This window comes from Aerococcus sp. BD502 (assembly GCF_057919555.1).
This window is the reverse complement of record NZ_CP147972.1, coordinates 1,137,844-1,195,514: the sequence shown is the minus strand read 5'-3', so window position 1 is coordinate 1,195,514 and position 57,671 is coordinate 1,137,844. Positions and strand designations below refer to the sequence as shown.

Here is a 57,671-nt window from a genome sequence, read left to right as displayed (position 1 = left end):
TACCCCCTGAAAAATTTAGTCAATATATAAACGTCTGTCTCAACTTCACAAATCCTATTATAGCTATTCCCAGGGCAAATGAGGATAACAAGCATTTTACAAATTATTTCATTTTTTGTGCAAATTAAAAAGATAAAGAACGAAATAGGCTCATTCTTTATCTATTTTCATGGCGTAGGCCCCTAAGCCGATAGCTGGAGGCTTGCCAGTATAAGGATTAAAGCTAGGCCAAGCTTTGCATTAACTTTTAGCCAGCTTTTACTTTTCATAAAAAATGTGTAACACAACTGTAACATTTGATGCAGTTTTTGTTATTTAAAGGTGATTTTGTAATTTTTTTGGATATAGGGATCCATATTTAGCAAGGATACAATCGCTTCCTTGGCTTTTTTATCTGTCTCTTCTAAGAGCCCATTGGCCAAGGCTTTTTCCTCAATGACTTTCTTTTGTTCCTGGGTAAAGCGCGTGTAATCTTCCACTTTGCTGGGGTTGAGGACGGTTTGCCCTTCATCTAAAATCTGCATGCTGTCATCATCAATCTCGTGGGAGAGAATCTTCGCTTTCGGCAGTTTCAATTGAATGGTGTCTTTGCCCACGTGAATTTTTACCTCACCCAAATCGATGCCGGCATGGATGATCCCGTCATAGGATAAGATGAAGGTTTTTGTCGTAAAGGGCAATTGCCAGCCATTAAATTGTTTGGAATTTTTGAAGGAGCCGGTATTGGTATAAAAATATTTCGTCGTCGTCAATTCCTGGGCCTGCTCCAAGCGATTGCCGACCAATTGATTGCTGATTTCTGGTTCTTGCCTTTGCTGCCCGCGAAATTCCCCGACCCAAAAAGCACCGGCCAAGGCCAGCACGAGGGCGAGGAGGAGCGGAATGACGTATCTTTTTTTAACTCGCATATGCCACCTCATTTTCTGTTTCTTTCATTATACCCTAGTTTGAGAAATAAGCCTCCGCCCAAAGGCTGATTTTCGCTACGCATCCTTATTTTATCTAGAAGCGACGCTTTCTTTGGCGAGTAATTGATAATTATTATCATTTATATACTTTAACTTACTATTTTTCAGCTTATTTGCTGGTCTTATCGATTGCCAGCCAGCCTTTCTTATGGTATATTTTATAATAGTTATAATCAATAAAAAAGAAAGGGAGATGCTGACATGAAATTTGCGGTCGTGGGAACATCCCATTTCGGCTATGAAGCCGTGCAGACGATCAAGAAACAAGAACCTGATGCCGAAATCCATCTCTATGAGCGAGGCGACATGGCCTCCTTTATGGGTTGAGGGAGCCAATCCTACGTTGAGAGGGTCTCTCACAAACTCAGTGAACTTCAATTTGCTAATGAAGCCTCCTATGCTGCCCAGGGCATTCATATCCATTGCGGGGCAGATGTTATCGGCCTCGATCCCGACAAGAAAACCTTAACCGTGAAAACAGCGGAGGGTACGCGGGAGGATAGCTATGATAAGTGCCTCTTGAGTCCAGGTGGCGAACCGGTTGTTCCTCCGCTCGATCACATCGATTTGAAGCACATCCACACCTTCCGGGGGCCCGAAGACACCGAAGCGGTCTACCAAAGGAAGCGCAATAGCAAGCGGGCAGTCGTCATTGGTGGGGGCTATATTGGCGTGGAAGTCGCTGAAGCTTACGCCGAAGCCGGCATTGACGTCACGATTTTAGACATGGCCGACCGGCTCTTGGCCACCTACCTCGACCAGGAATTCACCCCAGTCCTAGAGAGCTTGGGCGAAAAAGCCGGCGTGCATTTCGTCGGTGGGCAAAAAGTCACGGGCTTTAAAGGCCAAGATGGGGAAGTTTCTGCGGTCGTTACCGAAACCGATGAATTCCCTTGTGACACCGTCATCTTGTCCATGGGGGTTAAGCCCAGTTGCGGCTGGCTGCACGACGTTTTAGACCACGATGACAAAGGCTTTATCAAAGTCAATGAACACTTAGAAACTTCCGCTCCCGATGTTTGGGCCGGTGGGGACTCGACCACGATCCCTTACGCACCGACAGAAGAGCGCCTACCCATTGGCCTCGCCACACTCGCCCGCCGGCAAGGGATTGTCGCCGCCTTAAACGCAACCGGCACGCCCACGAAAATGCCTGAAATGACCGGCACGAGCGCCCTCTCCTTCTGCGGCCTCTCCTTCTTCACGACCGGGTTGAAAGATACGAGCGCCGATCTATACTCCGGCACCGTCAAGAGCACCTACGTGGAAGAACCGATCTATCCTGAATTCATGCGCAAGGAAGGCTTTGTCCGCATGAAGATTCACTTTGACGAAGCAAGCCACCGCATCCTAGGCGCCCAGCTCATGTCCGAGCATGACGTTTCCCCTGCAATTGCGGCCTTGTCCATGGCCATTCAAAGCAAGTGGACCTTAGAGGATTTAGCCTTAACCGATATCTTCTTCCAGCCCCGCTTCGACCGCCCCTGGCACTACTTGAACGTTTTAGCCATGGCCGCCCTCGATTACAAAATCGGTGGTGCTGATCAATTACTCTTCTAATCAAGATAAAAAGGGGCTGGGAAATAAGTCGCCCTAAATAATAAAAAATGCATTGAAGTTATCCATATTTGGATTCCTTCAGTGCATTTTTTACTTTTAGAGAAATGATTACGAAGAGCTTCTGCTCTTCGCCGAGCTTTAAGGGCTAATTTCGTTAAATTCATGCTCATCAGCATCATTCCGATATCATTATACACGCTTTGTTTGCCTCTCACATGTGTTCTGCGCATACCAAAGACACCTTTCATCCGTCCGAAAACGGTCTCTATGTCAATTTTACGTTGCGCATAGATTTCTTTTCCAGGTGTGCTTTCTAAATTCTCTTTTGCTTGGTGCTTAAAATATTCCCAATTAAGATTGACCGCCGTCTGGCGCTGACGTCCTGTCGGAGTTTTCGCAAGCTCATTTAAACGCTCATCCATTTGTTCAGTATCGGCTTGATAGACTTTAAACTGTCTTTGGAAACCTTTTTTATCTTTTCGCGTACGATAATATGAAAAACTAAAATGAACGCCATCTAAATCCGTATAGGAATCTTCAGCCGCATGATAGTGCCAGTTCTCACGATGCTTGGATTGGTTTCGATATTTTTTACTTTGTTCTTTATGATACATTCCGTAAGGAATCAAAGGGACTTTCTCAAAGTCATCGATAATCGCCATATAATTCTCTTCACTCCCATAACCCGCATCCGCAACAATATATTGGAACAGATCAAGCGTTGGGATTGTTTTTAAAAACGGAATGAGGGTGCGCGTATCGGTAGGGTTCGGGAAAATATCAAAGTCAATAATATATTGATGACTTGAAGCAACTTGGAGATTATAGCCAGGCTTTAACTCCCGATTTTTCATGGGATCTTCTTTCATACACATAAAGGTGGCATCGGGGTCCGTTTTTGAAAAACTGTTTCTGCCATTAAATCGTGCGTTTGCTTCCTCGTATTTCTGTTTTCGGGGTAAGAAATCCTTCATACATCGATTCCGGTGCTTTTTAAGCGTGCGACGACGTCGCTTGTGTCGAGAACCTCCTTTAGGAATGGTCGTCTCATTTTCAATTTTGCTTTCAACCTCTTCGATTGCTTCATCAAGACACGCAATAATTTTTTCAATCCCATCAGAAGTCGTTAATTCTTCTTCGGTCAAGGCGATATCGACATTCGTTTGAATAAGTTCCTCATATAAACTCGAAACATTTTCATTGAGCTTCGCTTCATAGCGTTCAATCGCTCTTCGCCAAGTAAAACTATAGATGTTCGCATCCGCTTGAATTTTTGTCCCATCGATAAATAAAGCCTCTGGGTGGATTAAACCATTGTCCCTCAGCAGCATGGTGAAAAGGATAAAAGCATACTTGATCAAGTTCGAGGCATGTTCGCTTGAACGAAAGTTATTGATTGTCTTGTAGCAAACTGGGGTATCGCCCGTTAGCCATTTCATCGGAATAGATTCTTCATTCATTCGTTCAATTTTTCGACCTGAAAACGTTGATCGACTATAGGCAAATAAACACATCTTTAATAGCATTGCTGGATGAAAAGCAGGACGTCCCGTATGAGAAGTGTCTTCCAGAATAATTTCCGTAGGAATCGAGTCGACAAATCGGCTGATCAGCCGAGCTTCATGGTCCTCAGGAATCGTAAAATCTAATTTTAGTGTTAAAGCTGTTTCCATTGTGGTATAATTTTGATACAAAGCGAGTTCCTCCTTCGGTTTGCTTACCTTTTATTATAAGGCTTGGAACTCGCTTTGTCTTTATAAAATATCAAAACGCATCAATTTATTTTCGAAATAAATTGATGCGTTTTTTATATTCTGAGACTGAGTTTTTTCCCAGCCCCTTTTATAGCCTTAAACATTTTTACTGTAGGCTTCTGCCTCATCATCTTCCTCAAAGCTACTCATTTTTAAGAGGTAGAGAGGCCGGCGTTTCGTTTCCAGGAAAGTTTTGGCCACGTATTTCCCGACCACGCCCAAGGCCAGCATCTGCAAGCCGCCCATGCCCAAAATGAGAACCGCCAAGGACGTCCAGCCCGACGTCGCATTCCCAAATAAAAGCGTCCGCCCAGCAAAGAATACCGCCAATAAAATAGCTCCCAGAAAAGCCATAAAGCCCAAGCCGGCAATGAAATTTAAGGGCACTTCGGAAAAATTAATAATCCCCGTTAAGGAATAGCGCACCAGGCCCCAAAAACTCCAGCTCGTCCTCCCTGCCCGCCGTTCCCGGTTAGGATAGGCCAAGTAGTGCGTCCGAAAGCCCACCCAGCTAAAAATCCCCTTGGAGAAGCGATTGTATTCCCCAACGGAGAGAATAGCATCTACCATGGGCCGGCTCATCAAGCGAAAGTCCCGCGCCCCCGCCACAATTTCTGTTTGGGAGATCTTACTCATCAGCCAGTAAAACAAGCGGGCAAAAAGAGAACGCAGCCAGGGCTCACCGGCTCGGTCCACGCGTTTCGTGGCCACACAATCTAAGGGCTCAGCCAATAAATAGGCATACATGTCCGGCAGGAGTTCCGGGGGATCCTGTAAATCCACATCCATGACCGCCACATAGTCCCCTGTCGCATGCAGAAGGCCCGCATAGAGGCCCGCTTCCTTGCCAAAATTTCTAGAAAAACTTAAGTAAGCTACGCGCGGATCCTTGGCATGCAGGGCTTGCAAAAGCTCTAAGGTCGCATCCGTCGAGCCATCATCCACAAAGACCAATTCCCAGGAGACTGCTGGCTGCATGGCTTCATCTAAAATAGGCTGAACCGTCGCATAGAAAACTGGGATCGCCTCTTCTTCATTGAAGCAGGGCACAATAATTGAAATTTTATCCATAGCCACTCGCTTTCTAATTGGACTCGAGAAATACTTTGCGGGAAATAAAATTCCACAGGAAAACCACTGCTGTCACAAAGACCTTGGCCAACAGGTAGTAGACCTGCCAAAAACTGACCAAGACCCACAGCAAGAGCTGATTCAAAGCCAAACCCACGAGAGAAAGGCCCACAAAGAGCAAAAGCTCTTTTTGCCGCTCAGCGCTAGTAAAGCGACTTTGAAAAACAAAACGCATGCTGGCTAAGTAATTAAAAACAGTTGATAAGGTGAAGGAGAGAGCCGCACCCAAAAGATACGACCAGCCAAAACCATCAACGAAAAGATATAAACAGAGAAAATCAATCAAAGTCGCCAAGACACCGACGATGCCGAAGCGGAAAAATTGCCAAAATAAAGTGCGCACGAGAGCCCTCCCCTGTCGTTATTTTAGGCCTTAAAACAACCGACTCTATTAAGCCACAGGTTAGGGCATGTGTCAATATGACGGGCAAAATTTATGACTTCCTTAGATCCCCCCTAAAATACTGACGGAAAAATCGGGCCGGTAGGTATGGATATGCCCATAAGAGACCACATCGCCAGGCTTGGGCGCATGGATATAATAGCCGTCCCCGATGGCGAGAGCGACATGCCGCATTTCACTACCGTTTTGCCAGAAGTATAAATCTCCTGGCAAGGCCTCCTCCACTGCCTGCCAAAGCCCCTCGGCGGCCTGGGCATTAGTGTCCCGCCCCAGTTTTAGCCCCACTCCCCGAAAGCTATATTGAATAAGGCCAGAGCAGTCAAAACCCTGGGGACTAGCTCCTGCCCACAGATAAGGCACGCCCAAATGCTGGCTAGCCGCCTGAACCACGGCCAAGCGTAAGCCTGCCCCCTGGCCTAGGACGGCAGGGTTCCAGCCCTCGACTGCCAAAACTTCCGCCTCCATGGCCAATTCAGGGGCTTCACATTCTGCCTGTACCGAAGCCGGCCACCAGCCCCAACATAATAAAACGAGTAAAATTTGCCCACATAATTTCAACAGAAAAACCTCCTTATCTTCTAGTCTGTTCTACAAGATAAGGAGGTGTTTTTCACTTTACTTTTTAAGCTTCGTCACTTAAGCGGATCAGGAAGTAGCGTTTCTTCCCACGCCGCACGACCACAAAGCGGCCCCCAATGGCCCAGTCCGGGTCAAATTCGGCTTGCACATCTTGGATTCGCTCCCCATTGATGTAAATGGCACCATTGGTCAAATCTTCCCGAGCTTGCCGGCGCGAGTTCACAATACCCGCATCGACCAGCCAAACTGCGAGTGCCTTTTTCTCCTTCGGCATGGTGCTACCCGGCATATTCCCAAAAGCCTGCTCAATTTGCCGTTCACTCAAGGCCTTAATTTCCCCGTCAAAGAGCGCTTGGGTAATGGCTAAGGCGTCCGCTAGGCCCTCTTTCCCGTGGACAAATTCAGTCATTTCCCGGGCCAAGGCCTTTTGGGCTTCCCGTTTTTCCGGTGCTTCTTCCACAGCCTTCGCCAAGTCTTCGATCTCTTCTTTTGATAAGAAGGTGAAGTATTTCAAGTATTTAACAACATCAGCATCCTGCTGGTTGAGCCAGAATTGGTAAAATTCATAGGGCGACGTCTTCTCGGGGTCCAACCAGACCGCCCCACCAGCCGTCTTCCCAAATTTAGTGCCATCCGACTTCAACATCAAAGGAATCGTCAGGCCATAAGCCTTGGCGTCAGCGCCTTCCACGCGGCGGATCAAATCCACCGCACCGGTGATGTTCCCCCACTGGTCGGCCCCACCAATTTGGAGCTCCACATCTTCCTCTTGGTAGAGGTGCAGGAAGTCCATGGCTTGGAGAATTTGGTAAGTAAATTCCGCATAGGAAATACCCACGTCAAGCCGGCTTTTCACAATGTCCTTGCCTAACATGGTATTCACATTGAAACGTTTCCCGACATCGCGCAGGAAGTCTAAAAGCGTTAAATTCTTCGTCCAGTCGTAGTTATTCACCATGCGGAAATCAGCGTCCGGCTCCTTCAGGAAGAGTTTCTCCATCTGGCCTGATAATTTTTCCACATTGTGCTGGACGGTCTCCATGGTTTGCAGCGGCCGTTCTTCCGATTTACCGGACGGATCGCCAATACTGCCAGTTGCCCCACCAATTAATATCACCGGACGATGGCCAGCCAATTGGAATCTCTTCAGCATGATGAAGGGAATCAAGTGGCCAATATGCAAGGAATCTCCCGTGGGATCCACCCCGCAATACAAGCCAATCGGTCCTTCCTCCACCCGCTCACGTAAGCCCTCCGCATCGGTTTGATCCTTAATCGCCCCGCGCCAGGACAATTCATCAACAATATTCATGATTAGCCTCCCATCAAAATGTTCTTGCTTATAAAAAAAGTCCCTATAGCTCTCACTATAGGGACGAGTTTCCGTGTTACCACCCTGCTTGCTGGTTCACCCAGCCACTTCCTTGTGCATAACGGGCACGGCCGTGATCTGTTCCAGCAAACGTAATTCAGTTCACACCTTGGCTTGCTTCCACCCACCGCAAGCTCTCTGAGGCAAAAAATGTGTTCCTACTGCAAATGCTTAATCAAAATTATAATGATAATGTCATTATAGGTTAATGAGATTTACTTGTCAAGGATGGAGGTTTAACCTTCTTGTTGCTTATCTTCTGTCTGGAGTCGCTCCTCTTGTAAACCCTTTACCAAGGACCACATGGCGGTGCCCATGACAAAGATGAAGGGGAAGGCGGCGACGATGGAGATGGTTTGAATCATCTGCAAGCCATTTTTCGACCCGATCATCAAAGACAAGGCCAGGGCGGCTTGGACGATGCCCCAGACTAATTTCTTCCAATGGGGTGGCTTTAAATTGCCCCCATCCGTCAGCATGCCCAAGACATAAGTGGCGGAGTTGGCTGACGTGACGAAGAAGGTAAACAAGAGGACAATAGCCACGATGGACATGATTGTGCCCACCAGGCCCAGGTCATTTAACACCACAAACAAAGCGGTGGACGTCGACTGCGCGGCCTCCTCTAAGGTGCTGGTCGCCGTATTGAAATTGAGCGTCCCAAAAATTGAGAACCAGAGCATGGACAAAAGCGCAGGCACGAGCAGCACGCCGGCGACAAATTCCCGAATGGTCCGCCCTCTGGAAATCCGCGCAATGAAGGTGCCCGTAAAGGGAGCCCAGGCAATCCACCAGGCCCAGTAGAAAATAGTCCACGAGCCGTACCAATTGGACGGGGAGAAAGCCCCCAAATCAAAGGAATTGCCGATCAAGTTTTGCACGTACTGGCCCGCCGTCTGAACGAAAACCTCGAGAATAGGGATCGTGGGTCCAAAGCCCAGCGCCATGAGAACTAAGGCCACCACCAAAACCATATTCAAGTTAGAAATCCACTTGATCCCTTTGTCCACCCCACTCACGGCTGTTCCCGTGTAAATAACCGTCATCACGGTGACCAGAAGGATCTGGACGAGATTGCTTTCGGGAATGCCAAACAAGTAATGCAGGCCGGCATTGATCTGATACGTCCCTAAACCTAAGGAAGTCGCCATGCCCGCCGCGGTCGCAAAAACAGCTAAAATATCAATCGTCTGCCCTAATTTACCTCGCACGCCCTCTTCACCCAGCATGGGGATGAAAATACTGGACACTAAGCCGGGCCGGTGGCGGCGAAACTGCATGTAAGCCAGCCCCAAGGCAATCACCGCATAGGCCGCCCAAGGGTGCAAGCCCCAGTGCAGGAAGGATTTGGTCATCGCAAATTCCGCCGCCTCATGGGTCAACGGCTCAATATCGGGCGGGCTCAAGTAATGGTTCAAGGGCTCAGCCACCCCATAAAACACCAGGCCAATGCCCATACCCGCACTAAACAGCATGGCGAACCAACTCACCAGGCTGTGCTCGGGCTCCTCATCGTCCGCCCCAAGCTTAATATTTTTAAAGGGGCTCAAAAAACCCAGCCACAGGCAAAATAAGATAAAAGCTGCCATGATCAGCATGTAAAGCCAACTAGTATTATCGACCACCATGGCATACAGCCAGTCCCCCGCCGCCTCAAAATGAGTCGGGAAAACAAGCCCCGCCAAGACCACCAGGCAGATTAAGGCCAACGCCCATTGAAAAACACGCTGGCTTATTTTTCTTTGCTGCTTTGTTTTTTCTGTCATAAGGCCTCCTTAATTTATTAAACACGTTTAATTAACACGACGCCTAATATAACAAAAGCTTTAAAGCATTGCAAATCAGTAAAGAAAATTCGTATTTTTAGTAACAAAAAGCAGCTAAAACAACATCCGCTGTTCTAGCTGCCTAGGAAAGGTTTTCCTACTACCAACACGGCACTCTTTTGAGAGGTTCTTGTGCTTTGTGTCTAGGCCTACACCTCAAAAATGGTTTCTTCCTCAATCGGCGTCGTTAAAGCTTCCAAAGCGGTCTTCACAATGTGGTAGCGCAGCGCTTCTTGAGCTTCTTTCGGATCACTGGGGTCCCCGAGCGGATAAGGAATCGAAATGGTTGGCACAATCCGGTTAACACCCACCGTCTTGGCCACGGGCACCAGGTTACATAACTGAACGACTGGCAGGCCAGCGCGCTCAACTTCTCTAACAATCGTTGCACCGCAACGTGTACAGGTCCCTCAGGTAGAAACAAGGAGAACACCATCAACCTGGCCCTCCTGCAATTTCTCCACCATCTCATCCCCCATGCGTGTCGCCTCGGCCTGCGTGGTCCCCGTCCCAACCGTGGAATAGAAGTAAGGATGGAGTTCCTTGAAGACGCCTTCTTTTTCCATTTTTCGCAGCACATCGAGCGGCACGATCAGGTTAGGATCATTATTGGCTGCCGCAGGGTCAAAGCCCGCATGGATCGTTTTGAAAGCCCCCGCCGGCAAGCGGTCCAAGCCTGTCATATCATAGCGGCCCCAACGCGTGGCGGAAGCTGATTGAATATGATCAGGGTTTGCCGCCGGCACGATGCCCCCAGTTGTCATAATAGCGATCCGAGCTTTTGAGAGATCCTGCAAGGCCTCAGCCGGAGGCACCGTATCTTTCTTCGGAATAACTAATTCCGTTTTAAAGGGCTCACCCGCCAATTTTTTCAAGAGTATGGCCACCCCACGCTGGGCAGCTGGAATTGGGTCTTCGAGGAAAACTTGCTCGCGAATCCCGCGGCCAAAATAGCCTTCCAATTCAGCCCCTCTAGAAGCTTCCCCTCGCAATTGCCGGTCAATAAACTTCGCCATGGCCTGCACATTTTTGCGCATGCTGGCGGCCGAGTGCCCCCCAATAAAGATAGGCATTTTCTGCTTAAACATCTCTACCCCGGGGTTTTCAGGGTGCATAGACGTGGCAATGAGGACCTCGGGATAAGCTTTTTTAACGGCTTCGCAAATGGTCCCGCAAGCCACCCCATAACGGCCCGCTTGGAAGGCTGGGCCCGCTAGAAACACATCGAAGGGGACATCCGCCAGCATTTCCAGAATCTCGGCCACCGCTGCATCAGTATGAGTCCCCATGTAGTTATCGCCGCAGATAATAATATGCGTGAGCTCGGCTTCCTTCAGATTGGCTTTGAAGGCGAGGCCTGGCCCAATAATATTTTCCGTGATTTGTGGTCGGGCATCGGCTTCCGCTTCCCCGCCAATCCCACCGAAGAATTGGTTAATATATAAAACTGCTTTTTTCATGACTGACACCTCATAAAATTCACGCATGGTTTTCACAGACCAGCCCGCAATGCCGTCCCCGCAGAACATGGAGTTATTTTCCATAATGATTGAGCCGTCTTCGCGGACACTGGGCCCTAATTTCTCATCATCAGCCCAGCCGCCAGACAAGCCGTCTCGGCCTAGAGCGGCTAATTCTCCAATGACCAAATCTGCTGGTTCTAATTCCAGCAAAGTGGACACATTCCCCGTGGAAACGAGGGCATCGGCTTTCTCATCCATAACGACCAAAGGCTGGCTCGCCCCGTCACGGCCGGTACATTCATTACTGATCCCCACCGTCTTCACGCCCACATCCTCTAAGGCGACGATACAGCGCGTGTAGTCAGTATCTGGGTTCCCATAACCTTCCTCCGTAACGATCGCCCCATCCGCACCTAAGGCTTGGGCTAAATTCGCCACAAAAATAGCCGAGCGTTCCTTTTGTTCCAAGGACACATTTAAGTTCGATAAAATGACGCCCAAGAAATTCAAGCTTTTTCCATGTTCCTTGTAGAGTTCGCGAATCGTCGGGAAATTCTGCATGTCATAGGTCGACCATTTGGAACTGCAAGGCATGAAGGAGCCTGAAATCAAAGCCCCATCCAAAATTTCATTCGGATTCATAAAGGTCGGCACGTAATGGTTCAAATCCCAGCCGTAGATGAGGTCGTTGTAGCCCATCTCTTCCATCTGGGACTGCGGCTGCATGACGAGCACCACCTTAGGCAAGCCGTCGAGCGCTTCATCAGGCTTGGTCACCGGAGCAAAGGTAAAGCTCTCCACGTCCTCCGGCTCCTGGTCCTTCACCGTCTGGCCTAAGTATTCCGCAAAATGATGGGTGGCCCAACGAATCGCATGATTTTTCTTCTGCTGTTCATGGCGCTCGGACAATTCATCCGTGTCCGCCACAATACAAATGTTCAGCATCTGGCCAAAAAGCGTGTACTTCTGCCCTTCGCCAAACATGTCCACTAAGCCATCCCCAAAGGAGCCCATATGCTGGCCAACCCCTAAAACACTCACTCCTTTCAAGCAATGCACGTCCCCTTCACCTGCCGTCACGACAGGGCCGGTCACGCCTGGAAAGAGAGTCCGGCCATCCACCCGCACGCGGGGCTCGGCCGCTTCCTTAATCGGTACAATACGTGTTCTATCGCCAGGTTTAGCGATATAGATATCACAGGACGTAATATGTTCGTCCTTTTGAATGAAGGCCAAGGCTTCTTCCTTATTAATGCTTAACACATGGTCTTCGTACTTGGTTTCTGGGCCAAATTTCACGTCTTTGACATAGAAATTGCCTAAATTTAAAGTTTTCATAGTAACCTCCTTACATCATTAGCCTGAAATTTTCCGGTCTTGCCTAAGCGCCTTCACAATAGCCCACATGGCAAAACTCATCACAAAGATAAAGGGAAAGGCCGCCACAATCGAAATGGTTTGAATCATTTGCAGGCCATTTCTAGACCCAATCATCAAGGATAAGGCCAGGGCTGCCTGCACCAAGCCCCACACTGTTTTCTTCCAATTTGGGGGTTCAAGATTGCCCCCATCCGTCAGCATGCCCAAGACATAAGTAGCGGAATTGGCAGAGGTGATAAAAAACGTAAACAGCAATAAGATCGCGACCACGGACATGACGGTCCCCACCCCGCCCAGGTCATTTAAAACGACAAACAAGGCCGTGGAGGTGGATTTCATTGCTTCTTGGAGCGTGGCTTGGGCCGTGTTGAAATTCAACGTCCCAAAAATCGCAAACCAAAGCATGGACACTAAGGCAGGCACCAAAAGTACCCCTGCCACAAATTGCTGAATGGTCCGCCCCCTCGAAATGCGGGCGATAAAAGTCCCCGTAAAGGGCGCCCAGGCAATCCACCAAGCCCAGTAGAAAATGGTCCAAGAACCGTACCAAGCCGAGGAGGAGTAAGCCCCCAGTTCAAAGGAATTGCCGATCAGATTCTGCAAGTAGTGGCCTGTCGTTTCCACAAAAACATCGAGAATTTTAATGGTCGGCCCAAACAGAAAAGCCAGGCCCACAAGAATGACGACCAAAACCATATTGATATTAGAGATCCATTTAATCCCTTTGTCGACCCCGCTCACCGCGGTCCAGGTATAAATAACCGTAATGCCGGCAACAATGATGAGCTGGATCAAATTATTCTCCGGCACCTGGAACATGTAGTTTAAACCTGAATTAATTTGATAAGTCCCAAGCCCCAAAGATGTCGCCATACCTGCCGCTGTTGCAAAGACCGCCAGGATATCAATCGCCTGGCCCAGGCCGCCTTGCACCCGGTCTTCACCAATCAAAGGGATAAAAATACTAGACACCAAGCCCGGCCGGTGCCGGCGAAACTGCATGTAGGCAAGGCCCAGCGCTAAGACCGCATAACCTGCCCAAGGGTGCAAGCCCCAGTGCAAGAAGGACTTGGTCATCGCAAATTCTGCCGCCTCATGGCTTAAGGGCTTTAAATCCGGTGGACTGAGGTAATGGCTCAAGGGCTCAGCCACCCCATAGAAAACCAGGCCAATCCCCATGCCAGCACTAAACAGCATGGCAAACCAGCTCAGTAAACTATGCTCCGGCTTCTCTTGGTCGCCGCCTAATTTAATGTGCTTGTAAGGGCTCAAAAAACCCAGCCACAAGCAAAACACAATAAAGCTACTCATCACCAGCATGTACAGCCAGCTGGTATTATCAACGACCAAGGCATAGAGCCAATCCCCAAAGCTCTCAAAGGACCTGGGAAAAATTAAGCCCATCAAGACCACCAAGAGAATTAAAGCCAGGGAAATGCTAAAAACCTTCTGCTTCTTTTTCATGATTTAACCTCCTTACTTTTTATTTTGTTTATATATTAAACATGTTTAACAAATGAGTTAAAACCTCCCTTAGACGCCAGTTCTAGAAGCCAGAGCTTCATATTATTCACCTGCGTTTATTTAATAAACATGTTTACTTAACTTTAATATAGCAGACCCAAGCAGGTAATGCAACCGCTTTTCATATTTTCATAAAAAAAAGTGCCCGGTCGGCTCAGCCTACCTGACACTTAAACGTTTGAAGAGGGTCTTCATATAGCTCATAAACAATTCCTTGGCCACCCCCGGCTTCAAGGAGCCAATATCCACGCGTAATAAGAGCGATTCGAAGGTAAATACCACCATATCATCGACAAGGTAGCCGGATTTTTCATCAATCAAGCCTTGGACAATGCACTCATCCATCAGCCGGTGACTGCGCTCTTCAATCGTCACTTCCTGAATCATATTTTGAATTTCTGGGGGATAGTGTTTGATGTCCAAGGGAAAAATATCATAATACTGCCGGTAGTAATAGCCAATATCTTTGGCATTCGAGAAAAAAATTTGCCGGTAAATGGCAGACTGATCAAAAGCAAAATCAGTAAAGCACTGCCAGACTGCAAAATAGATGTCCTTCGAGTCCTTGGCCTCCCGAATATAAAGAGGTAAAGCCTCCAAGTATTCCCCGAGGTAGTCAATGCAGGCAAATAAAATTAAATGCTTTAAATTTTCAAAATAGGAATATAAGGTCGCCTGATTATAGCCTGCTAAATCAGCAACTTTTCGGGCGGTAACTTTATCGATGCCTTCTTCATGAATAATTTTTAAAGCGGCATCACGAAAGTACGTATACATTCTTTTTCTTTGAATCTTTTTATTTTTTGGTCTTGCCACGCTGCTCTCCTAACTTTCTCCTTCTACTGCTCTTCTTACTTTAGCGGATTAAGGCTTTTTTTTCAACGCTGGCCAGCGATTCCGTACCCGCCAGCATGGGGAAGTCTTCACGCCAGCCTGGGTGGTGGATCGGCAAGTCCAAGCGGCCCTGGCTGATTTCAAGGCCTACCCCCTGGATGACTTCCTGCAGACGACCTGGCTCGAACTTACCTGCGGGGAAGGGCCCTATCTGACCACGCGCTACGATATGGCAACAGGAGACCTCCTGCCCTTGGGCGAACGGGTTGGCTTTGTCGATCGCAAATTCCAGCGCCTCAATCAGGAAAACTTTGGGAAGAACCAGTGGCTAAAACGGGCTCGTTGGATCCTAGAGAATGCTTATGGCTACGAGTACCAGGGGGACTCCCTCCTCTTGGCAAGGGAGAATGTGCTATTAACTTATAACGATTTCTACCAGGCGTATTTTGACGAGGTGCCGACCCTGGGCAATCTGACCCGCATGGCAGACCTCATCGCCAGCCGCCTGATCCAAATGGATGGCCTCACTTATACGGTACCCTATGCCTTTGAGGATGTGGGTTTGCAGACGCAATTGAATCTCTTTGACCTAGAAACCGCTAGCACCGAAAGCCAGCCCCTGAAAGCCCGCATTCCCTGGCAGGGGAAGTGGGTGACCTTCCAAAGCTTGACAGAAAGGACGAACACCGCCATGAAATTTGATGTGGTTATTGGTAACCCCCCGTATCAGGAAGATGTGGAAGGCAATGCGCGAGCTAAGCCTATTTATCCCTATTTTATGGATGAAGCTTATGCCATAGCTGACAAGGCTATTTTGATTACTCCAGGACGTTTTCTCTTTAATGCTGGACAGACTCCAAAGGCCTGGAACGAGAAAATGTTAAATGATCCTCACTTAAAATATTAGATTACGAGCCGGTAAGCTCTAAATATTTCAAAAACACGGACATAAAAGGCGGGGTTGTGATTACAAACTATGACCATGAAAAAATATTTAAACCGATAGAGCTCTTTATTCCTTTCGAGGATTTAGACCGTATCAAGGATAAGGTCTGGCAAAACGCAGAGGAAAGTCTTGCTGACGAAGTAACGGGTGGAGTAGCCTATACCTTCTCGGAAGCTGTGAAAGAAAAATTTCCCGAGCAGGTAAAAAATATTGGAAAAGCTTTTGATTTGCGCACCAACATCATGAATAAGCTGCACAACATTTTATTCTTCGAAGAAAAACCTGAAGATGAGGCACAATATGCCCGTATACTCGGTCTTTTTAATCGCAAAAGAGCTTATTTATGGATTAATACTCAATATATTGTAACTCCAGCAAATTTCGATGCTTATAAGGTCTTTGTCCCTAAATCTAATGGCTCCGGTGCTTTAGGGGAAGTATTAAGCCCCCTGATTGGCACCCCCCTGATGGGGCACACCCAGACCGTTTTTTGAGCATCGGGAATTTTAAGACTCGGCCGGAGGCTGAGGCCTGCCTGAAATACGTGCAGTCGAAATTTGCCCGTGTCATGCTGGGGATTTTAAAAATTACGCAACACAACACCAAAGCAACTTGGCGATATGTTCCTCTACAAGACTCCACTTCCTCCTCCGACATCGACTGGACGAAGAGTGTGGCAGAAATTGACCCCTAAGGCAAGGAGGGGGAGAGCTAAAAGGGAGTGGCTTAGTTGACTATTTTTTATATTCAGAAATTGAGTTTTTCCTAGTTCCATAAAAATCTATTTTGATAAATAATTGTTATATTGATCATTATACTTCATAAAACAACCAAACACTAAAGATAATATTAAAATTGATGCCCCTATTATTGGGAAATTAAATAAATTCGAAACATCTAGAAAAAAGGAAAATACACCTGTGCCGATTGGCATGAACAACACTGCAACAGTAAATATAATCCCAAATACTCTACCTAAATATTGATTGTTTACCTGCTTTTGTATAAGAGAGAAAAACTGGATATTGAAAATTGTCAAGAACAGATTAAAAAAACCTGGTCCTAACATAATTAAAAATTTATTCTTATAAATTAAATATAAAAATGGAGTAACAATTAAGAATATACTTGAGACACCCAATTGAACTACTAAACTAAAAATTGATGCATCTTTCTTAAACCTACTACTTAAAATCGCTCCGAATAATCCTCCAATAGCTTCTGCTGTTAGAAATAAACCATATAGCCCATCAGATAAATTGATAAACATATGATGACTATACGGCAATAAAAGATTATACCCAGCCAAGAAAAAATTCACTAATGAGGATAAAATAATAAGAAATAGAATTTGTTTGTTGTCAAATATGTACCGAAAGCCCGATGCCATATCAAAAAAAATACTTTTAAAAGAAAAGTTTGCTGTCGTACATTCAAAATTTAGAGGTTCAATACACAATATCAAGATAGAGGAGATTATAAAACTGATACCATTTAACAATAGAACGCCTTGAAGTTTCAATAAATTGTATAACAATAATGAAAAAATAGGCAACACTAATCTAATTGCTGTACTGGCTGTTTCCAAATAAGAATTTAGTCGTTGGATTGAACGTTCACCAACTATTTCCTTAGTTAACGCCTTATATGAGGGAGATGAGAAAGCAAACATAAATGATAGAATCCCATTTCCAACCAATACAAGGTACATTAATACGTTTTCATTTTTAAAGAATGAAAATGCTATGCAAAACAATCCGTTTATTAAGTTTGTTATTATAATAATTCTTTTCCTATGCGAGAGATCAGCAACTACTCCTCCTAACATATTAAAGATAACAGCAACTACTCTTTCAATTGCTTGATACATAGCAACAAGGCTTAAAGAGTTGGGAGCAAGATTAGCAAGAAATGTATGATTCGCAAAATCAAAGAGAACGTCTCCCACTAATGAAATACTTCTACTGGCGACTAAGTAATTAATATTATTTTTCTCTCTATTTTTCATTTATTATCTAATCCTTTTATTTCCTTTTTCTTTTTATCTATTTTTTGTATTAATTGTTCTATATCTGAGGAAGCTAATCTGGATGATTTTATCTTAAAATTACTGTTTTCATTAACCAAAATAAAAGTATCATCGATATAAAATTGGTTATTTACGATTTTCTTTCTTTTTTTAAATGAACAGGGGAGTATCGAAAAATTGAATATACAAAGAGATGTCATTATTTCTCTCCATAAAATATATGTATTTTCTACATCATTTATTGGAATCAAAATGACATACCTTCGCTCTTTTTCTTCCAGATCCAATAATTGCGATAAAACAGTTGTCCCGATCCCCATACACACACCAGGAGTATTGACTTTATTAAATTTAGAAGTCATGGTATCTATTCTACCACCATCCGCTATATCATAATGACTTCCGGTTGAATCAGTAATGAAAATTTTATAGTTCAATCCTGAATAATGCCCTGTACCATATAAATTAGATAGAGAAAAGTACACTGGGCACTCCTCAATATATTTAGAAAGAAGTTCACATATTTGAATGACTTTTCTAATTTCCGATTTTATTTGCTCGTCTTTTATTTGAGCATAATATATAGAGAGATCACGATATGGAATCTTATCATATTGGAATAATTTAATAATCTTTTCTCTATCTTCATTCTCGATATCAATTTTTGACAACGCTGAACTGATGTCAATATCTGAAAATCTTAAATACTCAGACAATCCTGAAGACAGTACTTCTAATATTTTAGTGTTAGAAATTAATATATAATTGACCTCAATTTCTTGTAACTCGGTTAAGGTCTTCCAAGTTAAATATATTATTTCGACATCAGCGATAGCTGATTCAACCCCCCATACACCAATTAACGTCTGGTAAAACATCTTTCTATATCCTGAATATGGGGGGACTCTATCTCTAAAAAGTAAGCCAGTCTGGATAAACTTTAATGGAACTTGCGTGGACAAATCAGAAACAAACCTTGAAATACTCATCGCTAAATCAGCTTGTAACACATACTTTGATTTTTCCTTCATTCGATATACTCCAAAAATTTTTGATGGGTGAACCTTAGTTGCTTTTAAGTACCTATCCGCTTGCTCAATTGATGCGGTTTGAATTTGTTCAAACCCAAACTCTCTAGAATTTTTTAAAAATCTTTGGTGTATCGAATTTATATTTCTAATCTCATCTTCAAAAAGATCATACATTCCCGGTATTTTTGTTTCTTTATATTTCACTTCCTAATCCCTCTCAAGTATTAAACTGACTTCTCCACCGATAGGAACGAGATAACTTGGATGTGTATGCCCACAGTCGAAATCCAACAATATAGGGATATCCCTCTTATCAACGAAATTTTTAAGAAGCCAAATAATATCATCTCTTGTTTCTAAATATTCAATTTTAGAAATTATCAAGCCGGAAATTTTATCAAAAACCCCATGCAATGCTAATGTGGTAAAATTTCTATAAAGTCTCCCAAAATCACTAAAAGTTTCCTCCAATAATAGAATAGTATTTTCATCTATTTTAGGCATATAAGGAGTTCCTATAATCCCAATAATAGTATCTAAATTCCCACCAATTAATATCCCTTTGGCCCGCCCATATTTATATATGTACCATTCATTTTCTTTAATGATTTTTGGTTTTACAAAAATTTCCCAATTTGATCGCTCATCTGTCCAGTAAGTTGATTTTTTATAACTGATATCTCTACTCTCTTCATTGAAGAGAATATTATTTAGAGAATTATAACTTAACTCATTAAAAGGGGGGAATTCTCCATAATTACAAATCAAGCTTTGCGACATAAAAGCAATTTTATTTGTTTTAGCGTATAAAGCTAATGCAATCGCTGTTGTATCTGAATAACTAATAAATATTGAGTTGCTATTTTTATATTTCTCATAGTCTAGATAAGGTAAAACAGAATTGGAATTATACCCTCCTATACTTGTGAGAACAATATCCGCTTGATCAAATAATTGATTAATCTCTGCGCTTCTTTCTTGTACACTTCCCGATAGTTGATTTTGACAATTTTTTCCTGTTAATATTCCATTAGTGACCTTAAATCCTTTCTGTTCTAAAAAACGTACCCCTCGATCATATCGTTTCTTATACAAGAAACTACCTGAAAAAGATGGGGAGCATACACCTATGATATGTTTCAGAACCCTTAGCTTTTTTTGATGGTAAATGAATTTAATAATACTTTCATGTCCTCCTGTAGTGTTTCATAATTTTCATTTTCCAAACATACATATCCAAATCTTTCATTACTCCAGTTAGTTGGTGTCGGCAAAACTGAACCTTCACTTTTTAGCATTCCACTATAAAATATTTTGGATCTTTTTGGAGTTGAATAAGCAATCCCTTTAAATTTTTTTCCGTAATCTTCTGGACGTAATTTAAAAAACACAATTCCTGAAAATCGATCTGTTTGTGTATCTACAAACTTTCGAACGCCCATTCTCGCATGGACGTAGCTATCATAAAAATTAAAGTTTTTATCAGTAAAACTATTAGCCATAAGTTTTGGAATAAAGTCTCCACCAATTCTAGCCCCAATCTCAATTAAATAAATTTCTCCATTTTTATCAACTCTAAATTCTGCATGTGAAGAAACGTTATGTAATTGCAAGGCGTGATGCAGCTCTTCACCCCATTTTAATACTTTCTTTTTTAAATGAATGGAAATATTAGCTGGAAAAATATGACCCACTTCATCCATAAAAATTTCATCATCTACTATTTTTTGTGTAATTCCCAGTGGAAAATATTCAGAGTTTACAATGAGACTCTCTAGACTGTACTCCTGTCCTTCTATATATTCTTCAACAAGAACCCTAGGCTCCAAATTATAAATATCACCCAATTCATATACTGAATTGGCGATATATACAGGAAATTTTACTGAAAGAAGCTGCCCAACAACTTGTTGTAGTTCTGAAAAATTATTTACTTTTTTTACACCAATACTAGATAAAAAAGAAGTTGGCTTTACGATTAAAGGATATTCCCAATTAATTAATCTTACAGAATCTGAAAATTGATCAATAATTCTGTATCTTGGTGTTTTTATTCCCGTAGCCTCACATACCATTCTCATTCTATCTTTAAATCTAAATGCTTGCGATCCTAATTTAGATATTGGGCTTAAGTTAAGCTCTTTAGAAATATCATCTGCAATATGTGTCATTGCCTCATCCCAACAAGCCACCGCATCAATGTTAGTTGAAAGTTCTCTTATTTTCTCAACCACTGTACCCCAATTTTTAAACTTAACTACAATTGAATCAATAAAGATTTCAGGATACATAGGAGGAATTTCAGATATAGAGATAAAATTGAAATTGGCATTTTCTTTTATATAGTCATAACACAAAGTAATCTCAGGTCCCCCACCTACTACCAATACAGTTTTTTTCATGGGTATCATTCCCTTCTTTTATTTATCTGTCATTCAAGGAACTATATTTTCACTATTTGACCGACTGATTAATGGAATTTTTCTAATATCATCACAGCCTAAAATCCACATTATAAATCTTTCAACTCCCAGTCCAAAACCTGAGGTTGTTTTTGGTGACAGCTCTTTCATTCGTAGATACCATGCATATTGACTCTTATCAACATTGAGTTTAGACATGTTTTTTAATACTTCATCCAATGTATCACAACGTTCACCACAGCCGACCACTTCACCTATTCCCATTAATAAATCAGCATTTCTTGTAGTTTCCTTATCATCATCTAACTTCTGATAAAATGGGACACTTTTTGCAGGATAGTTTGTCACCCAAACTGGACCGCCAAAATATTCTAATATTTTCTTCTCACCCAAATCTGTTAATTGATAAAAACTATGAATTTCATCTTTTACAAAAGATTTTTCGTCATTCAATAAGTTTCTTATTTCATGAAACTTAACACGTGGAATATCCAACTTCAAAAAGTTCTCAATATGGGTTAACTCATATTGTTGGGAAAGTAAAAGTTCCCTATGCTCCTCCAATAATTTGTGACATAGAAATTTTAAATACTCATCGATTAGATTCATTATATCTTCTAAAGTTCCATTTATCTCACTCTCGCTATGATAAAATTGTGATAGATGTCTTTTATCAGTCTCTTCTCCTCTAAATGTCGGCATTACATAGTGAACTCCTAAATTGTCGGGGAATAAACGAAGAAGGTATTCAAGATGGAACTGCATCGAATCTGCAAGATACATTTCATTCTCAAATAATTTAATCTTTACAGGTAACGAGTCACTTCCTAATCCCATAGGACTAGTTACACTTCCCGTTGTCACCGGTAAATGTACACTTATAATTCCCTTGTTTCTAAAGAATTCAAAAGTAGCGTTTGTAATTGTTGAATGGATAAATCCAACTGTCCTCAAAAAAACATCACTATTTAATATCTTCAAGAATTTGTTATCAATTATAATAGTCTTCTTAGACACTCCACTCTTCCTCCTCCTTACAAATTGTATACGGATCCATAAAGTCAGCTTCAAAGAAAAATTCTCGCTGTTCAGTACTTACAGTATTCCTCAAGATAACAATCATAAATGATAGATACTCATGATTATTGTTAAAAATATTCATTATCTCATACCATCGTTTTCTAACAGCATTTTTTACTAGATTATCCTCACCTTTTAGAGGTTCGGAACTTTCAATAATATAATCAACATACTCACTCAATGTCTGTAGACTTCGTTTCCTCATTTTTTTCTCTTTAAAGTTATATAACTCGAATCCAGAATTTAAGAACAACTTCAGCCAATAAGATCTACGCAGAGGCCTTATCGGAAAACCTAGTACCTTTTCTAGGTCATTTAAGATTTGTTTGGGAACTGGTTTGTGATAAAACAGTTGTGTTACAGCTAAAAATCCGTTAGGCTTTAAGACTCTACGGTATTCTGAAACTGCCATCTTTCTATTATTTTCTGCAATAAACCCGTTTGCACCGCCTGTGACAATCAGATCAAAAAACGAGTTACTAAACCTTAAATCGCTTGCATCTCCAATTTCAAATGACACTTTTCTCTGCACCTCGGCAGATTCGCCAATGAGTAACTCTTGAGATTTTTTTACGGCATTTGCATTTACATCTATACCAACAATTGTAGGGTCATCCAAAATTTTAGCCAATTCAATAGATGTAAAGCCTGTATTAGAACCCACTTCTAAAATATTTGATTTTTTTGTAATATGAGTATAATTAACAATCTCAGATATTGTTCTCTTTCCTCCAGGACAACGATTAGTCTCTTCAATGTAAGACAGTAGATCAACATAATTCATCTCATCAAGCAACTCTAATTTTTCATGCATGCTAGTCATTATGACCCCTTATCTATAATTTTTTACTAATCTGTTCCAGATTATAAGCCTTTAGAAGATTACTAAAGACTTAGGTGCACACCTAAGAAATTTATCCACTGACGATAATAATGATATCCATAATTGATATCAAGATTGGTATGAGCTTCAATGCTTTTTTCATCTCAGGCTTCCTTTCCATTTTTAGATATTGTACAATAACTTAAATTAGAAAATTTTTTGTTGGGAAAGTGGGAAGTTAATGAAGTCAAATCTTGGGAAAACATTAAGAAAATTAAGACAAGGAAAGCAAATCAGTCTATGCTCGGTAGCAGATGAGCATCTTTCTAAATCACAAATATCTCGTTTTGAACGTGGAAAGTCAGAAATATCTTGTATTCGACTCATCAATATTTTAGATAAATTAAACATCTCTCTAAATGAATTTCTCATTATTCATAATAATGATGACACCAACACAGAATCATTTTCTCAATTAATGCTATACATTCGTAAACAATATTCATTGCAAAACATAGACAACATAGCTGCATTACTTTCAAACTCTTCAAAATATCATTTAAATCCGTATGAGAGAACAATGGTAAAGTCTATTCTACATACACTAGACAGCAATATTGCTCCTTCAGATGAAGAGATACTTCAACTAACAGACTACCTCTTTAAAATTGAACGATGGGGTTACTACGAAATCATTTTATTAGGAAATTGTGTTCGAACAATAAAATATGAATCTTTCTTTCTACTCACTAAAGAAATGTTAAAAAATTATATTTACTCTTCTTTGAATAAGACTAATAAAAAACTCGTTACTCAGCTATCTATTAATTGTTTAATATCAAGTATTGATGCCAAACAATTCGAAAACTGTAAATATTTGATCCGAGAGGTGTCTCAATTACTAGAGAACGAACTAAATTATTACGAGCTGACAGTTTTTCTCTACGCACAGGGATATTTTGAATTCCAACATGATACTGAGACGGGGAAATCTAAGATGCAGCAGGCATTACAAGTTTTTGAAATACTTGGAGAAAATACTATTCATAGTCAATATTTAGAGCACTACTTAAAAGTTATAGAAAAATGAGTCAAACTTCATTCCCCAAAATTATCAAACAATTTACACCTATTAATGGCTTAACAATTTTAACAATTAGCAATTTTCAAATTCTAAATAGTAACCTTTATTTCATAAGATAAAAACCAGTAATTTAAAGCACAAAAGGCTCCCTAAAACTAGCATGATTTTAAGAAAGTAAAGCTACCTATTAGTATCATTTGGCTTTTGCAAATTTCCAACGATAGCATTCTTCTTGATTTTAGGCATTAGGAATCCTTAAGCATAAAATGCCCCCCAAAGCTTAGCTTGCTACGCTAAGCTTTGGGGGTTTTGTATTTTTGTGCCTTTTTAAGCTGGGTACTGCTAGCTATGAGTGGATGCGAAGGCGTCAATGTTGGCAAAAGCTGGCCACTAAAACTCAGCTTCCTTCAATTTGCCTTTTTTAGAGCGATAGCTAAACACACTGACCCCGAAGGCAAGGAGGGGGAGGCCCAAAAGGAGGGCGCTGGCCCGGCTACCGGTTTGTGGCAACTGCTCCCCAGTCTTTTGGCTTGGGGCAGCCTTGCCTGCAGCTACCCCCTTCTCCTCAGCAGCTGGCCGGCAGGTTGCTGCTGTGCTTCCGCCAGCTGTTTCTTCCGTTTCGGCGTTTTCATTAGGCTCTTCAGGCGCAGAGGCTCCGCCGGCGCCAGATTCAACTTCCCCTGGGCTAGGCACTGCCAGGCCTTGCTCAGGCTGCTCGTTCTCTGGCTTTGGCTCGCCAGTATGCGGCTTAGACTCCTCAATATCTGGGCTTGTCCCTGCCGTGCCTTCCTCAGGCTCTTCTGTACCCTTTTCAGGTTTCTCAACGTCTGGGCTTGGGTGTTTTGTGCCTTCCTCGGGAGCTTCACTACCTGGTTTGGGAGCTTCAGTTTCCTGGTCCGGCTCTTTTGTGCCTTGTTCCGGTTCGGCAAGTTCTCCCTCGAGATCTTCGCTGCCTTCCTCGGGCTCTTCCGTATCCTCATCGGGCTCTTCAATGCCTTGGTTAGGTTCTTCTGTGCTTTGCCCCGGTTCCTCGGGGTCTTCTCCTCCTTGATCAGGAGCCGTCTGCTCGCCGTCATCTTCCCCACCGGTTTCCTGACCCGCCAAGGCTTTCTCTAAAGCTTTGAGGGCTTCCTCACTAGCCTTCACCTCTTCAACGGTACTTCCTGCCGCATAGTAAACCTGACGGGCTTGAGCCAGTATTTCCGCTTGCTCCGTAGCGAGTTCGGTTTCTTCGGCTAAGGCCATCAAGAGGGCGCCCAATTGGCTCTTATCAACTTGGGCCAAGTCGTCCGCAAAGACTAATTCCTGGCCCTGGTAGCGCGAGGTATCCCAATTCTTTTGTTCGGGGTTACTGATCAAAAGCTCGACCGTAGTAATTTCCTTAGACGCATTCATATTGTCACTGAAGGTTTTACGACCAATTTTCTTCAAACTGCGGGGTAGAATCACTTGCTTCAATAGGCCAGAGCGGAAAGCATTCTCGCCCAACTCTTCCAAGCCTTCCTCAAAGGTCACTTCCTGCAGTGTTCGGAATTTGACATTTTGCTTGAAGGCATCGACCCCAATTTTTTTAATATTATGGGGAATGTGCAAGTGGCTCAAGCGATGGCTATTGAAGGCCAAACGACCGATCTCGGTTACCGTGCTGGGCAAGTCAAGCGCGGTCAGCGGGGCACCCACAAAGGCACCCTGGCCAATTTTTTCCAAGCCTTCGTGCAGGTCAATATGATCCAAGTATATATTACGTGAGAATAAGCCGTCCGCAATTTCCGTCATTTTAAGAGACAGATGCACTTCCGTCAGCAAATTAAGGGCAAAGGCAGAGGCTCCCACAGTTTCGACTCGATCAGGCAAGCTAAGTTTTTTCAAACGATTGCCCCGGAAGGCAAGTCGACCAATTTTCTTAAGACTGGCTGGGAAAACAAGGTCTGCCAAGCTCTGATATTCAAAAGCTTGATCACCAAGCTCTTCTAAATATTTAGGCAGCACGACTTCCCGCATGCCCTGGGGTGAATTGACGACATCCGAGCCAATTTCAACGTCTTTGTCAGCCATCTTAAAGGCCTGGTCAGCAATGGCAGTAAACCAGGCACCATCTGCATTTTTATCCGGCAGGCGCACGACTTTGTTGTAGGCAAATTTTTCCCAGCCACTTTCGCTAAAACCAGTGAGGGTGGTGCCGTTATAGGTGAAGTCTTGCAGTTCGTAAAGGGCGCGGTCGCTAATTTGCAAGTCCCCTTGGGCGGCCTTGAGTTCTGTGGTGATATTTCGGAGTTCTTCGTCAGAGGTCTCGGCCTTAGCCAAAGCCGCCTGGGCCTTTGCCACGACGTTCGCTAATTTTTGCCAACTCTCTTCGGTAAAGAGCCGCTCATCCAATTGCTCGACCACCCGTAAAGTATCCAGCAAGGGAGTTTTATTAGGCGCTGAAGCCCTTAACGTTGCTAAGGCTTCTGCTAGTGCTTGCCCTTCTTCATCAAGGTCGGCCTGACTGGCTTCACTATCGGCAAAAACCTGGGTGGCTTTTTTAAAGACCTGTTCAAAGGCTTTGAAGGCTTCCGTGGGATAGTGACTGGCTTCTAATTGATAGCCCTCTGCCAATAGGGCATAGAGGCCGTCACGTTGGCGCTCCGGAGCAGTGAGAATGATGTCGTGGTAGCGACTGGGATGGATATAAGTAGACGTATCGAGATGTTTCGGATTGCGGGTTTCCAAACGCACCACGCCGGACTGAGCAGCGCCAGGATTATCGCGGAAGACATACTCGAGAAATTTGAAAATTGAGTAAGGCAGCTTCACGGTCGAAAGTTCGTTATTCGCAAAGGAATAATTATCCAGTTGCAAGCCCGCAATGCCGTCACTAAACTCTAAGTGCTTGATGTGATTGTTGCGGAAGGCACTATTCCCCACCTTCCAAACTCGCCAAGGCAGGCTGACGGTGGTTAAGTGATTATCCATAAAGGCGCCACTGTCAATCACCGTTGTACTCTCGGAAACTTTCAATTCTTCTAGGCCAACCGCACGGAAGGCAGAAGGATTAACGATGAATTGATAGCCGCTAGGCAATTTTGGCAAAACTAATTTTTTAATGGGGAAGGCGTATTCTTCAAAAGCCTTGGTGGCCACCCCTTCCACCACTTTTTTGACTTCCTGGCCATTTTCTCTAATTGTCACTTCGCCCGGCAGCACGAGCACGCCGGTTTTCTTTAGCTTTTCTTGGCCTTGTTCGGTGAGGCCACTAATGCCTAATTTTTCCACCGCCACTTCCATCCGTCCCTTAAAACGGAAAGGAGCAAAGGTAAAGTCGGCGGCCGTCCATTCCTGGTCTGCATCTTCATCGCTGCCTTGGCCCGGTAAATCAACGGTCAGATGGAAGAAAGTATGAATGCCACAGGTCACACAATTCGGGGTTTTGTAACCAGGCTTGTCCCCGGCCTCTTCCTCCGTAAAGCGCGGTTCCACCTGTAATTTTACTTCCGACTTCGAGAAATCAACCGTCTCCAAAGGCCAAGCCAGCTTCTTCCTCAAGACGAAGGGGGCGTCCCCCTTTTTCTCAGCCTCATAACGCGCCACATAGTGAACATTTAGCTTAGCCTTTAATTCTTGGGCCAGCTCTTCCACATTTTGCGCTTGGCTATTAAGAACGCCCAAGTTCACATGAACTTCCCCCTTATTGGAACTGTTATAGGGGATATCCGCCCGCCTAGCAGGTGACGCAAAATTAAGTTCAGTAATTGAATCGCTGAAACCGGAGGCAATTTCCAATTGCGGACTCTTCGCATCGCCCTTAATATTTAGGGTTTTAAGCCCAGTTCCGCTAAAAGCAGACCCACCGATGTAGGAAACACTCGCCGGCAGCGTCAGTTCGCCCCTTAAGGCCTGATCGCGGAAGAAAGCCTGGTCGCCGATGCGCTCCAAGCCTTCGTTCAAATGCACAGTCTCTAAGGTTTTAATGTTCGCAAAAGCCAATTTGCCAATTTCTCTCACACTTGTGGGCAAGCGCACTTCCTTTAAGCTACTTTGCACAAAAGCCATTGTCCCAATATGGACGAGGCCTTCAGCAAATTGAACTTCGCCCAGTTCCTCGTTCCCCGCAAAGGCCATCTGCCCCAAGCGCTCAATGCCTGGATCCAAGACTACTTTGGTCAAATTTTTCTTTTGGAAGGCCTTATCGCCAATTGCCTTGACGGGAACCTGATCAATCGTCCCCGGCACATGGAGAACGGTTGCCTGGCCTTCATAGCCGGTAATCGTTTGCTTTTCCGCATCAAAAGTAAAGTCAGCTTCGTCCACAGTGGCAGGCACCAGGTTCCCCTCTGGAGCTGTATTCTCGGCGCGTAGCCCTTCCAACTCTGCAGTGGACCTGCGCTCTGCCTTCTTATTGACAAGGACCGCCACCTCAGTTTTACCTGTCGGCGCCTCAGTGTCCAGCGCCTTTAAATTAGCGAGCATTTCCTCTTCATCAACGGCAAAATCATCCGGCTCCTCTGCCGCTTCCACTTGTGTTTGTCCTAAGGCCAAAGCCGCCAGCGGCACAAGCAGCAAGCCACCCCAACGTCCCCAAGTTTTTATTTTCTTCATCCTAATCTCCTTACCTTTAATTAGTATCAAGCACTTTCATGTTAGCATGCCCCCTTCCTAAAGACAATAAAAAGCAGCCCAAGCGTTCCCTTGAGCTGCTTCTGTTCTTATTTCGTATGAATGGGCAGGCCGAGCCAGGCTTCACTGGCCTCCATGATGTTTTCGCCTAGGGTCGGGTGGGGATGGATGGTGAGGGCTAAGTCCTCAATGGTGTGCCCACTTTCCATGGCGAGGGTTAGTTCATTAATCATATTGCTTGCCCCCAAGCCTACGATTTCTGCCCCGACCAAGCGGCCGGTGTCGGCTTGGGCGATGAGGTTCACGTAGCCGGCGGTGGCTTGGTAGGTCAAGGCCCGCCCGTTAGCCGCATAAGGGAAGCGTTTGGCTTGGACCTCTAGGCCGGCTGCCTGGGCCTCGGCTTCTGAAAAGCCAGCGGTGGCTACTTCGGGTTCGGTAAAGACGACCTGCGGCATGGCCAAGTAGTCGATCTGCACGTCTTGGCCCGCGATGACGGCGGCGACCACCTTGGCTTCATAAGAAGCGCGGTGGGCCAGGAAGGGAGCGCCAGTCACATCCCCAATAGCATAGATATGGGGCTGGCTGGTGCGCCCTTGTTCATCCACCGGAATGTCCCCTGCTGCTTCGGCGTACACACCCGCAGCCTCTAAGTTCAGGGCTTGGGTGGCCACTTCCCGCCCAACTGAGAGGAGGACTTGGTCGCTTTCGATGAGACGGGTTTCCCCTTTCCGCGTGAAGGAGGTGACCACACTCGCCGCCTGTTCCTCCAGTTTCAAGTCCCCATCCGGCCGCACAAATTTCAAGCCGCTTTTCTTCAATTCCTTCTCCAAGGCCTTGGCCACGGGGGCACTCAAGTGGGCGAGGGGCGCTTTGGGGTCCATCAAAACCACACTCACGTCACTGCCCAGGCCTGCATAGGCTTGGGCGAGCTCTAGGCCATAAGTGTCCACGCCGACCACAGTCAAGCGCTCGGGAATGGTTTTTTGCCCCAGTAAGGTTGTAAAGTCCACAATCCGCTCACTAAAAGGCCAGGCCGCCACCGACTGCGGCTTAGAGCCGGTAGCAATAATGGCGTGCTCAAAACGCAGCTCTTCTTCCCCCTCCTCATGGGCTAAGACGAGGGTGTGGGCGTCTTTAAAGCGAGCGGTCGCCTGGATCAGGTCAACGCCATTGGCTTTCAATAATTGCTTCACCCCGCCGGTGAGCTGCTTGACCGTTTTCCCTACCTGCTTAAAGATAGCTTTGGCGTCCACGGTGACTTCTGCCGCTTGGATGCCACTGCCTTGAAATTTCTCGATGGCCCGGCGGTGGCTAGCTAAGGTCAGCAAGGCTTTGGAGGGGATGCAGCCGACATTCAGGCAGACGCCCCCGACAGCCTCGCGTTCAATCAAGGTGACCTGAAGCCCCAGCTGGCGGGCGCGAATGGCGGCCACGTAGCCGCCAGGACCAGCACCAATAATAGCAACTTCTGTTTTCAGCATACAATCACTCCGCCTTCGTCTGGCAAGTGGCCAAGAGGTCGTGTTTGGCGAGGACCTCTTCCACCAAGTCGCCAATATGAGCTAGGGTTTCGGCCGTTTCGATTCCGTGCTGGTTGAGCACTTTGATTTTTTCGGCCGCCGTCCCCTTGCCCCCGGAGATGATAGCGCCAGCGTGGCCCATGCGTTTGCCGGGAGGGGCCGTTTGCCCGCCGATAAAGGCCACGACAGGTTTGGTCATCTGGCTTTCAATATATTCAGCGGCTTTTTCTTCGTCATTGCCACCGATTTCACCGATCATGAGAACTGCCTTCGTCTCGGGATCGGCTTCAAAGGCCTGGAGCACTTCAATGAAGTTCACGCCCTTCACAGGGTCGCCACCAATGCCGATAGCGGTGGACTGGCCAATCCCCTTCCGTGTCAATTGGTCGATCGCTTCATAGGTCAGGGTGCCGGAGCGGGAAATGACGCCCACATGGCCCGGCAGGTGGATGAAGTTTGGCATAATGCCCACCTTGCTTTCCCCCGCGGTCACGAGGCCAGGGCTGTTAGGCCCCACCAAAACGGTATCTTTATCCGCCAAATAGCGTTTCACCTGAACCATGTCGAGGACTGGAATGTGTTCGGTGATGCAAACGACTACCTCGATCCCCGCGTCGGCCGCTTCTAAAATGGCATCCGCCGCGAAAGGAGCGGGCACGAAAATGACGGACACATTGGCGCCCGTCTCCTTGACGCAGTCCGCCACCGTATCAAAAATGGGCAAGCCCAAAACTTCCTGGCCCGCCTTGCCGGGGCTGGTGCCGCCCACGACCTTAGCACCGTAGTCTAACATCAGCTGGGCATGGGTTTGGCCCGCACTGCCCGTGATGCCTTGGATCATGATTTGACTGTCTTGGTTGATGTAGATACTCATGCCTTCACCTCTGCCTTCTTGGCTTCTTCGACCACACGCTTGGCCCCTTCGTCCAGGGCCGCCACGCTGATCACGTCAATGTCCGACTGGGCCAAAATCTCCCGCGCTTCTTTCGCCTTAGCCCCATCGAGACGCACGACCACGGGAAGCTCCGTCCCCAATTTATCCATGGCCTGGACAATGCCCCGGGCAATCGTGTCGCACTGCATAATGCCCCCGAAAATATTGATGAAAATGGCCTTCACGTGCTCGTCTTTTAAGATGATTTCAAAGGCCAATTCCACCGCTTCGGGCGTGGCTGAACCCCCGGCATCGAGGAAATTCGCGGGCTCACCGCCGAAGTACTTGATAATATCCATCGTGGCCATCGCAAGCCCCGCGCCATTTACCATGCAGCCGATATTCCCCTCCAAAGGAATATAGGAGAGGCCAAACTCCTGGGCTTTCCTTGCCACCGGCGTCTGGTCTTTTTGGTGCCAGTCTAAGAGTTCCGGATGCCGGTAGAGGGCATTCTCGTCAAAATTAAATTTCGCGTCCAAGGCCAGTAAGTCCCCGTCTTCTGTGGTGACGAGGGGATTAATCTCGATCATAGAAGCGTCTTTGGCCAGGAATAAGTCATACAAGTGCCGTAGAATTTTCCCAAAGTCCTTGAGTTGCTCCTGATTAAAGCCTAAGCGGCGGCCCAAGCGGTTGACTTGAAAGTCAGCCACGCCCAGCAGGGGATCGATGGGTTCCCGGAATAATTGCTCAGGGGCCTTTTCGGCCACTTCCTCAATATTCATCCCCCCAGCGCTGCTGGCCATGATGGTGACGCAACTTTGCGCCCGGTCTAAAATAAGGGACAGGTAGTATTCATGGGCGACCTGGCTGGCTTCTTCCACTAAAACCCCGATAATTTCCTCGCCAGACGGGCCCGTTTGCTTGGTCACGAGCTGCGTCCCGATGAGTTTTTGGGCGATGTCGCGGGCTTCTTTGGGGCTCTGGGCAAACTGGATGCCCCCCGCCTTCCCGCGGCCTCCCGTGTGGACTTGGGCCTTGACGACGACTTCCTTTGCGCCCAAACTGGCCATCGCGGCCTCGGCCTCCGCCGGCGTAAAGGCTACCTGGCTTTGGGGAATCGCCACACCAAAGTCCTTGAGTAATTGCTTGCCTTGGTACTCGTGTATTTTCATGCATGAACCTCCTTTTAAAGCAAGCTAGCCCCAGCAAAGGGGCCAGCGTGCAACTAACCTTCTAAGAAGAGCCGTTTCGGATCTTCAATGAGTTCCTTAATGTGCTTGAGGAAGGCCACAGAAACGCGCCCATCGATCAAGCGGTGGTCGTAGGAGAGGGCAATGTACATCATCGGCCGGATTTCCACCTGGCCATTCACGGCTACGGGCCGCTCGACAATATTATGCATGCCCAAAATCGCCACTTGTGGGGGGTTAATGATCGGCGTGGAGAAGAGCGAGCCGAAGATGCCCCCGTTCGTGATGGTAAAGGTGCCATCCTGCATTTCTTCCAGTTTCAGTTCCCGGTTCCTAGCCTTAGTGGCTAAGGCTTTGATGTCTTGCTCGATTTCAGCAAAATTCTTGCGGTCCACATCGCGCACGACCGGCACGACCAGGCCTTGGTCGGTTGTCACCGCAATACCAATATTATAGTATTTCTTCACGTGAATTTCCTCATCGCAGATTTCTGCGTTCACGTGCGGGTAAGCCTTCAAGGCCGCCACAGCCGCCTTGCTGAAGAGGGACATGTAGCCCAGTTTCACGTCATTTCTTTCGACGAAGTCCGGGTTCACTGCCTTCCGCAATTTCATCACTTCGGACATGTCCACCTCATTAAAGGTCGTCAGCATGGCTGTGTTTTGCGTGGTTTCCAGCAAGTTTTTCGCAATCGTTCGCCGGCGCCGACTCATTTTTTCCACTTCAATATCCCCCTCGACCGGTGCCTGTTCGGGTGCCACCGGCGCCTTGGGAGCTGTTTTCGCCTTCGCCTCCGGTGCCGGCTTAGCTGCCGGTGCCGGTTTGGCTGCTGGGGCAGGCTTAGCTGCCGGTGCCGGTTTAGCCGCTGGGGCAGGCTTAGCTGCCGGTGCCGGTTTAGCTGCTGGCGCTGGTTTGGCCGCGGGTGCTGGTTTAGCTGCTGGCGCTGGCTTAGCTGCCGGTGCCGGTTTGGCTGCGGGTGCTGGTTTGGCCGCAGGTGCCGGGGCGGCTTGCCCACGCTTTCTTTGGGCAGGCGAACCTTCTGGAGCTTCGGCCAGGCTCGGCCGGTAGGGCGCCTGCGGTTTTTCGGCGGCCGCTGGCTCGGACGCTTCTTTTTCTTCTGGCTTGGCCTCTTCAGCCTCCGTTTGTCCTGCTTCATCTTCGCCGACTTCTGCTTCCTCAGGCTGGCCTTCTGACTCTTCAGCCGCTCCACTGGCATCAACTTTGGCAAGGACTTGATCCACGGTCACATCTTCATCTTCGGCCACTTGAACTTCGATGAGTGTCCCGCTTTCGGGAGCGTAAACCTCGACGTTCACTTTATCGGTTTCTAATTCTGCCACCACTTCGCCTTGATCCACATGGTCGCCCTCTTCGGCATACCAAGCGATTAAGGTCGCCTCGCTTAAGGATTCGGCGAGTTGCGGCACTTTAATCTCTGTCATCTTAAACTCCTTTCGCTTGCCTTCCTATAAATCGAGTACCCGTTGAATTAGGGCTTTCTGCGTGGCCTTATGTAGGGCACCATTCCCTTCTGCTGGGGCAGCCATGGCGGGACGAGAAACTAGGCGGATCGGTACGTCAAGTGCCATCTCTCTCAAGCGCAAGGCCATATAGCCCCAAGGCCCTTGATTCTCAGGTTCTTCCTGAATCCAGACAATGTCTTGCAAATTAGGATAGGAGGCAATGACATCGGCTAGTTTTTCTTGTGGGAAAGGATAGAGCTGTTCGATTCTGGCCAGCGCTAAATGTGGCTTTGGCTCCTTGGCCAGAGCCTCCATAATATCGACCGTGAAACGTCCCGAGCCCAAGAGCAAGGTTTTGACGTCCTCCGGCTTTTGCCCCTCAAATTCCGTATTGATCAGCTCTTCAAATTGGCCATCGGTGAAGTCATCAAGGTCCGATTGAATGGTTTCATTCCGTAGGAGGCCTTTGGGTGACATGATGACCAAGGGCCGCAGTGCTTCATCCTCCAAGAGTTTCGCTTGGCGTCTGAGAATGTGGAAGATTTGGGACGTCCGCGTAAGATTGGCAACGGTCCAGTTGTTTTCTGCACACAATTGCAAGTAGCGTTCTACCCGGGCACTGGAGTGTTCTGGTCCTGCCCCTTCGAAGCCATGGGGCAAGAGGAGCACGAGGCCGGAAATATCACCGAACTTCTTACGACCACTAGATACATATTGGTCAATCATCACCTGACCAGGGTTGGCAAAGTCCCCATATTGGGCTTCCCAAAGCACCAGGCAGTTCGTCGTGCCCAGGTCATAGCCATATTCAAAGCCCATCACCGAGTACTCGGATAGGGTAGAGTTGTAGAGGCTGTAGGAAGTTTTCCCATCCCCAATGGCGGACATGGGCGTGTACTTGTGCCCATCTTCCGTATCGGTAATGATCAGGTTACGGTGGGAGAAAGTCCCCCGCTCTGCATCTTCACCGGTATGGCGGATGGCAATGCCCTCTTGGATAATCGTGGCAAAGGCCAAGGCTTCCGCCAAGCCCCAATCCACTTTTCCTTCTCCCGCAAAAGGCTTCTTCCGCCGTTCAAGGATCCGCTTCAATTTGCCAAAGACGTGTAAGTCCGAAGGGAAGTCCAGCAAGGCTTCATTAATTTTTTCCAAATCTGCTAAGGGGACCTTGGTCTCTACAGACGGGAAGTCGATCAAGCGTTTTTCAATGGATTCCTCTAAATTCGTAATGGCAGGTGGCTTCGTCCCTAAATTCCCATGGGCTTTGTCAAAGGCCGCCCAGGTAGCCTTGTCGACAGCCTTGATGTCGTCTTCTGTCATCAGTTGACGGTCGATAAGATCCTGGCCGTAAACCCCCGTAATTGTCGGATGCTCATCCACAAAATGATAGATCAGCGGGTTGGTTGAACGCGGCTCATCATTTTCATTGTGACCCAAACGCCGGTAGCCTAAGAGGTCTAAGACGACATCCTTATGGAAGGCCTGCCGGTAGTCGTAGGCCAAACGGGCAGCGACGAGCACGGCTTCCGGCTTATCAGCATTGACATGAATGACAGGCAAGTCATAACCCTTCGCCGGATCGGAAGCAAAGCGGGTGGAACGTGTTTCGTCATTTTCAGCGGTAAAGCCAATGTTATTGTTGGCAATGATATGGACGCTCCCCCCATTGCTGAAGGCTTCTGTCTTGGAGAAGTTGTAGGTCTCGGCGACCACGCCTTGGCCGGTCACGGAAGCATCCCCGTGGACGACAATGGCCATCGCTCGGTCGACTTCCGGCTTAGCATAGCCTTTGACCTGGCGATTGTCCTGGGCCGCCCGCGTCAGACCGTTCACAACTGGCGCCACCGACTCCAAGTGGGAGGGGTTATTGGCCATGTGAATTTTCATCTCGTGGCCGTCATAAGTCCGCGTCGTATTCGCCCCCAAGTGGTATTTCACATCCATGGAAGTATTGTATAAGTCATAGGCGCTCGGTTCTTCACTCTCGTAAGCGACGCCTTCAAACATAGAGAGCACCCATTCATAAGGCTGGTCCAACACATGGGCTAAGGCATTGATCCGTCCCCGGTGGGCCATAGCAATATTCAGCTGCTCAAAACCATCTTCCCCCGCTGCATTGACAATGCGATTCATCATGGGAATCAGGGTTTCTAAGCCTTCTACCGAGAAGCGTTTCTGCCCCGTATAGGTTTGACTGAGATACTGTTCCAAATTTTCCGCTTGGAAGACTTCCTCCAGGAGCTGGTCTTTGTCAATCCCCTGGAATTCCTCTGGGAGCCAGTCCCCTTCCAGGCGTTCCTTGAACCAGTCTTGTTCTTCGAGGGGCAAGTGGGTGAATTCAAAGCCCAAACCGTCATCGGAAGCATAAATGCCCCGCAAGGCTTTTAAGGCTTCCCACGCATTGGCATACTTGTTTGGCTCGTTGGGAAAAACGAGCTCGGCCGGCAACTTGCTCACACTGTCCTCATCGAGGTCGAAGGAGGCTAACTCCATCGCTTTCGAGCCGGGGGCTGCTTCCACCGGATTAATATTGGCAGCGAGGAGGCCAAAATGACGAATATTATCCGCCAGGCGGGCAACTTTAACGGCAGCCCAGGCATCCGCTTGCTCACTGAGCGGGCTAGCGGCAACTTCACCCTGAACTTCCGAAGCCCCATCAAGCCCTTGCCAGACCCGAAAAATAGGGACTAAACTCGGCTCCACCGCCTGCTCGTCCTCCAGGTAACGATCGTACTCCGCCAGTAAATAATCGACATTATGGCCATCAAATGCCCACCATTGGGCGTGTGTCTTATCAACCATCAATTCTCTTCCTTCCTATTTTTTAAAGCAAGCCTACCAGAGGCCAGTACACCACTGCCATCACCAAAATTAAGAGGTAGCCGATCACCGTGACCGGCAGCCCGATCTTCATCAATTCTTGCGCTGTATAACCTCCTGTCCCATAAGCCAGCATATTTTGCGGCGCCGATACCGGCAGAATAAAGCCAAAGGAAATCACAAATTGCTGAATCAAGACCATCCCCAAAGCCGTATCTGGGGAGTAATTCAAAGTCCCCATCAAAGAAATCACAATTGGAATAAAAGCCGACGCCAGGGACGTGGCCGAGGCAAAGCCCAAGTGAATTAAAATATTCATCAAGGACAAGAGCGCAATGACCAAAACAAGCGGCAAACGCTCCAGGCCCAAATGTCCCAGCGTCGCATCCGCCAGCCAGGCCGCCCCGCCTGTATTTAAGAGGATCGTCCCGAGAGAAATCCCCACGGCAAAGACCACCAAGGTCCCCCAGGCTGTCCCTTCCTGCACGTCCTGCCAGCTGAAAACACCCAGTTTGGGCAAGAGCATGATGGAGAAAACCACCAGGGTAATCGTCGTCGCGTCCACACTATGGAGAAGCCCTTCCGTACTCCAAAAGAGGAGGAGGATGACGGAATAGAGGGCTAATTTTTTCTCCTCTGCCCGCATGGGACCGAGTTCCTCCAGCTGACTTTGAATCGCAGCCCCAGCCTGGTCGGGAATATCCTCCACTTTGAAGAAGCGGGGGGCTAAAAACCACAAGAGCAAATTCATGAGCACTGCCCAGGGGCCCGCATAAATGAGCCAGTCAATCCACGTGACATCCAAATGCATGGTCTCCTGAATAAAGCCAATGGCCACTTGGTTTTGGGCAGCCGCCGTCCGAATCCCAATATTCCAAAAGGAAATCGATAGGATGGCCGTAATTAAGAGCAAGGCCGAAAGCTTGGAGTCCTTCTTCAAATTTAATGCTTGCACAATCCCCATAATGATCGGCACAATCGCTCCCGCCCGCGCCGTCGCTGACGGTACGAAAAAGGCCAGAATTGTACTCACAATAATGATCCCCAAGACTAAGTTACTAGGCCGCGTGCCAATCCGGGCCATGACATTTAAGGCTAAGCGCTTGTGCAGGCCCGTAATCTTCATCGCTGCCGCAATGAAGAGTGCCCCGGCAACCAAGGCCAAGGCCGGCGTCGCAAAGCCCCCCAAGGCCAAACGCAAGGCGCCGCCCGTTCCCAAGAGTTCCCCGGGAGCGTCGGGATTGGGCGCAAAGCCCAGGGCTAAGGCAGCGAGACCCACCAGCAAAGCGGCTGAGACCGTGTAGGAGACCGCTTCTGTGATCCAGAGGATAATGGCAAAGGCAAAAAGCGCTAAAGCTCGCTGGCCCGGTAAGGTCAGGCCGGCCGGGGTTGGCAAGAAGCAGAGCAGCAAAAAAACGATAAACGCCACTCCGAGGAACAGCCAGTTCTTCTTTTTCATCGGATTCACCTCTTTTTCTAACATTGCTAACACTCGTCCAATTTCCAGTCGCTTTACCCACCCCCTTAACCGAAGCGTTTTTATGCTTACGCTTTCATATTAGCGAAAACGGGTTCATAAGTCAATCCTCAAGCTTGTGTAAAAAAGCACAAAAGTCTGACTTGATCATTTTTATTCAAGGGCAAAAATACCCAGTCCAAGGACTGGGCAAAGTCAATCTTCGCTTTGGTCAAAGACTTCCTCCTGGCGCGCCAAAACCCGATCCTCAAATTCCGCATAATGGCGCCCTTGGACTTCCCGGGCATTGGCCACCACGAAGAAGGCATTCGGATCCGTCATTTTAATCAGCCGCGCCAAGGCATTGTAGTGCCGGCTGCCGGTCACGACGAGGAGCACCCGGCGTTTTTGCTTGGAATAGCCGCCCTCCCCGTCCAAAAGGGTGACGGATTTTTGCAGGTCCTTAATGATGCGTTCGGCAATGAGCTCGCACTTTTCCGAGACGACAAAAATTTGCAGGTTCCGCTCTCCGCCAATTTTCACCATATCAACCGTCACGGCCATGGCAATCACAGCCAAAAGCGAATACATCGTAATGTCCGGCGTGAAAACCAAAAGGGCCAGGAAAACGATGGAACCGTCACAAATGAGTGTCGCAGTCCCAAAACTCAAAGGCGTGTACTCCCCAATAATTTGCGCCGGAATCGCCGTCCCGCCAGCCGAAGCATTGGCCCGGAAAATCAAGCCTACGCCCGCCCCCGTCAGCATGCCGCCAAAAACCGAGGCTAAAAATAAATCTTCCGTCGCTTGGGGCAGGAAACTTAACATGCCTAAAAAAGTCGGAAAGAGAATACTCCCCAACACCGTTTTGTAGAAGGCCTCCTTCCCCAGGGCCAGCCAGCATAAGACCAGCAAAGGAATATTTAAGCCATAAATCACTAGGGCCGGCGACCAGCCAAAAACATGGTAGCAAACCGTTCCAATCCCACCAACACCACCTGCGACAATCTCATTGGGCACTAAATATAATTGCAAAGCTAAATCAATCAGCAAGATCCCCAATACCACCAGGCCAATATCCTTGGCCCAGCCCCGCCAACGCTCTCTTTTGGTCATTTGCCTTACCATAAACTACTCCTCTCCTGACCTCAACAAACAAGGACAACGAAATATCAACACTTCCATTGTAGCCTAAAAACGTTCACAATAAAAGGCTTCCACTGGACTTTTTCTTGGGAAAGAAAGCCCTTATAATTTCGGCTTCAGGTAGAGCTTTTAGCAAGCAAATAAAAAAGCGAGGCTAAACCTCGCTCCTTGCCTTATTCTTCTAAGCGGCGCTTCAACCATTTGGGGGGATTCTTGCCGCGCTCGCTCTTCTTCATCGTAAAGCCCCGCCCTTGCACTTCCTTGGCATTACCAACCACGTAGAAAGCATAGGGATCGGTTTGGTGAATCGTTTGCGCCAGTAAGTTGTATTGCTGGCTATCGACCACAATCATGAGCACTTTCCGAGCTTGCTTGGAGTAACCTCCCTCCCCGTCTAATAAGGTAACAGAGCGGTCCAATTCCAGAATAATGCGCTCAGACAATTCCTCGCAGCGCTCCGAGATGATGAAGACTTGCAGATTTCTTTTCCCGGCAATTTTCGCTGCATCAATGGCCACCGCCATGGCTAACACCGACAGGAGGGAGTAGAGCATGATATCCGGGTTGAAGAAAAAAAGCGCCAAAAGCACAATCGACCCGTCCACCAGCATGCTGGCGACCCCATAGGAAATCGGCGTGTACTTGCCAATGATTTTAACGAGGACGGAGGTCCCCCCAGAACTCGCATCCGCCCGAAAGACCAAGGCCACGCCCAAGCCTGTCAGGCCGCCGCCAAAAATCGAAGCCAGGAAAACATCCGTCGTAAAGGCGGGTAAAAAACTCAAGATCCCTACTAAAGTCGGATTCAGGAAGGTGCCCGCCACCGTCTTATAGAAAGGACCCTTCCCCAAAAAAATCCGGCACAAAATCAGTAGGGGAATACTCAAACCGTAAATCACAATCGCCGGTGTCCAACCAAAGGCATGGTTGGCAATCGTACTCAAGCCCCCAATACCACCTGCCACAATACCGTTGGGCAGGAGAAAACACTGGTAGGCAATCACAATAAATAAAATCCCAATGAATACATACGCCCCGTCACGCGCCCACTGTTTTGCCTGGCGCCTCATGGCTCCCAATTCCAAGGTCTTCATGCCTCCTAAAATATTTTTGCACCCTGCCAGCCTGCGAAAAAAGCAAACGCTGGTAGCGATGCGTCCATGCCTATTGTACTCCAAAATAAAAAAAGTGGAAGGCCTAAGCCATAAGAATTCCGTGAAAGTCTAAAAAGCAGCCCATGAGGATTGAAAGAGGGCTCACGACTCTTCCTTAGGTTTTTCACAGGGGCTTCTTAGGTTTTAAATAACAAGGGTATTTTCCCTTTTAAAACGCCGGCTGCCCTAGAACGATTTTGTTCAGCAATGCTAAAAAATAACGCGCAATTAGTCAATTTTAACAATGCAATTCCTGTAAAAATCCCGTACATTATAAGATGATAAAACCTGTAACCGTTTAGCCAAAGGAGGTTAACCCCGGCTTAGACTGATCATTTCACTTTGTAACCTTTGCCACCCCACTCAGAAAGGAACCAGCCATGACTGCTATTCTTAAGCCTTGGAAACTGTCACTCACCACGCAAATTCTCATCGCAACCCTTGGCGGCATTATTTTCGGTGCCCTAGTCAGCGATTGGGCCGGCCATATCAAGTTTATCGGCGATATTTTCCTCCGCCTCATTCAAATGTCCGTGGTTGCCCTCGTTATGACCTCCATTGCCAGTGCGGTCGGTGGGGACAACCAGCAAAACGTCGGTAAAATGGGCCTGCATACCTTCAAATGGATCCTCACCTTCACGATTTTTGCGGCACTTTTGGGCATGGGCCTCTCCATATTGATCCAGCCTGGCGTCGGCATCAATGTGCTAGGTGGCGCCGCCGTGGACAAGGTCGAAGTCGGCCAAACCTCCATTCAGGAAACTCTTTTGAACTTTGTCCCCACCAATATTTTTGAAGCCATGGCAGAAGGGCAAATGGTCCCCGCCATCGTCTTCTCCCTCTTCTTTGGCCTGGCCATGGGACGCTACGCCAAGGAAACCGGCCAGCATGCCGTCATTGATGTCATCAAGCAAGCCAATGGCATCATCACCGAAATTATTAAAATGGTTATGAATTTCGCTCCCATCGGCATCTTCTGCCTCCTGGCCGATGTGGCGGGCACGGTGGGCTTTGCTGTCATCGGCCCCATGCTCAAATTTCTGGGCTTGCTTTTGCTTGGCAATATCATCCAATTTCTGCTCTATATTCCGCTAACTGCCAGCCTCACCCGGGTAAATCCCCTCAAAATGCCGAAGAAGTTTTTGAAAATGTCTATTATGGCACTCACCACCACTTCGGGAGCCGTTTGCCTGCCTACTAAAATGGAGGATATGGTGGAGAAATTCGGCATTAGCCGCTCCGTCGCTGACTTTACCGGGCCAATCACCATGACCATGAACAGCACGGGAGCCGTCCAATGCTATGTGGCCGCTATTTTCTTCATGGCCCAATCCACCGGCATCCAGCTCTCCGCCTACCAAATGGGCATGGCTATCTTCCTCTCTACCCTCATGTGCCTAGGCACCATCTCCGTCCCTGGGGGGTCGCTCATTGTCTACACCTTCCTCGCTCAGTCCCTCGGCCTGCCCTTGGAAAGCCTGGCCATTTTGATCGGCATCGACTGGTTTGCGGGGATGTTTAGAACCCTCATGAATGTCGATGTGGACGTCCTCATCGGCATGCTCGTCGCCAATAAGCTTGGGGAACTAGACCGCGACGTCTATAATGAGGAGAAGCAAGTCGAATATTTAGGGTAAGAACTAAAATAAAAAACCGATGCAGGAGCGTCGGTTTTTTTGCTGGCAGCCCATCACTCTTGCTGGCTGTCCTTAATTCTTTGGGCTTCTTTTTCTTCAATGATTTTCAAGGTTTGACCCTTATCGTCCCGCCATAACTGACGGCCATTTGCACTCATTCCTAGAACAAACATGGCCGCTTGACTCGCACTCGCGAAAATAACTTCTTCAAGTAGCTGGCCCGCTTGATCTATTTTTCCTGTTTTAAACATTTGCTCGCGCCATTGGATCAGAGAAGTTGATAGATGAGGGGCACTATAGTGCGAAACTCGACTTCCTGGCAATAGCACAAAACCTTCCCCAGTTCGCCTACACTGCGCTGTGATTTTCCCTATTTTTCTAACACGTCTCGTCAAGAAGAGCTTTAACTCGCTCCCTTTAACATCTGATTCCTTATCGAATTGCGCACGTTTCTCTAACTCCTTTAAGCTCATCCCTTCCTTATTACACCAAAACTTCTTCCCATTGGCACTTCTTCCGATGACAAAAGCCGCAGCCGCACTGGCACTATTAAAAATCACATTTTCCTGTAGCACACCATTACGAATGAGCCCTTGCTTTTGATATTGTTCCCGCTTCTTTCTTAGACTTTTCCACAGCGATTCTTTGAGTTTCAAGGCTCAGCGACTCTCTTTCTTTAATATAAAAAGTCCATCTTTCAGCACACATGCCGCCTCTAAGTATCTTTGCTCTCGTTTATTATATTGACGATAGTATAAGCGAACTTCTTCAGACTCCTCAGGTGGTAATTTAGATAGGGAAGGCGTGGAGGCTTCCATTGTTTTAGGTCTACAGAGTGGATAGCCCAAGAGTTCCAAGGCCATCTTAATATCCCTTATCAGACCCTGCATTTCAATTTCATCACTTTTTAAAATATTGGTTCCTGCTGGTTCAACTCGATTCCAAAGATTAAATCTTTTTGCCTTTTTAGCGGCCAAATAAAAAACAAGTTCGAGGTAACTTAACTCCGTTCGCCCCAAGCTATCCAGTGCTGTAGTCATCATCACCGCATCCACAAAAGCAAAATCATTCTTGCGATGATGCTCATTAACACGTAATAGCAGACCTTCTTCATTTTTACGGACGCTAGCCTGACCAATATAAACACTCGGTTCACCTAAATGATTTATCCCAAATAAAAAATAAATGCCACTTTGCTTTAAGGCTGAAAGCTGTCTATGCCTTATTAAATCACTCCTAGGCACCTTATAAATTTGCAGCAAACCATGATTGCCTTTCGTGCATTGGATGGCGCCTGAAGGCTTACCGTCTAATAAAGTCATTTTGAAAAAAATCTCTGCACCCATCTTCTCGCTCCTCACCTTATTCCCATTTATCCTAGCACAATAGCGCTGATTTTAATAGGCAAGGCCTTATACCCTTAGGCTACAGGCAATAAAGAGCGATTCGAGTATGGAGCTAAACGGCGGTACCAACTTTGGGGAGCCTCACGCTTGCTCGCCACCCCAAACAGCCGGCGGGAGAAGAATTTCCGCCGGCTATGCCCTCTCTTTTGCTTCATTTTACACCAATAAAGTCGATCCTAGCCGACCTCTACTCACCCTCCCTCACCTTAGTGAAGAGGCTCACAAATTCCTCGTGCAAGGCCGTATTTTCCGTCTCATAAAACAGCAAATAATCATGGGGATAGCCACCCTGGGACTGGGCAGTCACCAGCACATGGGGGAGATCCTTAGTATCTAAGATAAACAGATAGAGGTAAATTTCCTCCAAGGCCTCGCCCTCTCCTTGATAAGGCTTAGTGGCCACATAGGTAGCCAAGAGGCGATTTTTCCCCAATTCCAGGCCATCCCTTGACCACACCAAGTCCAAAGGCTGCAGCCGCTCATCGGTGGGATCCAGCTGGCGAAAGGTCTCCGGTTCGGCAGCGGGCACCAGACGCTCTGGCTTGAATAAGTCGTTGGGCGCTTTTAGGCCATAGAAATTAGCCGGTGCGTCGACTTGGCCCTGCTCCACCTTCTCCCCCATCTCCTGCGCCCACTTGCCCATAAAATCAGCTAAGGCCGCTTCCTTCGCGGGCGTCCACAAGGCGTTTGCCTCTCCTTCCTCTGTAGGCTGGCTGGTTTTTTCCGGCTCAGGATTTTTTTCGGAAGTAGCGGCTGAGTTAGCGTCTTGGTCAGTTTGAGCCGTCTGGGAGGCGTGATCAGCAATTTCTGTTTCTGCCTGTCCACCGTCAGTTGTTGGTTGAGTCTCCTGGCAGCCGATTAAGCAGGCCCCTAATAACAAGAGGGGCAGTCCCCATTTTTTCATCGAATCCTTCCTTTCGCAATGTTTTGGCGCTTTCATTATACCATGACCCCTAAAAAGGAAAAGCAAAAGCCTGCTTAGAAAAGCCATTAAGCAGACTATTATCCTTAACTAGCAAGGAAAAAGGCCATGGCAAACTGCCATCGCCTGAGTGAAGTGCTTAACCGTTGCTCCTCCCCTAAGCCGGCCTTATTGTTCTAGGCGGCGCTTCAACCATTGGGGGGATTTTTGCCACGCTTGCTTTTCTCCATGGTGAAGCCCCGGCCTTGAACCTCCTTGGTATTGCCGACCACGAAGAAGGCATAGAGAGCGGTGTCATGAATAGTTTTGGCCAGTAAATTATATTGCTGGCTAGCGACTACAATCATTAAAACCTTCCGCTCCTGTTTGGAATAGTCGCCTTCCCCATCGAGGAGGGTGACCGAGCGATTTAAGGCAATAATAATATTTTCCGCTAGGACGTCACAGCGTTCCGAGATGATAAACACTTGCAGATTCCTCTTTCCGGCAATTTTCGCCACATCAATGGCCACGGCCAAGACGGACAAGAGGGAGTAGAGCATGATGTCGGGATTGAAAAGAAGAGGGCCAAGAGCACAATCGAGCCGTCCACCTGCATGCTGGCGACCCCATAGGAAATCAGGGCGTACTTGCCGATAATTTTAATGAGCACGGAAGTCCCCCCGGAGCTGGCGTCTGCCCGGAAGACCAAGGCCATGCCAAGCCCGTCAGGCCCCCACCGAAAAGGGACGCCAAGAAAATATCCGTCGTAAAAGCGGGCAGGCAAGCAAAAAGGCCACCTTTCGGCAGCCTTCTTCCTATAACTTCTCCTAATTTCTACTTCCGCTCTTTCTCCTTCAAGCCCCGCACACTAAACACCAAGCCGGACAATAAACTGGCTAGACCTAAAGACAAAGCGCTGCTGACACTGGTTTGGGGGAGTCGTTTTTCCCCATTATTTTTAGGAGCTTCGGCAGCGTGCCCTGCTGGATGACTTTCTGTTTTCCCGTCCGTGGGTCGCTCACTGGTCCCTGGTTCAGTTTTGCCAGCTTCCACGCTTCCCTGTGCCGGTTTTTCCCCATCAGCCTCGGCTTCTCCGGTGTTGGGTTTTTCGCCTTCTGGCTGACCTTGTTCAGGCTTTTCAGTTTCTGGCTTTTCAGTTTCTGGCTTTTCAGTTTCTGGCTTCTCGGTTTCCGGCTGATCAACTTCAGGCTTCTCTGTCTCGGGTTTATCTTCCTCTGACGTCTGGTTGCCTGCTTCTTCGTCATCATCCTTAGCAACCAAGGTGACCTTTTGCACGGGGGAGTCGTATTTTTGGCCGGCATGGTCCGTCAAATGCACGTACCAGCCCCACTGGCCGCGCTCGGTGGTTTGGGCCTTAATTTTAGCAACGTCACCAGTGTGAAGGCCGTTCACTTCGCCGAGGGTTTTATCGGTGAGAATATCGACTGAGAATTGGTCGGTCGTTAACATTTTCACCTGCGGCTTGAAGCCGAGCTGGGCGTAAGGTACGACGAAATCCTGGTGGGCGAGCAGGTTGCCGTCAGCGTCCGCAAATTGAGGATCATCAGCATTGTAATCCTTCAGGGAATCGGAATAGGTGCGCACGACGAGTTGCTGGTTTTTGTGGTCGAAGTGCAGGAGGCGCAAGTAGCCAAAGCCCCCTTCGGATTTATCCTTATCATCATTTAGGTATTGGTAGTCAAACAGCATGGACGTGACGGTGCGATCTGCCTTGCCGTCGCCGTCATCGTCAAAATCGGTGGTTTCGGTGAGGGCGCCGGTGTGGTGGCCGCCCAAGACGAGTTTAACGTTCGGATTCTTGGCGACGACTTGGTCCATGATCTGCTGGGGCTGCTCAGTCAAGCTGCCATCGGGAGAGAGAAATTCGTGGAAGACGAGAATGGCTTCCCGATCTGGGTGCTGGGCTAAGACTTGGTTCAGCCACTGGATCTGATCTTCTTTCACATCCCAGCCCATGTAGAGGACGAGGAAATCCAGGCCATTGGAGGATAAGAGGTCGTAGTGGCCGCGATTGTTGGCGTAGCTGCCGCCGTACCAGGGGTTGTTTTGGTAGCGGTCCTCGCCGAAATATTCTCCGTACGTGGTGTAATCATTGTCGTAAATGCGCACGTCATGGTTCCCAGCTAAAATGCCGTAAGGGAAATGGGCGTCATCGAGCCGTTGGTACTGCCCGTCAGCGTTGATCCATTGATACGCTTGGTCGGGCTTGTTGACGATGTCGCCGGAGTGGATCATGTATTGAATATTCATGTTCTCCCGCTGGTTGAGGAGGAAATCATGCAATTTGACTTGGTGTTTGAAATACTGCTCATTGTAGAACTGCGTATCGGTTTCCCAGGCAAAGGTGAAATCATACTGGTCACGCGGCCGGTCGTCGGGGTGGTTGGGCGTGATCTGGCTGTCCCGGCCGGTGGGATTGGGCGCCGCATAGCCAAGCGAGTGCTGGACGAGTAAAGTGATCTTCCCGTCCACTTCAAAATCTTCCGCCTTGATGAGTCCGGTGAGGGTAAAGGCCTCCTGTTGGCCCGCCTGGGTGGTGTGCTTGGCAATTTCCTCCCACTGCTTCTTCCCCTGGTTCAAGGCATAAAGACGCACTTGGGCATCCCCGTTGGCAGCTCCGGCCCAGTTCACGCGCACTTTCGCGCCTTCACCTAGATCCTTGGGCACAGCAACGGTAAAGATTTGGTAAGGCAGGCCTGCCTGTGAGGTAACGGTGACGCCTTCGCCATCAGGATCCGCCAAGGCTTCGACTTCCTGTTTTGTAAAGGCTTTTGCCTCTTCCCGCTCTAGGTCTAGGGCATCATTCACCGTTCCTTGGGCAAAAGCGACCTCCTCATCTTCAGCGGTCAGGTGATAACCTTCCTTAAAAATAGCCGTCAATTCCTGATCGGTTAAGCCATCAATGTGCGCTTCTAAAGAAAGATCACTCGGGTCAGCTTCTTCGCCCGCACCTGGCTTCAAGTCGCTCACCGCTAATTTGTCGGCCTCTGCCTCCAAGGCTTCCGTGGTGTTTGCTTCTGCCGCTGCCCGCACGGCATCGTCTTCTTCTAGAGGAACAATATCTGCCGCGGCGTCAGTTTCGTCCGCTTCAATGGTGACCGTGGCTTTTTCGGGGGCTGTTTCCACTTCTGCAGCGGCCGCAGTCGTGCTCGTTTCTACCCCTAAAAGCAAGGTTCCTACTAAGACCGAAGTAACCGTCAGGCCAATTTTACGCAAGCCGAAACGCTTAGTCTGGGGAGCCAGTTGCCGCTTTTTAACCTCATGATTGTTTTTTCCTACCATACGCTTTCCTTTCCAAAATCCAAGTGTACGAACACTTTTATTATAGAGAGCAGCGCCTTATTTTTGGGCGACTTTACCGATTGCTTACACCAATTTCAAGGCGTTAGTTTTCTGAAAAAATTGGGTAAAGGAAAGCGCCATTTTAAAACTCGCTTAAGCTTTGCCTAAGAGAATTTTTTTAAACGGCTGGGCTTGGGCAGGAGGGATGTAAAGGAAAATTAAAAAACCATAAGCGATCGTCACGCTAAACGAATCACTTATGGGTGAGAATAATCGTTACTTTTCGTCCTTATCAGCTAATTGATTGACGCCATCAGAAACGTCCTTCCCATTTTCATCAAGCAAGGTATCCCGGTGCTTATCGTAATGGATCTTCCGACCTTTATGATCAGTAAAAGTTTCTCCGGTATTTGACCAAGGAATCCAACCCCTACCCCACTGCTTGACCTGGGTTAAGTCATTGGCCTGGCAGATATAAGCAATGCGGGCAGCTGCCCAACTGTCACCGCAGAAGAAAGCTGTCAGTAAGTTGGGCTCAATATCATGCTTGGCAAAAATACTTTCAATTTCTTCACGGGTGCGCGGTGTTTGATCCACATGTTCGAAATGCAGGCCTTCCTTCTCATCGTCATAAGGTGCCCATAAAGTCCCTTCAATATAACCCGCCAAATCATGGTAAGGATAGCCGGTACTTTTGCCTTCACGCTCAGCTTTACGACGATTATCGACAATTTGACCTGGTTTTTCACCATGCAATATTTGCTTCATTTCCTCGGTCCAGATGATTTCATCAGGTTTAGCAATACTTGCTGAGCCAAAGGAAGCAACTGGCTTGGGTTCAACCAAACTATCTTCGTCAGTATCAAGAGGGTAATCGTTATATTGCCAAGCAATAAGATTACCGGTCATAGCGTAAACTTCAACACCTAGGCTACGTAACATAAAGCCTAATCTAGCTTGGGGTGGACCTTCCGTCCCGGTCAAAATAACTTTAGAATTTTGGGTAATGCCATATTGGGTGCAGACTTCATCTCTAAATTCCTCTAAGGAAATAAGACGCCATTCTTTTGCATAGGCCGAACGCTTTTCTGGCACGTAAACGCGTGGCCTTTCATAGAGGTCACTGTTCATGTGCATGGCGCCTGGGACATGCCCTGTTTTGAAGTAGGAAGATTCATGGACATTCCCCCAGCCCACATCCACTAGGATCACGTCTTCAATATTCCCGCCTGTAATTTCCTGGGCTTCAGGGCTTAAAGCAATTCTAAGCCCTTTTTTGACATCGGAAATTTCCTTCACAATTTCAGGAGGTAGAAACATTTTATGATTGGCATAGGCCTGGACATTATCGCCTTCATCAATGAGTTTGTTGGCCCGGAAAATTTTGATCTGTTCGTAGCCTTTATCCTTGAAATATCCAGCCACCTGAGGAACAGTTTCTCCCGTATAATCATAGAAAATCAAGCTCTGATCTTTGCTTAAATTCTGGGTCTCAATGGCCCGTTTTAAATAAGCCTCCCGTTCCACCTCTGGATTTTGTAGATCACAATCTAGCCACCGGGCAGAAAATAATTTCGCATTTTTTAAATGCCCACCTTGTTTGGCACCCTCCAAAGCCCAGCCGGAAAAATTTTCCTGAGGCCTAGTATCAACCAGCTTCGTTTTCTCGTCCCTACCCTCAAGAATAGCCTGCACTTCATCTTCGTCAGCTTCTTCGAAATCAGTCCATTGCGCGATTTTTGCCTTAGAAACCTTTGATGAGGCCTTTTCTTCCTTCTTAACTTCGCCATTTTTAGAAGTAGCGCTTGAACTCGATTTAGAAGCATTATTACCTTGGCAACCCGCAAAAATAAAAGCGACAAGGCATAGCCCAAGAATGATTAAACCGCTTGGCCTCCACTTAGTTTTCATACGATCCTCCCTTATTTGCTTATTAATAGTAACTAACACTGGATAAGTATAGCATGAAAGGACGTATTTTCAAAAATACTCAAGAAGAAAAAAGCTTAAATACGGAATATCAATTCGATATTTAAGCTTTAAAAGCCAGTTATAAATTGCAGAGCCGCTGGCCGACAATTTCGCCCCGGCGATTTTTGATGATTTTGGGCGTATATTCGAGTAAGGCCGCATAATCCCTTTTCCGTTTGATGAGGCCTAAGCGCCATAAAAGCTCCAGTAAAATAATATCACGCGGGCCATTTAAGCCATCGTAAGTTTTCAGGGCAAAGCCGAGGCCTAGCTTGGGTAAGTAGCCGGCAAAATAGCCATTGGCGCCAGATTTAACGATGACTTCCCCCGGAAAACGGCGGATGATGTGCCGCTCCAAGCGATTCGTCCCCGAAGCATAAAAAGGCTGCTCAATCAGGGCTTGGGTGATGAGCTGGGCGTGCTTGGCCAAGTCATTCGGCAGGGTTTTTGGCCTAGCAAAACGCGCCATACCATAAGCAAAAGCCTTGAGCGGCAAGGCGTGCACCGGCACCCCACAGCCATCCACAGCGAATTTCATCTCACTCGTCGGCAAGTCACAGATTTCAGAAATGGTCTGCGTGATATTGCGCTGGACGGGATGATCCGGCAGCTGGTACGTGCTCAAATCTGCGCCCAATACTTTGGCACTGGCTAGCATGGCACAGTGCTTGCCACTGCAGTTATTATGCACGGCACGCGGTTTTTCCCCCCGCGCCTGCATGGCCTGGCGCGTTCTTTTGTCTAAGGGATAGTGCGCCCCGCATTGCAGGTCCGACTCCTCAAGGCCTAATTTCTCCAGCAGGCCTAAAATGCGCTGGATATGGTAGGGTTCCCCCGTGTGCGAGCCACACATCAAGGCCAATTCCGGCCAGGTAAAGTTATAGCGGTAGTGAATATCTAAGCGCAAAGCCGCCAGCAACTGCAATAATTTACAGCTGGACCGCGGAAAAGCCACCTCCTCCGGGTCTCCCCAAGCTTTGACCAGCTGCCCCTTGGCATCCACCACCGCAATGGACCCCGGCGTGATTAAATCCGCCTGCTGGCCCCGATAAGTCGTTAGTAAAGTCTCCATATCCAGCCCCCCTCAGCTAAAATTTGCCTCCACATACTTGCCTATTCTTTCATGTATGCCTTTTATAATCGACTTAAGTATGCGCTTAAATTATTGATTTGTCAACAACAAAACGTTTTAGCCATCCCCGGTGAGCTGCTGGTGTGCCAATTTACCAGCAGCCAGGCTAGGTTCTCAATTTACTAAGTGTAAAGTTAGGTTCGATTATCGAAAAAATAAAAGAGATAAGGTCTTTAAGTATTGAAAATAGACGTTATGAGGTCATTTCAGCTTATTTATCAGTTGATCGGCCTTCCCTTCCTACCGCCTACGTTATTTGAACTTCGAAGTGACGTCCCGGTAGTGGCTGCTTTTAAGTTGGATTCGCGACTCAGCTAATCGGCGACTCAGCGGGGGCAAGCGGTGGATTCGTATCCTACAGTTGAACTCACCACCTGCCCCTGCACCTGCGTTACTCTTTAGGGTGAACCTGACTAAGGTCAGAACCACCCTAAAGGAGTCAACTCGGTGGGGGCGGTCGGTGGTTCGTATCCTTACTTTACTTCATGCTGTTCTTCTTCTATACTGAAGATAGGAGGCGTGATGACGATGAAATGCGAAGAAACAAGCATCTATCAATCCAAGGAAAAACCGAGTGTGGACCTGAAGCAAGCCCTCCTTCGTGATGCTGATTTAGCGGTTGGCGACCGGGTGACCTTAACCAGCCGGGAAGGGGAGATTCGTATCAGTAAGAAATATACATCATTTGAACAGCGCTGGCTGACTTTCTTCGATCAGGGTGGCGACTATGAGGATCTCAGTGAAATGGACTGGGGCGAAGGCTCGGAGAGAGAATTATGGTAGCGCAGGGGGATATTATCATCATTGATTTGAACCCGACTTTAGGGATGGAGAAGGGCAGCAAACGTCCGTGCTTGGTATTGAGCCACGAGAGCTTCAACCAGCGGACGCATTTTGCCTGGCTCCTCCCCATCACTTGCCGGGAGGAAAAATACCCGACCGATGTGGCCTGCCATACGCAAGAAGACCAGGTCAACGGCGTGATTGATTGCGCCCAGATCCGAACGGTGGACTTGCGGGAGCGCCCTTTTGAAATTGTTGACCGCTTGGGGAAGAAAAGCTACCAGCAGGTACAAGAAATTCTCGATCATCTCCTTGCCCGGCAGGCTTAACACTGAAAAGCAGGTATGAGACTTGCTTTTTTATTTTGAGTAAAATCGGTCGCAGGACTGATTTTTGGCTTCGACCCTTTTCTTTTATAGTACTATGTGGTACACTGTATGTAGAAAAATAAAGGAGGGAGCGATGGACAGCTATGGACGTTCAAAAGTGGCAGTCGCAAATGATGCGCGGCACCCTAGAATATTGTGTTTTACTATTGATCAGGAAACGGCCGTATTACGGCTATGACCTCCTGCAGACGCTAGAGGCTTATCCCCTGATCCAAACGAAGGAAAGCACGATTTACCCCCTACTCCGGCGTTTGGCCAAGGAAGGGCTTCTAACGGCCAAGTGGCAGGCCACCACGGAGGGCTTACCACCGCGGAAGTATTACGAACTTACCAAGGCGGGCAATAAATACCTGCAGGCTTTAAGCAAGCAATGGCAGAAATTACAGCTCGTCGTCAAAGCTTTAGAAGGAGAGACCCAATGGAACAAGAATTAGAAGCTTATTTACAGGCGGTGAATGATTACCTCCACCGCTTGCCCCTCTCGGAGCGCACCGATATTATCAAAGAAATTAAAAGTTCCATGCTGGATATGGAAGCCGACGGGAAAGCCCCTGCCGAAATTTTACAGCGCCTCGGTTCACCAGCCGAAATGGCCAAAGGTTACTTAGGTGAGCAGCCTTGGGAAGGCAGCCCACCCCGTCAGTATTTTTTCCGCGCCCTCGCTTTCTACAGTGGGGTGGCTCTCTCTGGCCTCATTGTTTTACCGACCTTGATCGTCTTTGCGCCGACTTTCCTCCTCTCTGGAGCCTTGTCTGTCATTTTGGGCTTAGCAAAGTGGGGAACTGTCGTCTTCCATTTGCCTTACGAGTATCTCTTCCAAAATATTGGGGTCGCTGGTGTATTGAACCCGCATGTGGAACTTCTAATCATCCTGGTCTTGGGTCTGGCCTGCATGCTGGGCGGCTATTTAAGTTGGAAGCTCCTCGTTTTCTACTGCCAGAAAGTGCTCCAAATAAAGCGCCGTCTGCATGTTTAGAGTCAGCAAAAATACTGAAGAAATAAAAAACGCCACAGCGCAAAGCTTTGGCGTTTTTCTGTAGGCTTAAGACCAGCGTGCCTGTAAAAGACTTCTAGTCGCTTGGGCCTCTGCTTGCAGTTCTTCAATAATTGCACGCGCGGGCTGTTGCTTTTGAATCAGGCTGGCGACTTCCCCGGCCATGGGGGAGCTTTTCGTCCAGTCTCCCGACCCTAAAGCGGCCTGGTAGCTGGCTTTCAAGCGTTCGCCAATGACTTTGGGATCGGTACCTTGGAATTCAGCGGCCCGAATCTCTTCTAGGAAGTCGGTAGCAAGGCTCCGGACCGGCTGCCCCCAGCTCGCCCCCGTGACAATGGTGCTCTGGTCATCGGCCTGGCAAAGGAGATCCGTATAGCTTTTCGGCAAGTGGGCTTCTTGGGCAGCGAGAAAACGGGTACCGATTTGCACCCCCGCTGCCCCAATGGCTTCTGCGGCGACGATCGCTTGTCCACTCCCGATGCCACCGGCGGCCACCACGGGAATATCAACGGCTCGCAAAACCGCCTGCCAGAGGGGGAGGCTGCTGCTTTGGCCAATATGACCACCAGCTTCCCGACCCTCGGCCACAATGGCATCCGCCCCCAGGTCGGCCATTTTTTGGGCGTGCTTTAAGCTCGCAATAACGGGGATCACTTTGGTGCCTTGGGCTTGTAAGTCTTTCAGGAAGGCTTTGGGGGTGCCGGCTCCGGTGGTGACGACCGGCACTTTTTCCTCGAATAAAGCCTGGAGCAGCTCCGAAATATTATGGGCCTGAAGCATTAAATTCACGCCAAAGGGCTTAGCCGTTAGTTCCCGGCACTGGGACAGCTCCTGGCGCAAGTCCGCTGCCGACAAGCCATTGGTGCTCAAAACACCTAAACCACCCGCTTCACTGACGGCAGCGACGAGTGGTGGCCTTGAGACATAGGCCATGGCCCCTTGGATAATGGGCACGTCAATCCCCAGCAAGTCACAGATTTCCATTCCCAGTCTCCTCCTCACAACAACGTTCAAAAATACCAGCCGCGCCCATGCCCCCACCAATGCACATGGTGACGAGGCCATAGCGCGCTTGCTTTTGCTTCATTTCGTCTAAGAGCCGCCAACTTAAAATCGCCCCGGTTGCCCCGTTCGGATGGCCTAGGGCAATGGCGCCCCCGCGTGGGTTGATGCGTTTTGGATCCAAGTCAAGGGCTTGGCAAACAGCCAGACTCTGAGCCGCAAAGGCTTCGTTCAATTCAATCACGCCCATGTCATCCAGGGTCAGGCCGGTATTTTGGAGAACTTTTTGTGTCGCCGGCACGGGGCCAATGCCCATCATATCGGGATCACAGCCCACCACTTGGTAGTCCAAGAGCCGACCCAGAGGTTTTAAGCCCCACTGCTTGGCCAAGTCCCGGCTCATCACCACGATAAAGCCCGTCCCATCGCTAATCTGGCTGGAGCTAGCGGCCGTTACCGTCCCCCCTTTTTTAAAGACGGCGGGCAGTTTCGCCACTTGAGCTAAGGAGGTATCGGGGCGGATGCCCTCGTCATGGGTCACCCAGTGGGTATCATCGCCCTCTCCCGTATGGGCCTCAACCGGAATGGTTTCGCCTTCCAGGGCCGCCCGGTTTTTCGCAGCCTTATGATGGCTGCCTACCGAAAATTCATCTTGGGCCTGGCGGGAAATCTCGTATGCTTCCGCTAGGTTTTCAGCGGTAATGCCCATCCAGGTGGACAAGCCCACCCCCGCCTCTTCCAAAGGCAGGCTGGCGGTCGCTTCTAGGCTGGCGTAAGGGGTCGTGCTCTGGAATTCCAAACCCCCGGCCACCACCAAATTGGCCTGGCCGCTTTTGACTTTCAGGTCGGCGAGGGCCAAGGCTTCAATGCCCGAGGCGCAATAACGATTGATCGTTTGCGCAGGCACACTCACCGGCAGGCCCGCCTCCAAGGTCAACCGGCGGGCAATATTGCTGCCCTGAATATTTTCCGGCATGGCACAGCCGACAATGACATCGTCGATTTCCACTGGCGAAAAGCGCGGCCCCAATTGCTTAAGGACTCCTTTTAGCACTTGGGCGCTGATAGCTTCCGGCTTGTCGAAATAATAGGTGCCGCCCACCCGGCCCCGGGCCACGGGTGCCCGGCCACCGGCGACAATCACAGCGTCCTGCATTTACCTCGCCCCCTTCACTTGCTTGTGTAATATAGCTTGCGTTTCCTTCGTTTTCAGTAATTGGACAAACTCTGCCTGCTCAACCGCGAAAAAGTCGGCCACGGTCCGCTTTGCCCCCATCGGCACGCGCCCGCCTGCTAAGACCACGCCAATCGCATCGGCGAGTTGCTTTTGATGCGGGGTGATAAAATCACCCTTGAGCCAATTGGCCGTGATGCCTTGAATAATGGCGATCAATTCGGTTCCCATGACTGGGAGGACCTCCTCAGTTTTCGGGGTAAAGCCATAGCGGTCAGCGTCCTGCACCCAGGCCAAGGCGGCCTCGAGCACCAATTCCTCCTGGCGCACGAGGGTGTCACCGGCCTGGAGGTAGCCTTTTTCTTGGGCATCTGCCGCATTTTGACTGATTAAGCCATAGGCGACCTGGGTGAAAATTTCCTCCAGTTGGCGCTTCTTCTCCGCCCGACTCAAGGCCGACTGGTAAACTTGCCGTGCCAGCATGACTAAGCCACCCCCTCCAGGGATGAGGCCCATGCCCACTTCCGGCAGGCCCATACGCAGGGTCTGGCTGGCCGTCCGGTGGCTGGCGGCCAAGGCAATTTCCGCCCCACCGCCTAGGGTAAAGCCCGTCAAGGCCACACTCACCGGCCGGTCCGCTGTCCACAAGGCTTGGATCACTTCATGGCCCAGGTCATTATTGGCCAGGCTATCCGCCAGCAAGCGGTCAGCCGCTAAACTGGCCGCAAAGGTGGTCACGTCATAGCCCACGGAGAAATTCTCCCCCGCGGATGTCAGCACCAAGCCCGGAGCCGAGCTCGTCTTGAGGTCATGGAGCGTCGCCCGCATAGCCTTCAGAAGGCTGGGCTTAATGACACTGTTGCGCGTCTGGTTTTCAAAAACCCAAATGCCGTCTGTAGTGCTGTACAAGCGGTAGAGGCCGGCTTCATCCTTGAGCACGCGGTCCACGTACTGGTCGGGCTGGACACGCAAGGCCAGGCTCGCATTTTTCGTGTAAAAGCCATCTTCTGGCAGCCAATCGGGCAGGGCCCCAAAGCGTTTGGCCAAATCGGCCTTCACGCGCTCATAGCCGACCATTTGCCAAATTTGAAAAGGCCCGAGCCGCCAGTGGTAGCCCCAGACAAGCGCCCGGTCCACGTCCCGGTAATCGGCACAAGCCACGCCCACCTGCCAGGCCGCCATGTACAAGACACGCGCCAGGCTTTCCCACATGAAGCGGCCCTCCGCATCTTCCGCGTGAAAGAGCGCCGTAAAGCGTTCCTCAAAATGCAAGTTATCTAAAACGTCCAATATCGGATAGCGGGGGAAGTCGGCCGGCACATAGTCCGCCGCCTTAAAATCATAAACAAAGCGCTGGCCCCCGGCTTTCTTGTAGTAGCCTTGGCCGACCTTGTCTCCCACATAGCCCGCCTTAAGCAAGGCTTTTTGGGCGGTGCGGTCGGGGAGGAAGGGCGCTAAATGCTCATCGGTTTGATAATTCACTAGGGCGTCTTCAAAAAGATCCACGCCCGTTAAATCGGTCAGGCGGTAAGGCCCCATCTTCGTCCGGCCCAAGTACTTTCCGCTCAGGGCATCCGTTTTATTCACCGGCCAGCCCAAAGCCTCCGCCCGGCGCATGATGTCGTAATTGGAGAAAAAGCCGATCCGATTGGCCACAAAGCCTGGCACATCATGGGCACGAATGGGTTTCTTACCCAGCTTCAAATAAAGCCAGTCTTCTAACTTTTGCAGCAGGCTGTCTTGAGTGACCGGCCCTGGCACCATTTCCACCAAGGCACTCGTGGACACGGGATTGAAGAAATGGAGGCCCAAGAAGCGCTCCGGCGCCCGCATGCCCGCCGCCATTTGCTGGACGGATAAGCTGGACGTATTGCTAGCAATGGCCACTTCTGCCCCGTAATGGGCGGCAAATTTCTCTAAGTAGTCGCGTTTAATGGCCAAATCTTCAATGATGGCCTCAAGCACCAGGTCGGTTTTTGGCCAAGCTTCCTGGTAGTCCACCCAAGGCCAGAGGGTCAGCCGCTCTGCTAAGGCCGGCTGGCTCAGCTGCTTTTTCAATTTGTCGACTAAAGCCGCCCGTTCCCCAAAAAAAGGCGTGGCCTTCACCCAGTGCACCCGAAAACCTTGGTCCAGGAGGTAAGCCGTCAATTGCTTGCCCATGGTCCCGGCTCCTAGCACCGTGATGGTCTTAACTTTCTGCATTTTTTCGCCTCCCGAGTTCTTCTTTCAGAGCAGGTTTCTTAATTTTTCCACCAATGGATTCTGGCAAGTGGTCGACGAAGTAAATGGCTTTCGGCGTTTCAAAGCCCGCCAAGCGCTCCCGGCAGTAGGCAATGAGTTCCTGAGCTGTGACCTGGGCTTCCGGCTTCAACACCACGGCCCCGGTCACGGCCTCGCCCCAGCGCTTATCCGGCAGGCCCACCACGGCTGCCTGCTTCACGTCCGGATGGCTGGCCAGCACCGTTTCGACCCGGCTGCTGGAGACATTTTCCCCGCCGGTTTTAATCATGTCCTTCACCCGGTCCACCATAATGGCCTGGTCGTTCT

Annotated in this window: 49 protein-coding genes and 1 pseudogene (1 of these 50 running past the window's edge); 12 read left to right on the top strand and 38 right to left on the bottom strand. The window is 48.1% G+C overall.

Annotation, left to right across the window (positions count from 1 at the left end):
- Nucleotides 1-311 precede the first annotated feature (311 nt).
- Nucleotides 312-908, bottom strand: coding sequence for a DUF4230 domain-containing protein (locus WF803_RS05605; protein WP_489610563.1), 597 nt, complete (start codon nt 906-908; stop codon nt 312-314).
- 261 nt (nt 909-1,169) lie between these two features.
- Between WF803_RS05605 and WF803_RS05600 the strand changes: the two genes are divergently transcribed.
- The 3 genes and pseudogenes from WF803_RS05600 (at nt 1,170) to WF803_RS05590 (ending at nt 2,528) form a co-directional block, all read left to right on the top strand.
- Complete coding sequence (locus WF803_RS05600; RefSeq protein WP_489610562.1) at nt 1,170-1,295, top strand: NADH peroxidase; 126 nt, start codon at nt 1,170-1,172, stop codon at nt 1,293-1,295.
- A gap of 42 nt (nt 1,296-1,337) precedes the next feature.
- A pseudogene (locus WF803_RS05595) lies at nt 1,338-2,066 on the top strand (NAD(P)/FAD-dependent oxidoreductase); the annotation flags it as partial.
- 51 nt (nt 2,067-2,117) lie between these two features.
- Nucleotides 2,118-2,528, top strand: a complete 411-nt coding sequence (locus WF803_RS05590; RefSeq protein WP_489611898.1) for a hypothetical protein — start codon at nt 2,118-2,120, stop codon at nt 2,526-2,528.
- Here the strand turns inward: WF803_RS05590 and WF803_RS05585 are convergent.
- The 9 genes from WF803_RS05585 to WF803_RS05545 all read right to left on the bottom strand — a co-directional run bounded on the left by WF803_RS05585 (nt 2,525) and on the right by WF803_RS05545 (nt 14,776).
- A complete protein-coding gene (locus WF803_RS05585) occupies nt 2,525-4,222 on the bottom strand; it encodes an IS1182 family transposase (protein WP_489610561.1) in 1,698 nt (565 codons plus the stop codon). The genes WF803_RS05590 and WF803_RS05585 overlap by 4 nt on opposite strands.
- 156 nt (nt 4,223-4,378) lie before the next feature.
- On the bottom strand, nt 4,379-5,353 hold the full coding sequence (locus WF803_RS05580; RefSeq protein ID WP_489610560.1) for a glycosyltransferase family 2 protein: 975 nt from the start codon (nt 5,351-5,353) through the stop codon (nt 4,379-4,381).
- A gap of 13 nt (nt 5,354-5,366) precedes the next feature.
- Nucleotides 5,367-5,756: a GtrA family protein gene (locus WF803_RS05575; RefSeq protein WP_489610559.1), complete on the bottom strand. Its 390-nt coding sequence runs from the start codon at nt 5,754-5,756 to the stop codon at nt 5,367-5,369.
- A gap of 102 nt (nt 5,757-5,858) precedes the next feature.
- On the bottom strand, nt 5,859-6,374 hold the full coding sequence (locus WF803_RS05570) for a C40 family peptidase (protein WP_489610558.1): 516 nt from the start codon (nt 6,372-6,374) through the stop codon (nt 5,859-5,861).
- Nucleotides 6,375-6,438: 64 nt separating this feature from the next.
- A complete protein-coding gene (gene tyrS, locus WF803_RS05565; RefSeq protein WP_489610557.1) occupies nt 6,439-7,707 on the bottom strand; it encodes a tyrosine--tRNA ligase in 1,269 nt (422 codons plus the stop codon).
- Nucleotides 7,708-8,003: 296 nt separating this feature from the next.
- Nucleotides 8,004-9,533 (bottom strand): BCCT family transporter, encoded by a 1,530-nt coding sequence (locus WF803_RS05560; RefSeq protein WP_489610556.1) that lies wholly within the window; start codon nt 9,531-9,533, stop codon nt 8,004-8,006.
- 209 nt (nt 9,534-9,742) lie between these two features.
- Nucleotides 9,743-12,394 carry a glycine/betaine/sarcosine/D-proline family reductase selenoprotein B gene (locus WF803_RS05555; protein WP_489611897.1) on the bottom strand — a complete coding sequence of 884 codons (2,652 nt, stop codon included), beginning with the start codon at nt 12,392-12,394 and terminating at the stop codon, nt 9,743-9,745.
- Between the two features lie 18 nt (nt 12,395-12,412).
- Nucleotides 12,413-13,900, bottom strand: a complete 1,488-nt coding sequence (locus tag WF803_RS05550; RefSeq protein WP_489610555.1) for a BCCT family transporter — start codon at nt 13,898-13,900, stop codon at nt 12,413-12,415.
- A 219-nt stretch (nt 13,901-14,119) separates the two neighbouring features.
- A complete protein-coding gene (locus WF803_RS05545; protein WP_489610554.1) occupies nt 14,120-14,776 on the bottom strand; it encodes a TetR/AcrR family transcriptional regulator in 657 nt (218 codons plus the stop codon).
- Nucleotides 14,777-14,900: 124 nt separating this feature from the next.
- Here WF803_RS05545 and WF803_RS05540 point away from each other — a divergent pair, with 124 nt between their 5' ends.
- From WF803_RS05540 to WF803_RS05530, 3 genes are read left to right on the top strand one after another with little or no spacing between them, the layout of a single operon-like run.
- Nucleotides 14,901-15,701 (top strand): Eco57I restriction-modification methylase domain-containing protein, encoded by an 801-nt coding sequence (locus tag WF803_RS05540; RefSeq protein WP_489610553.1) that lies wholly within the window; start codon nt 14,901-14,903, stop codon nt 15,699-15,701.
- A gap of 56 nt (nt 15,702-15,757) precedes the next feature.
- A complete protein-coding gene (locus WF803_RS05535) occupies nt 15,758-16,234 on the top strand; it encodes a hypothetical protein (RefSeq protein WP_489610552.1) in 477 nt (158 codons plus the stop codon).
- On the top strand, nt 16,231-16,434 hold the full coding sequence (locus WF803_RS05530; RefSeq protein WP_489610551.1) for a hypothetical protein: 204 nt from the start codon (nt 16,231-16,233) through the stop codon (nt 16,432-16,434). The genes WF803_RS05535 and WF803_RS05530 overlap by 4 nt, the downstream gene beginning before the upstream one ends.
- 87 nt (nt 16,435-16,521) lie before the next feature.
- Here the strand turns inward: WF803_RS05530 and WF803_RS05525 are convergent, their stop codons facing one another.
- Genes WF803_RS05525 through WF803_RS05500 form a run of 6 tightly spaced genes read right to left on the bottom strand, consistent with a single transcriptional unit; the run spans nt 16,522 to nt 23,117 of the window.
- On the bottom strand, nt 16,522-17,748 hold the full coding sequence (locus WF803_RS05525; RefSeq protein ID WP_489610550.1) for an MFS transporter: 1,227 nt from the start codon (nt 17,746-17,748) through the stop codon (nt 16,522-16,524).
- Nucleotides 17,745-19,004: an ATP phosphoribosyltransferase regulatory subunit gene (locus tag WF803_RS05520; RefSeq protein ID WP_489610549.1), complete on the bottom strand. Its 1,260-nt coding sequence runs from the start codon at nt 19,002-19,004 to the stop codon at nt 17,745-17,747. Before WF803_RS05520 ends, WF803_RS05525 begins: the two co-directional genes overlap by 4 nt.
- Nucleotides 19,005-19,007: 3 nt before the next feature.
- Entirely contained in the window at nt 19,008-19,970 is a 963-nt protein-coding gene (locus tag WF803_RS05515; RefSeq protein WP_489611896.1) for a S66 family peptidase, read from the bottom strand.
- On the bottom strand, nt 19,949-21,202 hold the full coding sequence (locus WF803_RS05510; protein WP_489610548.1) for an ATP-grasp domain-containing protein: 1,254 nt from the start codon (nt 21,200-21,202) through the stop codon (nt 19,949-19,951). Before WF803_RS05510 ends, WF803_RS05515 begins: the two co-directional genes overlap by 22 nt.
- 33 nt (nt 21,203-21,235) lie before the next feature.
- On the bottom strand, nt 21,236-22,240 hold the full coding sequence (locus WF803_RS05505) for an asparagine synthetase A (RefSeq protein ID WP_489610547.1): 1,005 nt from the start codon (nt 22,238-22,240) through the stop codon (nt 21,236-21,238).
- On the bottom strand, nt 22,233-23,117 hold the full coding sequence (locus WF803_RS05500; RefSeq protein ID WP_489610546.1) for a methyltransferase domain-containing protein: 885 nt from the start codon (nt 23,115-23,117) through the stop codon (nt 22,233-22,235). Before WF803_RS05500 ends, WF803_RS05505 begins: the two co-directional genes overlap by 8 nt.
- A gap of 250 nt (nt 23,118-23,367) precedes the next feature.
- On the opposite strand from WF803_RS05500, the gene WF803_RS05495 reads away from it, so the two are divergent.
- Nucleotides 23,368-24,216: a helix-turn-helix domain-containing protein gene (locus tag WF803_RS05495; RefSeq protein ID WP_489610545.1), complete on the top strand. Its 849-nt coding sequence runs from the start codon at nt 23,368-23,370 to the stop codon at nt 24,214-24,216.
- Between the two features lie 384 nt (nt 24,217-24,600).
- Here WF803_RS05495 and WF803_RS05490 read toward each other — a convergent pair whose 3' ends face one another.
- The 9 genes from WF803_RS05490 to WF803_RS05450 all read right to left on the bottom strand — a co-directional run bounded on the left by WF803_RS05490 (nt 24,601) and on the right by WF803_RS05450 (nt 40,369).
- Nucleotides 24,601-28,788 (bottom strand): leucine-rich repeat protein, encoded by a 4,188-nt coding sequence (locus tag WF803_RS05490; RefSeq protein WP_489610544.1) that lies wholly within the window; start codon nt 28,786-28,788, stop codon nt 24,601-24,603.
- Nucleotides 28,789-28,895: 107 nt separating this feature from the next.
- The gene (gene lpdA, locus WF803_RS05485; protein ID WP_489610543.1) at nt 28,896-30,287 is read right to left on the bottom strand and encodes a dihydrolipoyl dehydrogenase; all 1,392 of its coding nucleotides are present in this window, start codon (nt 30,285-30,287) and stop codon (nt 28,896-28,898) included.
- 4 nt (nt 30,288-30,291) lie between these two features.
- Nucleotides 30,292-31,200, bottom strand: coding sequence for a succinate--CoA ligase subunit alpha (gene sucD / locus WF803_RS05480; RefSeq protein ID WP_489610542.1), 909 nt, complete (start codon nt 31,198-31,200; stop codon nt 30,292-30,294).
- Nucleotides 31,197-32,372 (bottom strand): ADP-forming succinate--CoA ligase subunit beta, encoded by a 1,176-nt coding sequence (gene sucC / locus WF803_RS05475; RefSeq protein ID WP_489610541.1) that lies wholly within the window; start codon nt 32,370-32,372, stop codon nt 31,197-31,199. The genes sucD and sucC overlap by 4 nt, the downstream gene beginning before the upstream one ends.
- Before the next feature lie 53 nt (nt 32,373-32,425).
- The gene (gene odhB / locus WF803_RS05470; RefSeq protein WP_489610540.1) at nt 32,426-33,832 is read right to left on the bottom strand and encodes a 2-oxoglutarate dehydrogenase complex dihydrolipoyllysine-residue succinyltransferase; all 1,407 of its coding nucleotides are present in this window, start codon (nt 33,830-33,832) and stop codon (nt 32,426-32,428) included.
- 24 nt (nt 33,833-33,856) lie between these two features.
- Entirely contained in the window at nt 33,857-36,655 is a 2,799-nt protein-coding gene (locus WF803_RS05465) for a 2-oxoglutarate dehydrogenase E1 component (protein ID WP_489610539.1), read from the bottom strand.
- A gap of 22 nt (nt 36,656-36,677) precedes the next feature.
- Nucleotides 36,678-38,156, bottom strand: coding sequence for a DASS family sodium-coupled anion symporter (locus WF803_RS05460; protein ID WP_489610538.1), 1,479 nt, complete (start codon nt 38,154-38,156; stop codon nt 36,678-36,680).
- A gap of 189 nt (nt 38,157-38,345) precedes the next feature.
- The gene (locus WF803_RS05455; protein ID WP_489610537.1) at nt 38,346-39,257 is read right to left on the bottom strand and encodes a YitT family protein; all 912 of its coding nucleotides are present in this window, start codon (nt 39,255-39,257) and stop codon (nt 38,346-38,348) included.
- Nucleotides 39,258-39,448: 191 nt separating this feature from the next.
- Nucleotides 39,449-40,369, bottom strand: a complete 921-nt coding sequence (locus tag WF803_RS05450; protein ID WP_489610536.1) for a YitT family protein — start codon at nt 40,367-40,369, stop codon at nt 39,449-39,451.
- Nucleotides 40,370-40,809: 440 nt separating this feature from the next.
- Here WF803_RS05450 and WF803_RS05445 point away from each other — a divergent pair, with 440 nt between their 5' ends.
- The gene (locus WF803_RS05445) at nt 40,810-42,066 is read left to right on the top strand and encodes a dicarboxylate/amino acid:cation symporter (RefSeq protein ID WP_489610535.1); all 1,257 of its coding nucleotides are present in this window, start codon (nt 40,810-40,812) and stop codon (nt 42,064-42,066) included.
- A 53-nt stretch (nt 42,067-42,119) separates the two neighbouring features.
- On the opposite strand, the gene WF803_RS05440 is transcribed toward WF803_RS05445, so the two are convergent.
- From WF803_RS05440 to WF803_RS05400, 9 genes are all read right to left on the bottom strand, one after another.
- Nucleotides 42,120-42,722: a DUF4357 domain-containing protein gene (locus WF803_RS05440; protein ID WP_489610534.1), complete on the bottom strand. Its 603-nt coding sequence runs from the start codon at nt 42,720-42,722 to the stop codon at nt 42,120-42,122.
- 3 nt (nt 42,723-42,725) lie between these two features.
- Nucleotides 42,726-43,412 (bottom strand): GIY-YIG nuclease family protein, encoded by a 687-nt coding sequence (locus WF803_RS05435; RefSeq protein WP_489610533.1) that lies wholly within the window; start codon nt 43,410-43,412, stop codon nt 42,726-42,728.
- 74 nt (nt 43,413-43,486) lie between these two features.
- Nucleotides 43,487-43,627 (bottom strand): hypothetical protein, encoded by a 141-nt coding sequence (locus WF803_RS05430; RefSeq protein ID WP_489610532.1) that lies wholly within the window; start codon nt 43,625-43,627, stop codon nt 43,487-43,489.
- A gap of 32 nt (nt 43,628-43,659) precedes the next feature.
- Entirely contained in the window at nt 43,660-44,376 is a 717-nt protein-coding gene (locus WF803_RS05425; protein ID WP_489610531.1) for a DUF4767 domain-containing protein, read from the bottom strand.
- A 206-nt stretch (nt 44,377-44,582) separates the two neighbouring features.
- Nucleotides 44,583-44,936 (bottom strand): DUF2179 domain-containing protein, encoded by a 354-nt coding sequence (locus WF803_RS05420; protein WP_489610530.1) that lies wholly within the window; start codon nt 44,934-44,936, stop codon nt 44,583-44,585.
- The gene (locus WF803_RS05415; protein WP_489611895.1) at nt 44,828-45,091 is read right to left on the bottom strand and encodes a YitT family protein; all 264 of its coding nucleotides are present in this window, start codon (nt 45,089-45,091) and stop codon (nt 44,828-44,830) included. The genes WF803_RS05420 and WF803_RS05415 overlap by 109 nt, the downstream gene beginning before the upstream one ends.
- A gap of 119 nt (nt 45,092-45,210) precedes the next feature.
- Nucleotides 45,211-47,679 (bottom strand): metallophosphoesterase, encoded by a 2,469-nt coding sequence (locus WF803_RS05410; protein ID WP_489610529.1) that lies wholly within the window; start codon nt 47,677-47,679, stop codon nt 45,211-45,213.
- Between the two features lie 276 nt (nt 47,680-47,955).
- On the bottom strand, nt 47,956-49,590 hold the full coding sequence (locus WF803_RS05405; protein WP_489610528.1) for a sulfurtransferase: 1,635 nt from the start codon (nt 49,588-49,590) through the stop codon (nt 47,956-47,958).
- 139 nt (nt 49,591-49,729) lie between these two features.
- Nucleotides 49,730-50,722, bottom strand: a complete 993-nt coding sequence (locus WF803_RS05400) for an asparaginase (protein ID WP_489610527.1) — start codon at nt 50,720-50,722, stop codon at nt 49,730-49,732.
- 582 nt (nt 50,723-51,304) lie between these two features.
- On the opposite strand from WF803_RS05400, the gene WF803_RS05395 reads away from it, so the two are divergent.
- From WF803_RS05395 to WF803_RS05380, 4 genes are all read left to right on the top strand, one after another.
- The gene (locus WF803_RS05395; RefSeq protein ID WP_489610526.1) at nt 51,305-51,565 is read left to right on the top strand and encodes an AbrB/MazE/SpoVT family DNA-binding domain-containing protein; all 261 of its coding nucleotides are present in this window, start codon (nt 51,305-51,307) and stop codon (nt 51,563-51,565) included.
- Nucleotides 51,559-51,894 carry a type II toxin-antitoxin system PemK/MazF family toxin gene (locus tag WF803_RS05390; protein ID WP_489610525.1) on the top strand — a complete coding sequence of 112 codons (336 nt, stop codon included), beginning with the start codon at nt 51,559-51,561 and terminating at the stop codon, nt 51,892-51,894. The genes WF803_RS05395 and WF803_RS05390 overlap by 7 nt, the downstream gene beginning before the upstream one ends.
- A 143-nt stretch (nt 51,895-52,037) precedes the next feature.
- Nucleotides 52,038-52,388 (top strand): PadR family transcriptional regulator, encoded by a 351-nt coding sequence (locus WF803_RS05385; protein WP_489610524.1) that lies wholly within the window; start codon nt 52,038-52,040, stop codon nt 52,386-52,388.
- Nucleotides 52,373-52,930: a DUF1700 domain-containing protein gene (locus WF803_RS05380; protein ID WP_489610523.1), complete on the top strand. Its 558-nt coding sequence runs from the start codon at nt 52,373-52,375 to the stop codon at nt 52,928-52,930. The genes WF803_RS05385 and WF803_RS05380 overlap by 16 nt, the downstream gene beginning before the upstream one ends.
- Nucleotides 52,931-52,996: 66 nt before the next feature.
- Here WF803_RS05380 and WF803_RS05375 read toward each other — a convergent pair whose 3' ends face one another.
- The 4 genes in view from WF803_RS05375 to WF803_RS05360 are tightly spaced (each overlapping or abutting the next) and all read right to left on the bottom strand, a layout consistent with a single transcriptional unit that may run on beyond the window.
- Complete coding sequence (locus WF803_RS05375; RefSeq protein WP_489610522.1) at nt 52,997-53,932, bottom strand: NAD(P)H-dependent flavin oxidoreductase; 936 nt, start codon at nt 53,930-53,932, stop codon at nt 52,997-52,999.
- Entirely contained in the window at nt 53,919-55,106 is a 1,188-nt protein-coding gene (locus tag WF803_RS05370) for a thiolase family protein (RefSeq protein WP_489610521.1), read from the bottom strand. The genes WF803_RS05375 and WF803_RS05370 overlap by 14 nt, the downstream gene beginning before the upstream one ends.
- Complete coding sequence (locus WF803_RS05365) at nt 55,107-57,326, bottom strand: 3-hydroxyacyl-CoA dehydrogenase/enoyl-CoA hydratase family protein (protein WP_489610520.1); 2,220 nt, start codon at nt 57,324-57,326, stop codon at nt 55,107-55,109.
- Nucleotides 57,313-57,671: the 3' end of a class I adenylate-forming enzyme family protein gene (locus WF803_RS05360; protein WP_489610519.1), read on the bottom strand. It continues 1,294 nt past the right edge of the window; only the last 359 of its 1,653 coding nucleotides appear in the window; its start codon lies beyond the right edge, outside the window; it ends in the stop codon at nt 57,313-57,315. The genes WF803_RS05365 and WF803_RS05360 overlap by 14 nt, the downstream gene beginning before the upstream one ends.

Excerpts from the sequence above, each read along its gene's own strand:
- WF803_RS05370 (WP_489610521.1), bottom strand. The coding sequence starts at position 55,106 with ATGCAGGACGCTGTGATTGTCGCCGGTGGCCGGGCACCCGTGGCCCGG.
- tyrS (WP_489610557.1), bottom strand. The coding sequence starts at position 7,707 with ATGAATATTGTTGATGAATTGTCCTGGCGCGGGGCGATTAAGGATCAA.
- WF803_RS05405 (WP_489610528.1), bottom strand. The coding sequence starts at position 49,590 with ATGAAAACTAAGTGGAGGCCAAGCGGTTTAATCATTCTTGGGCTATGC.
- WF803_RS05495 (WP_489610545.1), top strand. The coding sequence starts at position 23,368 with ATGAAGTCAAATCTTGGGAAAACATTAAGAAAATTAAGACAAGGAAAG.
- WF803_RS05445 (WP_489610535.1), top strand. The coding sequence starts at position 40,810 with ATGACTGCTATTCTTAAGCCTTGGAAACTGTCACTCACCACGCAAATT.
- WF803_RS05450 (WP_489610536.1), bottom strand. The coding sequence starts at position 40,369 with ATGAAGACCTTGGAATTGGGAGCCATGAGGCGCCAGGCAAAACAGTGG.
- WF803_RS05455 (WP_489610537.1), bottom strand. The coding sequence starts at position 39,257 with ATGGTAAGGCAAATGACCAAAAGAGAGCGTTGGCGGGGCTGGGCCAAG.
- WF803_RS05420 (WP_489610530.1), bottom strand. The coding sequence starts at position 44,936 with ATGCTCTACTCCCTCTTGTCCGTCTTGGCCGTGGCCATTGATGTGGCG.
- WF803_RS05605 (WP_489610563.1), bottom strand. The coding sequence starts at position 908 with ATGCGAGTTAAAAAAAGATACGTCATTCCGCTCCTCCTCGCCCTCGTG.
- WF803_RS05500 (WP_489610546.1), bottom strand. The coding sequence starts at position 23,117 with ATGCATGAAAAATTAGAGTTGCTTGATGAGATGAATTATGTTGATCTA.
- WF803_RS05395 (WP_489610526.1), top strand. The coding sequence starts at position 51,305 with ATGACGATGAAATGCGAAGAAACAAGCATCTATCAATCCAAGGAAAAA.
- WF803_RS05560 (WP_489610556.1), bottom strand. The coding sequence starts at position 9,533 with ATGACAGAAAAAACAAAGCAGCAAAGAAAAATAAGCCAGCGTGTTTTT.
- WF803_RS05400 (WP_489610527.1), bottom strand. The coding sequence starts at position 50,722 with ATGGAGACTTTACTAACGACTTATCGGGGCCAGCAGGCGGATTTAATC.
- WF803_RS05425 (WP_489610531.1), bottom strand. The coding sequence starts at position 44,376 with ATGAAAAAATGGGGACTGCCCCTCTTGTTATTAGGGGCCTGCTTAATC.
- WF803_RS05590 (WP_489611898.1), top strand. The coding sequence starts at position 2,118 with ATGCCTGAAATGACCGGCACGAGCGCCCTCTCCTTCTGCGGCCTCTCC.
- WF803_RS05525 (WP_489610550.1), bottom strand. The coding sequence starts at position 17,748 with ATGAAAAATAGAGAGAAAAATAATATTAATTACTTAGTCGCCAGTAGA.
- WF803_RS05430 (WP_489610532.1), bottom strand. The coding sequence starts at position 43,627 with ATGAAGCAAAAGAGAGGGCATAGCCGGCGGAAATTCTTCTCCCGCCGG.
- WF803_RS05465 (WP_489610539.1), bottom strand. The coding sequence starts at position 36,655 with ATGGTTGATAAGACACACGCCCAATGGTGGGCATTTGATGGCCATAAT.
- sucC (WP_489610541.1), bottom strand. The coding sequence starts at position 32,372 with ATGAAAATACACGAGTACCAAGGCAAGCAATTACTCAAGGACTTTGGT.
- WF803_RS05435 (WP_489610533.1), bottom strand. The coding sequence starts at position 43,412 with ATGGGTGCAGAGATTTTTTTCAAAATGACTTTATTAGACGGTAAGCCT.
- WF803_RS05490 (WP_489610544.1), bottom strand. The coding sequence starts at position 28,788 with ATGAAGAAAATAAAAACTTGGGGACGTTGGGGTGGCTTGCTGCTTGTG.
- WF803_RS05580 (WP_489610560.1), bottom strand. The coding sequence starts at position 5,353 with ATGGATAAAATTTCAATTATTGTGCCCTGCTTCAATGAAGAAGAGGCG.
- WF803_RS05385 (WP_489610524.1), top strand. The coding sequence starts at position 52,038 with ATGGACGTTCAAAAGTGGCAGTCGCAAATGATGCGCGGCACCCTAGAA.
- WF803_RS05460 (WP_489610538.1), bottom strand. The coding sequence starts at position 38,156 with ATGTTAGAAAAAGAGGTGAATCCGATGAAAAAGAAGAACTGGCTGTTC.
- lpdA (WP_489610543.1), bottom strand. The coding sequence starts at position 30,287 with ATGCTGAAAACAGAAGTTGCTATTATTGGTGCTGGTCCTGGCGGCTAC.
- WF803_RS05365 (WP_489610520.1), bottom strand. The coding sequence starts at position 57,326 with ATGCAGAAAGTTAAGACCATCACGGTGCTAGGAGCCGGGACCATGGGC.
- odhB (WP_489610540.1), bottom strand. The coding sequence starts at position 33,832 with ATGACAGAGATTAAAGTGCCGCAACTCGCCGAATCCTTAAGCGAGGCG.
- sucD (WP_489610542.1), bottom strand. The coding sequence starts at position 31,200 with ATGAGTATCTACATCAACCAAGACAGTCAAATCATGATCCAAGGCATC.
- WF803_RS05410 (WP_489610529.1), bottom strand. The coding sequence starts at position 47,679 with ATGGTAGGAAAAAACAATCATGAGGTTAAAAAGCGGCAACTGGCTCCC.
- WF803_RS05375 (WP_489610522.1), bottom strand. The coding sequence starts at position 53,932 with ATGGAAATCTGTGACTTGCTGGGGATTGACGTGCCCATTATCCAAGGG.
- WF803_RS05415 (WP_489611895.1), bottom strand. The coding sequence starts at position 45,091 with ATGGCCTTGGTCTTCCGGGCAGACGCCAGCTCCGGGGGGACTTCCGTG.
- WF803_RS05600 (WP_489610562.1), top strand. The coding sequence starts at position 1,170 with ATGAAATTTGCGGTCGTGGGAACATCCCATTTCGGCTATGAAGCCGTG.
- WF803_RS05510 (WP_489610548.1), bottom strand. The coding sequence starts at position 21,202 with ATGAAAAAAACTGTATTGGTAGTAGGTGGGGGACCTGAGATTACTTTG.
- WF803_RS05380 (WP_489610523.1), top strand. The coding sequence starts at position 52,373 with ATGGAACAAGAATTAGAAGCTTATTTACAGGCGGTGAATGATTACCTC.
- WF803_RS05550 (WP_489610555.1), bottom strand. The coding sequence starts at position 13,900 with ATGAAAAAGAAGCAGAAGGTTTTTAGCATTTCCCTGGCTTTAATTCTC.
- WF803_RS05390 (WP_489610525.1), top strand. The coding sequence starts at position 51,559 with ATGGTAGCGCAGGGGGATATTATCATCATTGATTTGAACCCGACTTTA.